The organism is Ralstonia sp. VS2407 (assembly GCF_052950655.1).
Map to the genome: position 1 here is coordinate 284,093 of NZ_JBRFVG010000003.1, position 56,785 is coordinate 340,877.

The window sequence follows — 56,785 nt, forward strand, 5'->3', positions numbered from 1 at the left end:
CGGATGTAGTCGTTCTTCAGCACGATCTTCTTGGATGCGATCAGGAAGCCATCGCCCGCGCGGCGCAGGGTGACGAACATCGTGCCGAAGAAGTGATCGGTGGTTTTGTACCGATGGCTGAGCGTGTGGAAGTTGTAGCGCACGTCGACTTCATCGCCGCGTTCGGCCACAACTTCAACATTGGCGACCGTGTGGCTGGTTCTCGGCTCCGGCGTGGAAGCCCCGCTGCGCTCGGTCTTGATGCGGAAGACGCGATCTTCCAGCCCGCAGCGATTGGCGTAGTACATCAACGAGATCTGGCTCTGCGGGTCGTCGGTCAACTGGTCGTCGTCATCCCATGCGGGCATCCAGTAGGTGACGTCTTCTGCGTAGCACTCGAGCCACGCGTCCCAATTGCGGTCATCAAGCAGTCGCGCCTCGCGGTACAGGGCAGCGCAGATGTTCTGGTAATCCATGCTCATGCCGGCACCCCTTCGCATTCCTGCTTGAGCGCCTCGCGCATGACGCGCACCCAATATTCGTGCTGGCAGACGAACAAGCCTTCGTCTTCACTGCGCTCACCCGAGATGAGCGGCTTCAATCCCATCTTCGTTGCGTTTTCGTCGGGGCCGTGAATCCACAGCGGCGCCCCGCGCGACAGGTCGTTCCACAGCGCGGTGGTGCCGGCGTAGCCGTTCTGACAGGCACGGAATTCTTCCAGGTCATCGGCGGTACCCATGCCGGTAACGTTGAAGAAGTCCTCGTACTGGCGGATGCGCGTTGCGCGGTCCGTTGCGCTTTCGCCCTTCGGCGCGAAACAGAAGATCGAGACCTCGGTCTTGTCGACGCTGATCGGCCGTACCACGCGAATCTGCGTGCTGAACTGGTCCATCAGGAACACGTTCGGATACAGGCACAGATTGCGGGTCTGGTTGACGATGAAATCTGTTTGGGTTTCACCCACGCGTGCCTTGATTTCTTCGCGGTGCGCATAGACGGGGCGCACCTCCGGGTTCATCGTCTGCGTCCACAGCAAGATGTGGCCGTGCTCGAACCCGTAGACGCCCGCCACCGACTTGCTCCAGCTGTTCGCATCCACCGCCTGGGTGCCGCCTTCCTTGCGTCGCCCCATCGTGGCGGCGTAATTCCAGTGCACCGTGCTGACGTGGTAGCCGTCGCAGCCGTTCTCCATCTGCATCTTCCAGTTGCCGTCATACACGTAGGAAGAATTGCCGCGCAGCACTTCCAGGCCGTCGGGCGACTGATCGACGATCTGGTCGATGATCACACGCGCCTCGCCAAGGTACGCCTCAAGCGGCTGCACATCGGCATTGAGGCTGCCGAACAGGAAGCCACGATAGTTCTCGAACCGAGCGACCTTCTTCAAATCGTGCGAGGCGTGCGTGTTGAACTGCACCGGATACTCGGTGGTCTTTTCGTCCTTCACCTTGAGCAGCTTGCCGGTGTTGGAGAACGTCCAGCCGTGGAACGGGCACGTGAAGCTGCCCTTGTTGCCATGCTTGCGACGACACAGCATCGCGCCCTTGTGCGCACATGCGTTGATGACCGCATGCAGCTCCCCGGTCTTGTCGCGGGTGATGACGATCGGCTGGCGGCCGATCCACGTGGTGTAGTAATCGTTGTTGTTCGGAATCTGGCTTTCGTGCGCCAGATACACCCAGTTGTTCTCGAAGATGTGCTTCATCTCCAGCTCGAACAAATCGGGGTTGGTGAAGATGTCGCGGCGGCAGCGGAAAATGCCGGCCTCTTCGTCATCCACCACAGCGGTTGACAGCAGTTGGTCCAGTTCGCTGGCTTTATCAATCAAGGCGGACATGGTCGTCTCCACGGTGAGGCACTCGGCCTCAAGCCTCTGCCGAAGCGCGCAAGCGGTTCACGCGCTGGTTGTCCTTGCCCTGAACCAGCGGCGTCAGGACGACATTGAATTCGATGTCCTTGTACGTATCGCCTTTCAGGCCCAGCGCCGCACCGCCCGTTTTCTCCACCACGTGCGGAATCAGCTCTTCGCGGGTGGCGTAGGCGAAGTCGTCCCAGATCAGCGGATCGCCTTCGATATTGAATTGCGTCGTCAGCTTGCGGTGGCCATTGCTCGTGACGAAGAAGTGCACATGCGCCGGCCGGTTGCCGTGGCGGGCAAGCCCGTTCAGCAGTTGCTGCGTAGCACCTTGCGGCGGGCAGCCGTAGCCCACTGGCATGAGCGTGCGGAATTCATATTTGCCATCGGCACCGGTCCTGACCGCGCCGCGCAGGTTGAACGGGCTCTGCGCACCGGTCGGATCGAAATGCGAATAGAAGCCGTTCGAGTTTGCATGCCAGCACTCGACCACGGCGCCGGCCACCGGCTTGCCCTCCGGCCCCGTCACCGTGCCGTGAATGACGAGCGGGCCTGCCGCCGGGTCCGGATCGATGTCAATCCTGGACACGCCATCGCGCACCGTCGTGCCGGCAACGTACAGCGGGCCCTCGATCGTGCGCGGCGTACCGCCGTTGATGCCTAGCGCCTCGTCCGCAGCGTCCATACGGATATCGAGATACTTCTCCAGGCCCACGCCGGCCGCCAGCAATGCGGCTTCGCCGTCCTGGCCAAGCTTGTTCAGGTAGTTGATGCCCGCCCAGACTTCATCTGGCGTGATGTCGAGGTCGTCGATGGCCTTGAACAGGTCGGCCAGCAAACGGTGGGTGATCTGCTTCAGGCGGGCGTTGCCCTCTTTGCCGTCCAGGTTGGTGGCGGCCTTCAGCAGGTCCTGCACTTCTTTCGTTTGGAATACGCGCGCGTTCATGATGGGTGTCTCCTCGTGGCTTTCTGGGGGAATGTGGAATGTGTCAGGCGCGATCTCAATCGTCCTTGCTGTGCACTGAAGACGGGTGGCGGCACATCGGTGTCACCGAAATCTCCATGTACGGAAACAGCGGCAGCGCCGTCAGGATGTCGTGCAGTTCTGCATTGCTCTGCACGTCGAAGACGCTGACGTTCGCGTACTCGCCGACCAGGCGCCAGATGTGGCGCCACTTGCCGCTGCGCTGCAGATCCTGCGAATAGGCTTTCTCGCGCGACTTGATCTCGTTGGCGACATCGGCGGGCATGTCGGCCGGCAGGCGGACATCCATGCGGACGTGGAACAGCATCGTGGTCTCCTTGGTGGGATGTCTTGGTCTGGTTGTTTTTATTGGCGGCGCAGGCGCGCCAGCTTGTCGCGATCGATCTGGATACCCAGGCCGGGGCCGGTGGGCACCTGCAACATGAAATCGCGGTACTGCAACGGCTCAGTCAGCAGTTCTTGCGTGAGCAGCAAGGGGCCAAACAACTCGGTGCCGAATTGCAGTTCGCCAAAGGTGGAAAACACGTGGGCAGAGGCTGCAGTGCCAACCGCCCCTTCGAGCATCGTTCCGCCGTACAGGCCGATGCCCGCAAGCTGCGCGATGGCGGCGACCTGCATGGCCGGCACGAGGCCGCCGGATTGCGCGATCTTTACGGCGAAGACGTCGGCGCTGGCAGAACAGGCCAACTCAAATGCATCCAGCGGACCATGCAGCGCTTCGTCGGCCATCATCGGCACCGCGAACTGGCGGGCGAGGCGCTCGAGCGCGGCGCGGCTCTCGGCGCGCACCGGTTGCTCGATCAGGTCGATGCCGCCGGCCTGCAATGCGGCGATGCCGTTGGCGGCGTCTAGCTCGCTCCAGGCCTGGTTGACGTCCACGCGCACGCTCACGGCGTCGCCCAGTGCACGCTTGATGGCCAGCACGTGCGCCACATCGTCAGCCACCGCGCGCAGACCGATCTTCAGCTTGAAGATGCGGTGACGGCGCTCGGCAAGCATCGCTTCTGCCTCGGCAATGTCTTTCTTGGTGTCGCCGCTGGCGAGCGTCCAGGCCACCGGCAGCGCATCTCGCAGCCGGCCGCCGAGCAGCTCAGACAGCGGCACGCCAAGCCGGCGGGCCTGCGCATCGAGCAACGCCGTTTCCAACGCGCACTTGGCAAAGCGGTTGCCCTGGATGGTCTTGCGCACCTTGGCCATGGCGGCCGCCACGTTGCGCGCCTCCATGCCGATCAGCAGCGGCGCAATGTGCGTGTCGATGTTGACCTTGATGCTCTCGGGGCTCTCTTCGCCGTAGTTGAGACCGCCAATGGTGGTGGCCTCGCCCCAGCCTTCGATGCCGTCTTCGCAGCACACATGTACGAGGACGAGCGTCTGCGTGTGCATGGTGGCGACGGACAGTTTGTGCGGACGGATGGTGGGCACATCCACTAGAATGGCCTCGATCGAGCGAATCATGTTTTCCAGGTATCAGAAGAACTGCTATCAACGTGGAAACCAGATTACGCAGCGCAAATTGTCACGTCCAACACCGATTTAGTATCGGCGTCATACCTGAAAGGTATAAAAATGGAGCTACGCCATCTTCGCTATTTCGTGGCGGTTGCTGAAGAGCTGAACTTCACGCGTGCCGCTGAACGGCTGCACATCGCGCAGCCCCCGCTGTCGCGGCAGATTCAGCAATTGGAGGAGGAAGTCGGCGTGCTGCTGTTCGAGCGCGGCAGCCGCCCGCTCAAGCTGACCGAAGCCGGCCGCTTTTTCCACGCGCACGCGCGGCAGTTGCTCGCGCAGACGGCGGAACTTGCCTCGATGACGCAACGCGTCGGCCAGATCGAGCGGCGCATGTCCGTCGGCTTCGTGGCTTCAACGCTGTACGGGATGCTGCCAAAGGTCATCCGGCGCTTTCGGGCGGAGTACCCCATGGTCGATCTGACCATGCACGAGATGACGACCATGGACCAGATCCAGGCGCTCAAGGACGGCCGCATCGACGTCGGCTTCGGCCGCATCCGTTACGAAGACCCGAACGTGCGGCGCATCCTCCTGCGCGATGAGCGATTGATCGTCGCGCTGCCATCAGGCCATGCCCTGCTGGACGGCAGACCGACGGTATCCCTGCGCGACCTTGTCGGCGACACGCTCATCATCTACCCGCGCGCGCCGCGTCCGAGCTATGCGGACCAAGTGCTCGCCCTCTTCCACGATCGCGCGCTCGAACCCAGCAAGATTTACGAGGCACGGGAATTGCAAATTGCCCTGGGGCTGGTGGCTGCGGGCGAAGGTGTGTCGGTGGTGCCGCGCAGTGTGGCGGGCTTGCGGCGGGAAGATGTCTGCTACATGGAACTCGACGATCCGCAATTGGTCTCGCCCATTATCTTCAGCACGCGCCTGCTCGACGAGTCTGAAGACATCCAGGCCATGCTGGCGCTGACGTATCGGTTGTATGACGAGCAGAAGATCCCGTATTACGCGCCCTCGTAAGGCTTGCAATGGTGGCACCAAAGTTACAAGCCGCTGGACACGACGGCCGCATGGGCTAGATTGAAGCAAGGCGCACGTTCGCCTGCGATTGGAGCGCAAGCGAGTGAAAAGAATACGCCGCCCCATCATCATCAAATTGGCCCTCGTCGTGGCGCTGCTGCTTGCGATGGGCGCCTTGCTTGTCGCTCACGAATTCCGCACCTCCGCCTGGCAAGCCCGCTACTTCGCGCATCTGGCGAAATCGCAAACCTTTCCCGTCAAACCAGGGCCGAACGATTCAGCCCGCTACCCGAACGCCGGCCCGTATGACCAGCGGCTCGGTTATCACGACCTTCCAACCTTTCTAGACCGCCTGCGCTCGCGCGGCTACATCGTTGCCCAGCAAGCCGTACCGTCCAAAGAGATGGTCGCCCGCATGGACAGCGGCATGAACCCGCCCTATCGCGAGAAAGACCAGGCCGGCCTGGAATTGCTGGACGATGATGGCCGACCGATCTACCGCGTGCGGCACCCCGAACGTGTGTATGACAGTTTCGCGTCGGTACCGCCGCTGCTCGTCAACTCGCTGCTCGCGATTGAAAACCGCACCCTGCTGCAGACGGAATACCCCAAGCGCAACCCGGCCGTGGAGTGGTCACGCCTGGCACGCGCCGTGTGGGACCGCGCCCTGCACGTCGTCAACCCGGCGCATGAATCGCCTGGCGGCAGCACGCTCGCCACGCAAATCGAGAAGTACCGCCACTCGCCAGAGGGCCGCACTGATTCCCCCAGCGAAAAGCTGCGCCAGATGTTCTCCGCATCCGCGCGTGCCTACCTGAACGGAGAAGACACCACCGCCACGCGCCATCAGCTCGCGGTCGATTACCTGAACACCGTGCCGCTGGGCGCGCGCGCCGGGTTTGGCGAAATCCAAGGGATTGGCGATGCGCTATGGGTCTGGTACGGACGCGACTTCGCCCAGGTGAATGCGTTGCTCTCGGCCCAATCGACCGCCCCGCTCGCAGACCGCGCGCTTGCGTACAAGGAGGCGTTGAGCCTGCTCGTATCGCAGCGGCGGCCGTCGTATTACCTTGAGAACCTCGATGAACTCGAAACCTTGACCAACGCCTACCTGCGCGTGCTGGCCGTATCCGGCGTGATTCGGCCAGCGCTGCGCGATGCGGCGATCGCACAATCGCTCAAGCAGCAGGCACTGAACACGCGCGTACCGCCTCCGCCCATCGAGCACAAAGGCACAAACGCCGTACGCGTCAATCTGGCGAGCATGCTCGGCATCTCGCGCATGTATGCGCTCGACCGGCTCGACCTGACCGCCAGCAGCACGCTCGATGCGCCGTTGCAGCGCGATATCTCAACTGAGCTGCGCAAGCTGCGCGACCCCGCGCACGCCAAGGCCGCCGGCCTCGTCGGCGACATGATGCTGGAGCGCGGCGACCCGCGCGGCGTGACGTACAGCTTCACGCTCTACGAACGCGCGCCGGGCGGCAACCGGGTGCTGGTGCAGGCCGACACGTTCGACAAGCCGTTCGACATCAACGAAGGCGTCAAGCTGGATCTGGGCTCAACAGCCAAGCTGCGCACGCTGGTGACGTATCTCCAGATCGTGGCGGAGCTGCATAAGCGCTATGCCGACCAGCCTGCTGCGGCGCTGCGCAAGGTCAACATTCCCGTGCAGAACCCGATCGAGCGCTGGGCCGTCGATTACCTCGCCCACACGCAAGACCGGTCGCTCGCGGCGATGCTCGATGCATCGATGGAGCGCAAGTACTCCGGCAACGCTGGCGAATGGTTTGCCACCGGCGGCGGCATGCAGAGCTTCGAAAACTTCGAGAAATGGGAAGGCACCCAGAACTTCACGGTGCGCGAGGGGCTCAAGCACTCCGTCAACCTTGTCTTCGTCCGGATCATGCGCGACATCTCGCGCTACTTTCAGCACCAGTTGCCCAATGCCGGCGCCGAGGCGTTGACCAACCCGGATTCCCCACAGCGGCAGGTCTACCTGCGACGCTTTGCCGACCGCGAAGGCAAGCTCTTCATGGGCCGGTTCTACGCCAAATACAAAGACAAGACCGACAAGGAGCGCGAAGCCATCCTGGTGCAAAGCACGCGCGCCACGCCGGTGCGGCTGGCTACCATCTACCGCAGCATCGACCCGGAGGCCGGGCCGGGCAAGCTCGCCGCGTTCATCCGCAGCTACCTGCCAGGCGCAAAGCTGGATGAGGCCGAACTCACCAACCTGTATGAGAAATATTCCGTCCAGCGTTTCGACTTGGCCGACCGCGGCTACATCGCCAAGCTGCATCCGCTGGAACTGTGGCTGGTGGCGTATCTGCGCACCCATCCGCAAGCCACGCTTGCCCAGGTGAACGAGGCCAGCGCCGATGAGCGCTTGTCCGTCTACAAATGGCTGCTGCAATCGCACCGCAAGGCCGCGCAAGACAAGCGCATCAAGCAGATGCTGGAAATTGAAGCGTTCCAGCAGATTCACGCCATGTGGAAGCGGCTGGGGTATCCGTTCGAATCGCTGGTGCCGTCATACGGCACCGCCATCGGTGCATCGGCAGACCGGCCGGCGTCGCTGGCGGAGTTGATGGGCATCATCGAAAACGACGGCATCCGCCTGCCCAGCGTACGCATCGATCGCCTGCGCTTTGCCGCCGATACGCCGTACGAAGTCATGCTTTGCCGCGACCCCAACGCCGGAGAACGCGTACTGCCGCCCGAGATTCCGCCCCTGGTCAAATCCGCGCTGGCCGGCGTCGTCGAAGGCGGCACCGCCAAACGGATCTCCGGCACGTTCGTCGACAATGGCGGCAAACCCATCGCCATCGGCGGTAAAACCGGCACCGGCGACAACCGCTTCAAAACGTTCAGCCGCGGCGGCGGCCTCATCTCCGAACGGGTCGTCAGCCGCTCCGGCGCCTTCGTCTTCTACCTGGGAGACCGCTACTTCGGCACCGTCGTCGCGTACGTGGCCGGGGCCGATGCCGCCAAGTACAAATTCACCAGCGCACTGACGGTGCAAGTGCTCAAGGTCCTGGCCCCCACGCTGATGAACCACCTGGACCTGCAAGACGAGGCGCCTGCCTTCAACTGCAAGATGCCGCAAGCCACAGCGCCGGAACAGAAGCTGGATTGAGCAAAGTCTGCACAACAGACGGCGACAACGCAGGCCGCCAGACGGTGTGGCCGTACCCTGCCCTAGATGGCGCCTTGAATTTCTGTTGCAGGGAGGAAAAAGGAAGGAGGCCTGTCTGAGCGCAGCGAGTTTGCCTCCTTCCCCTCCCTGCGACATAAATTCAAGGGGAAGTCGCCATCTCGGGCGCGCCTTTCTTTGCTTACCTTTCTTTGGCAAGACAAAGAAAGTAAGTCGGCCCCGCCAGGGGACGAAACACCCGGCCCGCAGCACCCCTCACCGCAACGACCGCTGCAACCAAATCCCCCCCGCACACCCCAACGCCACCACCGCGCCCCAGGCAAACAAATCCCCCACCGCCAATAACGTCGCCTGCCGATCGATCTCCGCCGAAATCCGAATCAACTCCGAACCCTGCAACGGATGCGGCCACTGCCAAGCCGGCGTCAGCGCGCTCACATGCCCGACCAGGTCGGTGCGGTGCTGCGCCTGCCCGCGCTGCAGCAACAACGTCGCCCCCATCGTCCCAAACGCCTGCGCCCAGGCCCGCATGATTCCCTTGAACTGGTAGGCATGGCCGAAATCCTTGGCCGGCAAATCCACGTAAGACAGTCCCGCCACCTGGATCACCACAAACATTCCCACCATGCCTTCGATCATGAACCCCGGCACCACCGCCGCCACCGAGGCACCCGGCATGGCTACATGCGACATCCACAGCAGCGCGGTCGCCATCATCACAAAGCCGATGGAGATCAGCACGCGCTTGGTCGGCAGCACGTTCGTCAACTGAAAGTTCAGGATGCCCAGCACCACCGTCACCAGGCCGCCCAGGCTCATCAACTGCGCGGTGGTCTCGTAGCGGAAACCCAGACCGTTCTGCAGCAGGCTCGACGAAAGGAAACCCCAGGCGCTCGCAAACATGTAATAGATGGCGTAGAACACCATGCCCATCAGGAAGCGCCGCTGCAGCGTGGCTCGTAAATCAACCCACGGCAGCGGATGGCCCGTCTGGCGAATGCCGACCCAGATGATGAGCGCCACCACCGCAATGATCGGCACCACCTGCGCAGGCGAGCCGTCGGGGTGAATGAAGCGGGCCTGCTGAAAGCCGTGCAGCGCAATCAGCGCCGCCAGCCCAAACGCGATGGCCGACGGCCAGTCGAGCGAGGCGAAATCGCCCTTGCGCTCGTGCAGTTTCGGATGCGGATAGAACGCCGCCACCAGCCCGCACACCACCACGGCCACCAGCAACTGCGCAACGAAGATGGCGCGCCAGCCAAATTGCTCCGTGAGCGCTGCCGACAGCATCGGTGACACGCAACTCAGCCCGAAGATGCCGTAGATCATGCCCTTCATCATCGTGCGGCGTTCCTGCGCTGGGCTGTGCTGCACAAAGATGCGCGAGGTGGACAGCATCGGGCCGCCGCCAAACCCCTGCACCGCGCGGCCGACGATCAGCATCGTGCCGCCCTCGGCCGCCGCGCACATCAGCGTGCCGACAATGAACACCAGCAGCGACAGCAGCGTGTGCTTCCGGTATGTCATGTGATCGGCCAGCCGACCCATCACCAGAATCGCCAGGCTGGCTGCTGCCGCGTACGCCGTCACGGCCCAGAGATAGACATCCTGTGACGCCAGCACCCCACCTTCGATATGCGGTCCGGCAATCGAAAACATCAGGTTGGACATGTAGTCCACGCCCGTCGCCAGGCCAATCACCATGCCCACCATGCGCAATTCCATCCGGCTGCTGACGGTCGATTCGGCGGCCGGTTTGCGCGGCGCGGGCGGTGAAGAAACCGTGTGGTCTGTGCTTGGCGTGTTCATGCAGGGATGGTAATTTGCCTCGAAACCGGCGGAAATCGCCTGCCAACAAATTCATTGTTCAAATATGCGAACGACGGACTGGAACGACTGGGACACTTTCTGCACGGTGGCAACGCTCGGCAGCTTCACGCGCGCAGCCGATCGGCTCGGGCTGCCCAAGTCGTCGGTCAGCACGGCGGTGTCGCGCCTGGAAGGCAAGATGGGCGTCCGCCTTTTCGAGCGCAGTACGCGCCGCCTGCGCCTGACCGACGCCGGTGAAGCCCTGCTGCGCGACGCCGGCCCATTGTTCCAGCGGCTGCGCGAAGTGTCGGAAGATGCCGCAGCGACGTTCCAGTCACCCGCCGGCACCTTGCGCATTGCCATGCCATATGAATTTGCCGCCAAGCAGCTCGCCGAGGTGGTGCTCGAAGTCATGCGCGAGCACGCCGCCCTGCGCATTGAGGTGGACGTGGCGCCGCGCCAGATCGACCCGCTCGCCCAGGGTTACGACATCATGCTGACCGTGCCGCGCGGGCCGTTGCCCGATTCCGGCCTCGTCGCCCAGCGCGTCTTTGATTTGCGGCGCGCCGTGGTCGTCGCCCCGCAATTGCTGGAGCGCTTGGGGCCGCTCACCCACCCAGACCAGCTCGCCGATTGGCCTTGCCTTGGCACCTCGAACGAAGCCGAATGGCAGTTCCGCACGCCCGGCGGCGAGACGATCAACCTGCCGCTCGACTTCCGCATGCGCACCTCCAACAGCGAATTGCGCATGCAGGCCGCCATTGCTGGCTTGGGTGTCGCTCGCATCACCTCCGTGTTTGCTACCGACCTGATCGCTTCGGGCGCGCTGCAGGAAGTGCTGACGGATTTCCAATCCCCGCCGATGCGCGTGTATGCCGTATTTCCAGGGCGCCGCCTGATGCCCGCCAAGGTCAAGGTCTTCATGGACGCCCTGCACCGCCGCATAGAGCATTCCCGCCAACACACTGATATGCGGCCCACCTTCGTAGACGAGGCAGCGGCCACCTGGCCGCCTGAGTCGCTGCTCTGACTTTCAATCCATCCTCTTCATTTACGCAAAGCCATGCGCCCGTTCACCAAACTCTCCCTCTTGATTGCCGCGCTCGCCCTGAGCACCGTTGGATGCTCCCGCGCGGAAGACATCGGCAGCGTCAGCACCAATTTCCGCATCACGGGCTCTGACAAGATCGTCATCGAAGCCTTTGACGACCCGCTCGTTCAGGGCGTGACCTGCTATGTCTCGCGGGCCCGCACCGGCGGCATCAAGGGGACGTTGGGCGTGGCCGAAGACGTGAGCGAAGCCGCCGTGGCCTGCCGCCAAGTCGGCGAAATCAGCTTCGCCAAGCCGCTGCCCCAGCAGGACGACATGTTTACGCAACGCCTGTCGCTCGTCTTCAAGACGCTGCACGTGGTGCGCACCGTCGACCGCAAACGCAATGTGCTGGTCTATCTGACGTATTCGGACAAGGTGATTTCGGGCAGCCCGAAAAACAGCGTGACGGCGGTGCCCATCCCGGCCAGCCAGCCGATTCCAGTCAAATAAGCGGTGGCCGCACCACATTGGTGCAGCGCAACGCAAGCGTGGTGGCGGAGCAACGGGAGACGGCGCAAAAGGGGTGCATACGTAAGCCTACGTATGGTGCATTGCATCATCTGGTGTATAGTCAGGGTATTCCCTAACCGGGATTTCCCTAAGAGGCCAATCATGCAAAACACGAACGACCTGAAGCTGACCGATCAACTCGAACGCGAACTGATCGAGCGCGAAATGTCCGAAGGTATCTACTACTATCGCCGTCCGAGCGGCCAATCGTTCTCGTTCGCCCAATTCTTCTCGGCAATCGCGAACCTGTTCGGCACGCACCGCACCGCCAAGGCCTAACCCGCCACGCTATTGTTGATGGGCGTGTGCCCAAGCTAGCAGTCAGCAGTACTCGCAGTCTCAGTAGCATCGTGCGCCGGCCGTGTGTCATCACACCCGCCGCCACACCCGCCAGGTCATGACCGCCTGGTGCCAATCGAGGGCCGGATTCCGGCCCTTTGTCATTTCTGCGGCATTTGTTTGGTTTGTCTGCGTGCCGCAGCATCGCCCTTTTTCCTGCAACCAGCGCACCGCACTGCGGTTGTCTTCTGGTTCGCCTGTGCTTTACTGAGTAGAGCCGCGACCACCGATATCGAGACCACGCGCGCATCTTCGCAGCAACGAAGGCGCGCAGCATGGCACCGGCGCCCATTCCCCAAGGAGACTCCCATGGCGATCAGCCTCAAGCTGTCGGTCAACGGTGCGCCTGTCACCGTCAGTGTCGAACCCCATACCTTGCTAGTCCAATTGCTGCGCGAGCAACTGCGCCTGACCGGTACGCACGTCGGCTGCGATACCGCGCAATGCGGCGCCTGCACCGTGCATATGAATGGGCGCGCGGTGAAGTCCTGCAACATCCTGGCTGTGCAGGCTGACGGCGCCGAGGTGACCACCATCGAAGGCTTGTCGAAGGACGGCACGCTGCACCCGATGCAGGAAGCCTTTCGCCAATGCCACGGCCTGCAATGCGGTTTCTGTACGCCGGGTATGGTGATGGCAGCGACGGCGCTGGTTGCGCAGCATCCGCATCCCGATGAACACACGGTGCGCGAGCAGCTCGACGGCAACCTGTGCCGCTGCACGGGTTATCACAACATCGTGCGCGCCGTGATGCACGGGGCTGAAGCCATGGCAGAAGCCCAAGGCGAGGATGCCTCGCTGCAAAGCCTGGCCGCGGCGCGCGCCCACGCCGCCTGACCCCAGCGAGGAGACCACCATGAACGCTCCCGCAGAACCCAACAATCACCTGATCGGCGCGGCCGTCAAGCGCAAGGAAGACTTCCGCTTCCTGACAGGCGCCGGGCAGTACACGGACGATGTTGTCCAGGCTCACCAGTCCTACGCGGTGTTCCTGCGCTCGCCGTATGCGCATGCGCGCATCAAACACATCAATGCGGATGCCGCACGCAAGCATCCGGGCGTGCTGACCGTGCTCACGGGCGACGACCTGGCTGCCGACAAGGTGAACGGCCTGCCGTGCGGCTGGCTCATCCACAGCATTGACGGCACGCCGATGAAGGAGCCGCCCCACCCCGTGCTCGCGCAAGGCAAGGTGCGCCACGTGGGCGACCAGGTCGCGCTGGTGGTGGCTGAATCGGTGAAGATCGCCAAGGACGCCGTCGAGATGATCGACGTGGAATACGACGAACTGCCCGCCGTGGTGGACACCGCCACCGCAGATACCGCCGGCACCGCCGTCCACGACGACGTGCCGAACAACACCTGCTACACCTGGGGCCACGGCGACAAAGCCGCCACGGATGCCGCCTTTGCCAAGGCCGCGCACGTGACGCAACTCGACATCGTCAACAACCGGCTGATCCCGAATGCGATCGAGCCGCGCGCCGTCAATGCGAGCTATTCGCGTCAGGACGACAGCTACACGCTCTACGTCGCCAACCAGAACCCGCACGTGGAACGCCTGCTGATGTCGGCGTTCGTGCTGGGCCTGACCGAAGCCAAGGTGCGCGTGATTGCGCCGGACGTGGGCGGCGGGTTCGGCTCGAAGATCTTCCTGTACCCGGAAGACGTGGCGCTCACCTGGGCATCGAAAAAGGTGGGCCGACCAATCAAGTGGACGGCCGAGCGCTCCGAGTCCTTCCTGACCGATGCGCATGGCCGGGACCACGTCACGCATGCGGAACTGGCGCTCGATGCGCAGGGCAACTTCCTCGCCATGCGCGTGCACACCACGGCCAACATGGGCGCGTATCTGTCGACGTTTGCCAGCAGCGTGCCGACCATCCTGTATGCGACGTTGCTGGCGGGCCAGTACAAGACGCCTGCCATCTATGCCGAAGTGAAAGCGGTGTTCACGAACACGGCGCCGGTCGACGCCTATCGCGGTGCCGGCCGGCCCGAGGCAACGTATGTGGTCGAACGCCTTGTGGAGACGGCTGCGCGCGAACTGCAGGTCGACCCGGCTGAACTGCGCCGCCGCAACTTCATCCGCACGTTCCCGTATGCCACGCCGGTGGGCCTGACATATGACACGGGCGACTACGAGCCGTGCCTCGACCGCGCCATCGAACTGGCCGACGTGAAAGGCTTTGCAGCCCGGCGCGATGCCTCGCGCGCAAAGGGCCGGCTGCGCGGCATGGGCTATTCCTGCTACATCGAGGCGTGCGGACTGGCGCCGTCGAACATCGCCGGCGCATTGGGCGCACGGGCTGGCCTGTTCGAAGCCGGCGAAATTCGCGTGCACCCAACGGGCTCCGTCACGGTCTTCACCGGCTCGCACAGCCACGGCCAGGGCCACGAGACGACGTTCGCGCAAGTGGTGGCCGATCGGCTGGGCGTGCCCATCGACAACATCGAGATCGTACACGGCGACACCGGCCGCATCCCGTTCGGCATGGGCACGTACGGCTCGCGGTCGATTGCCGTGGGCGGCTCGGCCATCATGAAGGCGCTCGACAAGATCGAGGCCAAGGCCAAGAAGATCGCCGCGCATCTGCTGGAGGCATCGGCGGAAGACATCGAGTTCAAGGATGGCGTCTTCCGCGTGGCCGGCACCGACCGCACCAAGACGTTTGGCGAAGTCGCGCTCACGGCCTACGTGCCGCACAACTACCCGCTCGACAAGCTCGAACCTGGGCTGGACGAAAACGCCTTCTACGATCCGACCAACTTCACCTACCCGGCCGGCGCGTACATCTGCGAGGTGGAAGTCGATCCCGACACCGGCGAAACCCACATCGACCGATTCGTTGCGGTGGACGATTTCGGCAACATCATCAACCCGATGATTGTCGAGGGCCAGGTGCACGGCGGGCTTGGCCAAGGGATCGGACAGGCGCTGATGGAGGCCTGCGTCTACGACGAGAACGGCCAGTTGCTGACCGGCTCGTACATGGACTACGCCATGCCTCGCGCAGATAACCTGCCCAGCTTTACGGTGGAAACCGCCAAGGGCACGCCGTGCACGCACAACCCGCTCGGCGTCAAAGGCTGTGGCGAAGCCGGCGCGATCGGCTCGCCGCCGGCGCTGATCAACGCCATCGTCGACGCGCTTGCGCCGCTGGGCGTGAAGGACATCCAGATGCCCGCGACGCCGCACCGCGTCTGGCAAACCATTCAAGCGGCCAAGGCCTAGGCAAGGAGCCCACCATGTACGACTTTGAGTACCAGAAAGCCACCGACGCCCAGACCGCCGTGACCGCGCTGAAGACGCACACCGATGCCAAATACCTCGGCGGCGGCCAGAGCCTGCTTGCGGCGATGAAGCTGCGGTTGGCGCAGCCGTCAACGCTGGTGGATGTCACGCGCATTCCGGGCATGTCCGGCATTCGCACACAGCCCGGTGTGATTACGGTGGGCGCAGCCACACGCCATGCCGATGTGGCGGACAACGCGGACATCGCCCGCATGCTGCCCGCGCTGGGGGAGCTGGCCGGCGGCATCGGAGACCGCCAAGTGCGCGCGATGGGCACGCTCGGCGGCTCGCTTGCCAACAACGACCCGGCGGCGTGCTACCCGGCTGCGGTGCTGGGCCTGAACGCCACCGTCGTCACCGAGCGGCGCAACATCACAGCGGACGACTTTTTCCTCGGCATGTACGAGACCGCGCTGGCTGCGGATGAACTCATCACCGAGGTGCAGTTTCCCGTGCCGGACCAGGCGGCCTACGTGAAATTCCGCAACCCCGCGTCGCGATTTGCGCTGGTGGGCGTGTTCATCAGCCGCAAGGGCAATAACGTGCGCGTGGCGGTGACGGGCGCGGCGCCGTGCGTGTTCCGTTGCGCGCCGCTGGAGCAGGCGCTGACGGCCAGCTTTACATCGGAAGCGGCACGCAAGGTGGTGGTGCCGGCCGATGATCTGGTGGGCGATCTGCATGCCTCGCCAGAATACCGGGCGCACCTCATTCCGGTATTGACGGCGCGCGCGGTCGAACAGGCACTGGCGCACCATCATTGAGCGAAAGCCCAAGGAACGGCATGCCGGTCGATTCCATCGACAACTGCATCGCGCAACTGCAAGGCCAGGGCTATTTCGCCAGCCGAGAGCTGGCCACGGCCCTGTTTCTTGCGTTGCGCATGCAGCGGCCGCTGTTTCTGGAAGGCGAGCCCGGCGTCGGCAAGACCGAGCTGGCGAAGGCGGCGGCGGGGCTGCTCGGCACGTCGCTGCTGCGGCTGCAGTGTTACGAGGGGCTCGACACCGCCAGCGCGCTCTATGAATGGGACTACCCGCGCCAGATCATGGCGCTGCGCCTGGCCGAGGCCGCCGGTGAGAAGCCCCGCGCCGACACGCTCTACCGCGACGAATTCCTCCTCAAGCGGCCGCTGCTGCAAGCGCTGCTGCCCGACCCACTCCATCCCGACACACCACGCGTTCTGCTGATCGACGAGATCGACCGCGCTGATGAACCCTTCGAGGCGTTTCTGCTGGAGTTGCTGTCCGACTTCCAGGTGTCGATTCCGGAATTCGGTACGGTGCGCGCGCAGGTGATACCGCTGGTCATCATGACGTCCAACCGCACGCGCGAGGTGCACGACGCGCTCAAGCGGCGCTGCCTGTATCAATGGATCGGCTACCCCGATAAGGCACGGGAGCTGCAGATCGTGGCGCAGCGCGCGCCCGAGACCTCTGCCCGCCTGCAGCAGCGTGCGGTCGATTTCGTGCACCGCCTGCGCGGCATCGACCTGTTCAAGGCGCCGGGTATTGCCGAAGCCATCGACTGGTGTCGCGCATTGTCGGCGCTGAACGTGACGGAGCTGGATCCGCAGTCCGTGCAGGACACGCTGGGCGTGCTGCTCAAGTACCAGGACGACCTGGCGCGCGTCGATATGCCGACCATCGAGCAACTGCTGGCCGCCCCTGCGCTGCCGGAGTAAGGCATGCAAGCGACCGTGCCGATGCAGCTCCCGATGCTGGCGCGTAACGTGACGCATTTCGTGCGGCTGCTGCGCAATGCCGGCATGCCGCTTGCGCCCTCGCGCGCGGTCGATGCCATCGAAGCCCTGAGCCATATCGACATCGGCCGCCGAGACGACGTGAAGGCTGCGCTGTCTGCCCTGCTCGTCTCGCACCCCGACGAGCGCACGCTGTTCGATGCGGCCTTCAACGTGTTCTGGCGCGATCCGGATTGGGAGGGCAAGCTGCGTGCGCTGTTGCTGCCCAAAGTCCGTGGCGGCATTCCCGCGGCGCGCAGCAACCGTCTGGCCGATGCCCTGCGCGCTCAGCCGTCGACCAACCTGCCGCCCGGCCCGAAGCCCGATGGCGAACGCCATGACATCGTGGCGCCGCTGGCGTTTTCCGCCAACGAGGCCTTGCGCACGCGTGACTTCGACACGCTCAACGCGGCCGAATGGCGCACGCTGCAACACATGATCCGCCGCCGTCGCGTGCATCTCGCCCAGGAGCGGACGCGCCGGTTGAAGGCCGCTTCGCGCGGGCGCCATCCGGATCTGCGCGCCACCGCTCGCCAGGCCGTGCGCGCCGGCGGCGAATGGACCGGCTGGAAATACCGCCAGCCCGTCGACCGCACGCCGCCGCTGGTGCTGCTGCTCGACATCTCGGGATCGATGAGCCGCTATTCGCGCGCCGTGCTGTATTACTGCCACGCGCTGGTGCAGTCGCGTGAGCGTATCCAGGCTTTCCTGTTCGGCACGCGGCTGACGAACGTCTCGCGGCAACTGCGCGAGCGCGATCCGGATGTCGCCGTGCAAGCCATCGCCGAGCTTGTGCCCGACTGGTCCGGCGGCACGCGCATCGGCGCGGCGCTGGCGGAGTTCAATCGCCAATGGGCGCGCCGCACGCTATCCGGCCGCGCCACCGTCCTGCTCGTGACGGACGGGCTCGATCATGAGCACATCGAGCTGCTCGATACCGAGATGGCGCGCCTGGCGCGCTTTGCCCATCGCATCGTCTGGCTCAATCCGCTGCTGCGCTTTGCCGGCTTCGAGCCGCGGGCACGTGGCGTGCGGGCCATCCTGCCGCATGTCGATGTGATGGTGCCGGCGCACCATTTCGACAGCCTGGCTGCGCTCGAGCACGAACTGGCGCATGCTCGCCGCACGCGTACCCCCCGCCACCCAACCCCAGCCCCATCGACCGCCCCATGGAACTGACCCAGACCCATCTCCTGCCCGTGCCACTCCAGACCGCCTGGGACGCGCTGAACGACCCAGCCGTGCTGCAACGCTGCATTCCCGGCTGCGAGAGCATCACCGCCGCAGAGGGCAGCGCCAACCCCGCCTACGACATCGCCATGACCGCCGCCGTCGGGCCCGTCAAGGCGCGCTTCAAGGGACGCATGGAACTGACCGACATGGCGCCCCCACGCAGCTACACGCTGCATTTCGACGGCCAGGGCGGCGCGGCCGGTTTCGGCAAGGGCAGCGCGCAGGTGCAGCTCACGCCCGAAGGCCCCACGGTCACGCGGCTTTCTTACACGGCCACCGCGCAGGTGGGCGGCAAGCTAGCGCAAATCGGCTCGCGGCTCATTGACGGTGCCGCACGCAAGCTGGCCGACGAGTTCTTCCAGCGTTTTGCGGCAGAGTTCGGTCCCGCAGATACGGCTGGCATCGACGGACATGCCGCTCCGATCGACGGCATGCCAGCCACACAGGCGATTCCAGACCTCGCGGCCGGCCAACTGCAGGCTCACGGCGCACCGCCGGGCGCCGCTCCCAACGTCAGCCCCGCGCTGCAGCCGCGTAACCCATGGCCGTGGATCATCGTGGCGCTGGTGGCCGTGGCCGCCGCCTACCTGTTTTTGCACCACGGGGCATAATCGGTGCATTCCCCGCAACAGAACCATCAAGCGCGCGAAAGCGCAGCCAACGCATCATGGACAGCGTCGATCTCGAAGTCTTGAAAACCAGCGTGCGCTGGCTGGAACAAGGGCGCCGCGTGCTGCTCGTCACGGTCGTCAAAACGTGGGGTTCGTCGCCGCGGCCCGAAGGCGCAATGCTTGCGCTGCGCGATGACGGCGTCGTCATCGGCTCGGTTTCGGGCGGCTGCATTGAAGACGACCTCATCGACCGTGTGCGCCGTGAAGGCCTGCATTACACCCAGCCCGAAGCGGTCAAATACGGCATCAGCGCTGAAGAAGCGCATCGCTTCGGGCTGCCCTGCGGCGGCACGCTTCAACTCGTGCTGGAGCCGCTGAACGCCTCCAGCGGAATCGACGCCCTGCTGCGTGCCGTGGAAGCCGGTCAGCTCGTCGCACGCACGCTCGACATGGCGACTGGCGCGTCAACGCTGCAGCACGCCACCGTCACCGACGGCCTGCAGTTTGACGAAGCGCGCCTCGTCACCATTCACGGGCCGCGTTACCGGATGCTCGTGATCGGTGCGGGACAGCTCTCGCGCTACCTGTGCCAGATCGCCGTGGGGCTCGATTACCAGGTCACCGTCTGCGACCCGCGCGAGGAGTACAGCGAGGAATGGTCGATCCCGGGCGTGGCCATGGTCCGAACCATGCCCGACGATACGGTGATGGCCATGAAGCTCGACGAGCGCTGCGCCGTCATCGCCCTGACGCACGACCCCAAGCTGGACGACCTCGCGCTCATGGAAGCGCTCAAGACGCCCGCGTTCTACGTGGGCGCACTGGGCAGCCGCCGCAACAACGCCAACCGCCGCGAGCGCCTGAAGGAATTCGACCTGAGCGATGCCGAGCTGGCGCGCCTGCATGGGCCGGTCGGCATTTACATCGGCAGCCGCACGCCGCCGGAAATCGCCATCTCGATCCTGGCCGAGGTGACAGCCGCCAAGAACGGCGTATCGCTGCCGACCATCCTGCAAGTCGAGGGCGCCAAGGCCGCGCGCGAGATTGCCGCCAATGCCACGTCGAGTTGCGCTGTGCCGCAAACTTGAGTCAACCCTCTGATGGAATGGGGTGCTGAAAGGCACCTGAAAGGTTACATTCTTATAAATCGCTGATTGTGCGCAGGTTTCGGCCGCTTCGCGTCACGCGAATCTTGCGGCCCGCGAACCCTGTTTCGTGTGCGCGGCTTCATCCGGCATGACCTGCCTGTCCCCAGCTTCGAGCGCACTGCTTATACGTGCCTCGCCGGTGCGGCAGCGGCAGTGTTGTTTGCAAGCGGGTTGGTCGCCCGTTTTGCTTCCCAAGGGATTCAGGTTTTCTCGCATGAGTATTTTGCTAACCGGTGCGACCGGTTTCGTGGGCGGCGCCATTGCCGCCAATCTGGCAGCCAAAGGTTTGCTGGCCGACACACGCTTTGCCGTGCGCGGCGACACACCTGCCGAGGGGTTGACGCGGCTGCGCAACAACCTGCGGCGTTTTGAATTCGCACAGAGCACGCTGGACGGCATTACCGAATCACAGATCGTGCCGTTCGACCTGCGCGAAGCCGGGGCCGCCAAGCTGGGCGATCCGGAAATCATCATCAACTGCGCGGCACTGGCAACCTTCTCGAACCACCCGTCGCTGTGGGAAACCAACGTGGATGGCGTGCTGGCGCTCGGCCGGCTGGCGGCGCAGGGCAAACGCCTGAAGCGCTTTCTGCAGATCGGCACGGCCATGTCGTGCGGCCAACTGGCGGATCGCCATGTCAGCGAAAGCTGGGATGTCCCCCCGCTGGAGCAGCATGCGGTGCCATACACGTATTCCAAGGGGATGGCCGAGCTGAAGCTGCGCGAAACAGTGCCCGAGCTGCCGCTCGTGGTGGTGCGGCCGTCCATCGTGGTGGGCCATAGCACGCTGGGGTGCGAGCCGTCGGGCAGCATCTTCTGGATGCTGCGCATGGTGGCGCTGCTCGAAACGTTCAGCTGCCGCTTGTCTGACCGCGTCGACATCCTGCCTGTGGACGACTGCGCCGAAGCCATCGTGCAGCTTTCGACCAAGCCGACGCTGGCGCACGACCTGTATCACATCAGCGCCGGCGACGCGAACTCCGAGCGCATCGAAACGCTGTACCCGCGCTTCAAGCGTTGCAAGACGCCGGAAGAAGACGCCCAGGCGCTGGCCGGCTACGTGTATCAGGAAAAAATCGCCGAGAAAGCATTGGCGCGTAAATTCCTGAGCCTGACGGGTGACGGCAACGTGCGACTGGTCGCGCGCTGCATCCACCTGTATGCCAAGTTCGCCAGCATGAGCTACGTGTTCGACAACACGCGACTGGTGCAAGAGACGGGCTTTCAGCCGCGCTCCCTGCTCGCTTACCTCGACCGCTGCCTCGAGACCTCGGACGCCGTGCCGATTCCCGAGCAGATGCAGTGGGACTATAAGTAGCCGTCCGGCCTCCCCGGCCCGCACGGCGTGTCATGGCGCCGTGCTATAACCATCGGCGCCCTTCACCAAGACTCCGGTCACCACAACAAGGAGCCGCCGATGACGCTGCAAGCCCTCGTCCATCTCAATGTCGCCACGCTGGTGGATTCGTTCATCAGCCTTGCCTCGGCCTTTGCGCTCGGGTCACTCATTGGCTTCGAGCGGCAGGTCAGGCAGCGGACTGCGGGGCTGCGCACCAATGCGCTGGTGGCGGTCGCGGCATCGGCGTTCGTCGATATGGCGGCGCAGATCGGCACCGCATCGGACACCACACGCGTGATCGCCTACGTGGTGTCGGGCGTCGGCTTTCTGGGTGCCGGCACCATCATGAAGGAAGGGCTGAACGTGCGCGGGCTGAACACTGCCGCCACGCTGTGGGGCTCGGCCGCTGTGGGTGCGGCGGCAGGCTCCGACCTTGTTGGCCAGGCCATTCTGATTACGCTGTTCGTGCTGGCCTCGAACATCTTGCTGCGGCCGGTGGTGGACCGAATCAACCGCACGCCGCTCGACAATCAGGCCAGCGAAGTCACGTACACGATGTGCGTCATCTCCACCAGCGAGCGCCAGAAAGAGGCGCTGGCCGACCTGGAACGCCTGCTTGAAGAAGCCAGCTACCCCATCAGCGATCTATCGGTCGAACCCTTTGGCGACGACCACGTAGAAATTGAAGCGATGCTGATGTCGACGGCCGTGAACGCGGCCGAGCTGGACCGCATCGTCACGTCGCTGCAATCGCAGCCGCACGTGGCGCAGGCATTTTGGAACCCAAGTACGACGGAATAATCCGGACCGACGCGCCGGTCAAAGCTCCTGGCTGGCCGCCAGCGCGAAGATCTTCGCCCAGCGTTTCGCTTCCTGGCGATTGCGCATCGGGATCGGCCAATCTGCCTGCGTCTGATGCTTCAGGCGCAGCGCCAGCGACCAGGCACCTTCGTGTTCGACCGCATCGGCGCCGGCAATATCGGCAAAGAGAAAACGGGCGCCCTGCCCGTGCAGTTGCAGCGTCCCGCGTTTCTGTTCGGCATCAACCGCGACCTGCCCCCAGCTTGCGCTGAGCGACACAATCCGCTGCCCTTTCACGTTCACGCCATGAACGGCGCGGTAACGCCTGACGAAGGTGATGATTGCCCCGGCCAGCAGCGCCACGGCAACCAGCACCGCAGCACCGCCCACCACCGCGCCATAAGCGGCAGCAACCACCGCATACAGCCGGACCGCGCCGTAGATCAGCAGACCAACCAGCGCGAGCGCGGCAATGATGAACGGCATGAGGCGACTCCTTGAATGCGCCAGTCGGTTATATCAACCGAAACGGCGCTCAAGGCAAGTCTTAAGGCTTCAGCGGGCCCCGTGCATCGATGGGGCCCATATCAGGCGAGGCGGAATGCGGCGATGGCGGCGTTCAGGGCCTGGGCCTGCTCCTCCAGCGATTCCGCCGCTGCGGCAGCCTGCTCCACCAGCGCGGCGTTCTGCTGCGTGGCTTCGTCCATGAGCGTGACGGCCTTGTTGACCTGTTCGATGCCCGAGCTTTGCTCGTTCGAGGCGGCAGCGATTTCGCCCATGATGTCGGTCACGCGGCGGATGGACGACACGATGTCTTCCATCGTGCTGCCCGCGCGTTCGGCCAGCGCGCTGCCGGTCTCGACCTTGGAGAGCGACGCCTCGATCATTTCCTTGATTTCCTTGGCAGCGGCGGCGCTGCGCTGCGCGAGGTTGCGCACTTCACCGGCCACCACGGCAAAGCCACGGCCTTGCTCGCCGGCGCGGGCGGCTTCCACGGCCGCGTTCAGCGCAAGGATGTTGGTCTGGAACGCAATGCCGTCGATCACGCCAATGATTTCCGATACCGTACGTGACGACGCGCTGATCTCGCGCATGGTCGCCACCACGTCGGTCACCACCGCGCCGCCTTGGCTCGCAACTTCCGAGGCGCTGTCGGCCAGTTGGCTGGCCTGACGGGCGTTGTCGGCGTTCTGGCGCACGATGGAGGTCATTTCTTCCATGCTGGAAGCGGTTTCCTCCAGCGAGCTGGCCTGCTCTTCCGTGCGTTGCGACAAGTCTGCATTGCCGGCGGCAATCTGCTTGGTGGCCGCGCCAATCGACTCGGAGCCGGTGCGCACGCGGCGCACGGTGTCGGTCAGTGCAGTCTGCATGCGGGCCAGGCCTTCGAGCAGGCGGCCCATTTCGTCGTGACGATCGATGCGCACACGCTCGGTCAGGTCACCGGCAGCAATGCGATCGAACTGCGCCAGCGCGGCGTTCAGCGGCCCCACGATCGCGCGCAGCAGCGACCACGCGCACCACAGCGCCACCACCAGCGCGAGGACGATGGCGGCAATCACAATCAACTGGAAGCGCGCATAAGCATCGCGCGATGCGTCGTAGTTGGCCTTGGAGAACGCCAGTTGCTTCTTGCTCAGCGCCAGGCTCGAATCGTTGGAATCGCGGAAGGCCTTGGAGACGCCCTTTTCCATGATCTTGTCTGCCGCTGCACGATCCCCGGCGCGCAGCGCCGTGATGATGTTGCGCAAGCTGCCGGCAGCCGCTTCACGCTTGGTGGCGACGTCCTTGGCCAGGCGTTCCTCTTCGTCGTCACGCGGCAGTGCCAGGTATTTCTTCCAGGCTGCATCCGATTCCGCAATCAACTCTTCGGTGCGGTCGAGCAGCTTCATCGCGCCCTTGTCTTCGGGATACAGCATCGCCTTGTCGAGCGCGGTGCGAGCACGCGTGAGGCTCAGATCGGATTCGCCCAGCGCGAGTGCGGACGGGAACTGATTGGTAAAGGTCTGTTCATGCGCGCGATTGGCATCGCGCAGGCCAAGCAAGCCCGCCACGCCAATCAGCAAGGCAAGCAGAAACAGAATGGAAACCGAAAGCACCAGGCGGGTGCGGATGGTCAGACGAGCGGACATGGGCGCGGCGAGAGTGGCGTGCACGGCTCTTCCCGCAGGCGCGACCATCGCGCCGGGCGGCCGGCTACCCTGGCACTATCGGCCGCGCAGCGCTGGAACTTGAGAGTGCAGTGATGAAGGCGTCACTAAAGCACATGCGTGGCGTGTCATTGATACTCCATCAGCACCGACATGGCGCCATTCACGGTGCCGGGCGTGATGTTGGCTTCGGTCTGAACATACGACACCCGCATCGGGATCGAGAAAGAGCCGCCCGTGTCCTTGTTGTAATCATCGACGGCGGTCGACGTATCAAATGCTGCCGCCGCGCCCGCATTGTCGGTCACCTTGATCTTCACGCCCTTTGCGGTGGAATCAGCGGAAAGCGGCAATACACCCGGTGCATTCTCAATGGTGCCGCCCTCAGGCGTGAGCCTGTAGAGAATCTTGTTGTATCCCTTGGGGCAGTTGTTGATCTGGATCTGGAAGCTGCGCTCGCCGGCCGTCGTCCCGATGCCGGTTAAGCGCCCTGCCCGCGTGGATGGCAGCACTACCGTCTGACTTGGCACCGAGCAGCTTTCTTCGATCCAGGTCACGCTCGTGTTGAGCCGGATATACCATTGGATCAGGTCGGAACTCCCCGGTTTTCTTACGAAAAACCAGAAATAAAGTTGGTTAGATTCTCCGTTATTCATTTCATAATGGTTTCTCAGCAACTGAAATTCGACAGGGGATGAAAATTCCATTGAGTCGTGTAAATCTTCACTCCACTTGCCCTGAGGCTTTCCATTGACGATAGTCTGAATATCCAGGCCTCTAAGTTCTGTGCCGGCGCGTGGCCCAGAGCCGTACCAGACCCAGTGGTCGCCTTCTAGGCTGAAGACAGCAAACCTGACCAACATGCAGCTGGCTTCGCCACAAATCTGTTGAGGCGTCCTGTATGCCCTTACCATAACCTTATCAACCGGAGCATTTTTCGGCAGTACGAGCGGATTGGGGAAAGGGAAGATATTGCGGCTGTCATCGGCCAAAGCCAGCGTTGCCACAGGGAAAATCAGGGCGGCTAATACTGTGCATCCAATCCTGCGCATGACTTGCGCGCTCAGTCTTTTTGTCATCATTAAATCGTCGCAAAAATGGTTTTGCAGCAGCCGGGCAGCCAAATTTCACTTATCGCGTTATTTCAATTTAAACCCGACTGAATTCCTACGCGCATCTCCGTTGAATTGCGAGATGCCGCCGAAGCGCCGTCCGTACGGTGAACAACGCGCTGCTAATTGACCTTTCCAGCTATTGCAATGCAATGCCTGGTCGGAATTCTGGATGTTGGGCGATGCCAGATATGTAAGCGCAGTCTTAAATGCAGCTCAATGCAGACACGCAACGCGCCAAGCCGAATAACCAATGTGATTTGGGAAGAGACCCGCCGACGCGACAGGTCAGGGCGTGGACCGTGCGGGCGGGATGCCTGCACGCGAGATAGGACCAAGCCGCATGCGAGTGCGCATCCGGCTGGCAGTCATTGAATGGACAAAAGAAACGCCGACCGACGTCGGCGAACGGTACAAGGCGGCAAAAGCAGAATCCGCCGCCCTTATCTCACCCGTCGTACGAATACGCGCGCCGATGCCGAACCGCCTCGGCCAGTATGTCGAGCACGGGCTCGGTCTGCGCCCAGCTCAGGCAGGCATCGGTGATCGACACGCCGTACTTGAGCGGCACGCCCGGTTTCAGGTCTTGGCGGCCCGCTTCGAGATTGCTTTCGACCATCACGCCGACGATCCGGTGGTCACCCTGCGATAGTTGCCGCGCCAGATCCTGTGCGACATCGACCTGCCGTTCATGCGACTTGTTTGAATTCGCGTGCGAGCAGTCGACCATCACCTGTTCGCGCAACTTTGCCGCGCGCAGCGCCGCGCAGGTCGCCTCGATGTGCGCGCTGTCGTAGTTCGGCCCGCTCTTGCCGCCCCGCAGGATCACGTGCGCGTCGTCGTTGCCGCGCGTCTCGAAGATCGCGGCCATACCCATCTTGGTCATGCCCATGAACGCATGGCTGGCGCGCGCCGCGATGATCGCGTCAGACGCGACCTGCACGCCGCCGTCGGTGCCGTTCTTGAAGCCGATCGGGCAGCTCAAGCCCGACGCAAGCTGCCGATGGCTCTGGCTTTCTGTCGTGCGCGCGCCGATCGCGCCCCAGGCGATGAGGTCGGCAATGTATTGCGGGCTCAGCAGGTCGAGGAATTCCGTCGCGGCGGGCAGACCGAGGGCGTTGACGTCAAGCAGGAGTTGCCGCGCAGCGCGCAGCCCTTCATTGATGCGGAAGCTGCCGTCCAGACGCGGGTCGTTGATGTAACCCTTCCAACCGACCGTCGTGCGCGGCTTCTCAAAGTAGACGCGCATGACGATCAGCAGGTCGTCCTTCAGTGCATCAGCCGCAGCCTTGAGGCGGCGCGCGTAATCGAGCGCTTGGTCGTGATCGTGGATCGAGCACGGGCCGACGATGAGCAGCAGCCGGTCGTCGCGGCCGTGCAGGATGTTGCTGATGGCCCGGCGGGTGTCTTCGACGAGCGTCTGCGTATCGGCAGGCACGGGCAGCTCGTCCAGGAGCAGCGCCGGGGAAATAAGCGGACGCACCGCGCCGATGCGGGTGTCGTCGATACGCGTCGTGTCTTGCGTCGCGTCGGCGGTGCCCACCTCGCGATCATGTGAGGGGTTGTCGAGGTTTTTCATTGCAATCTCAGGGGGATTTCAAATAGTAGTCACGGGCCTGACGTCAACAGCGCGCCATCGCGCACTTACGCCGCGCACTTAAGCGGGCTTAAGCGGACTTGCCACCGCGCGCCTGACGATAATCTTCAGCAAACGCAGCCCATTGCTTGAGCGACACGTCTTTGCCATGCGCCGCCAGCTTCAACGCCGATTTGCGCCATGCCGTGCCGGCCGCGTAGTCCTGCACCGTTTCCACGAGATCGGTTCCGTGTCGGCCACAGCCGCGCAAATGACACCACGCTGCCACGCGCGCCATGGTCTGCAGGGCATCGTCCAGGTTGGCGACCACGTTCTTGCCCGAGCCCAGCACAACGCGGTCGGCGGTCGGCTGCAGGCTCTTGACGACGTACGACTTCAGTTTCTCGCCCTTGGCTGCGTAGACAACACCGCGCAGCAGTGCGGGCGAAATGGCCTGCGACAGGCGCTGGATATCGACCACGCGCCCGGCCTCGCTACGCCACGGCGCAACGCTGCAGGCGTCGCCCAGCACATCGTCCCAGACACTTGGGATGGAGAGCTTGATGTCGATCAGGCGCAGCGTGGAGGGGTCGTTTTCGGGGCGAGCGAGCACGGAATAGCGCTCAAGGCCCAGACTGCCTGTGCCGGCAATCCGCCGCGCGACGTCGATGGCGATGAAACGCTGGCCGTTGCCCTGCTGGCCGTAGGCCTCGAGAATGCGGCGCGCGCGGCGGGCCTCTTCCTTGCTTGCCCGTAAAGTGCGCCGGCCGTCGATGCGCAGGGTGACCCGGTTGCCGTTGCGTTCGGTGCGATCGGCCAGGTACGCCGCGCGATTGCGCTTGCGCAGGCCGCGCAGCAGATTACGCACGATGCCCGTGGCAGTGGCACGCTCAACCCAGCGCGGCTTGCCATCAACCAGCGCAGCCGCATACGTGTCGAGAAAGCGCCTGCACAGGTTATGAGCGTCTTCATCGGCCAGCTTCCAGCTGAAGGACGCCACCTGCAGGCTGGACAGCACGCGCACCAGGTCGACGGTGAACGGCGCGGCCAGTGCCTCGTCAAAGTCGTTCATGTCGAAGTAGACGAGGCCGTTGTCGCCCTTGAAGCTGCCAAAGTTCTCGAGGTGCAGATCACCGCAGACGAGCGTGCGGGGCGCGTCGTGCAGCAGCGCCGCATCGGCCAGCGACGCGGCATACAGGTTGTTGGTGCCGCGAAAGAATGAAAACGGGTCAGCGGCAATGGCATCGAGCTTGCGGGTCAGCCGCTCGGGATCACGCCCCGCGTTGTATTCAAGCAGGATGCGGGTGCTGTCGTGCATGGTCGCGGCCTCGTCGATTTGTTTGGCTTGGAGTGGAGTGCAATGCCCTCGAAAATCGAAGATTACGCGTTGATTGGCGATTGCGAAACCGCGGCACTGGTTTCGCGGGACGGGTCCATCGACTGGCTGTGCTGGCCGAGGTTCGATTCGGGCGCCTGTTTTGCCGCGTTGCTCGGCACACCGGACAACGGCCGATGGCGCTTGGCGCCGCGGGCTGGCGGGCGCACCGTGCGGCGCCGCTACCTACCTGGCACCCTGGTGCTGGAAACCGTGTTCGAGACCGACACCGGCTCCGCCAGCGTGACAGACCTGATGACGGCCCGGCTGCCGGGCACGGCCGGTGCCCGGGATGACACGTCGGACCTCATCCGCATCGTGCGCGGGTTGTCCGGCACTGTGGACATGCGCATGGACCTCACGCTGCGCTTCGATTACGGCACATCCGTGCCATGGGTGAGCCGCGTGTCCGAACTCACGGGTGCGGCTGCCGAGCGCCCATGCGACACGCCCGATTGCGTACTGCGGGCCGTGGCCGGGCCCAATATGACGACGCTCCGCACGCCTGCGCCAATCCGCGGCGAGAACCTCTCCACCGTGGCGGATTTCACGGTGAGCGAGGGTGATGCGGTGCCCTTTGTGCTCACGCATTCGCCGTCGCACCTGCCGTTGCCGGCGTCGATCGACGCGCTCGAAGCGCAGGTCGACATCGAGGCACGCTGGCGCGCGTGGGCGGGCCGCTGCCACGGTGCGGGCGAATGGACCGAAGCCGTGGAACGCTCGCTCATCACGCTCAAGGCCCTGACGTATCACCGCACCGGCGGCGTCGTGGCCGCGCCCACCACATCACTGCCTGAACAGCTCGGCGGGGTGCGCAACTGGGACTACCGCTACTGCTGGCTGCGCGATGCCACCCTCACGCTGCTCGCGCTCATGAACGCCGGGTTCTATGACGAGGCGCGCAGTTGGCGCGAATGGCTCGAACGCGCAATCGCCGGCAGCCCCGCACAGGTGCAGATCATGTACGGCATTGCCGGCGAGCGCCGCCTGGGTGAGTGGACTGTTCCGTGGCTGCCCGGCTACGAAGGCGCGCAGCCCGTGCGCGTGGGCAACGCGGCGGCGATGCAGCTCCAGCTCGACGTGTACGGTGAACTCATGGACGCCCTCTTCATCGCCCGTAAAGGCGGCCTGGATGGCGACGAAGCGTCGTGGCAGCTGCAGGTCGCGCTGATGACGCACCTCGAAAGCGTCTGGCAGACGCCCGACGAAGGCATCTGGGAAGTCCGCGGCCCGTCGCGCCATTTCACGCATTCCAAGGTGATGGCGTGGGTGGCGTTCGACCGCGCCGTCAAAACCATCGAGCAGTTCAACGTGGACGGCCCGGTAGAGCGCTGGCGCGCCGTGCGCGATCGCATCCACGCGGAGGTTTGTGCGCACGGCTACAACGCCACGCGCGGCTGCTTCGTGCAGAGCTACGGGGGCGATGAGCTGGACGCCGCGCTTCTGATGCTGCCGCTCGTCGGCTTTCTGCCGGCATCCGACCCGCGCATCCAGGGCACGGTCAAGGCCATCGAAGAAGACCTGCTCGTTGATGGCCTCGTGCGCCGCTACCGCACCGAAGCCGTGACCGATGGCCTGCCGCAGGGCGAAGGCGTATTCCTCGCCTGCAGCTTCTGGTATGTCGACAACCTCGTCATGCAAGGCCGCCAGGACGAGGCTCGCGCGCTCTTCACCAAACTGCTGGCACTGCGCAACGACGTCGGCCTGCTGGCTGAGGAATACGACCCGCGCGTGAAACGGCTGGTTGGCAACTTTCCGCAAGCGTTTTCGCACATCGCGCTCGTGAATTCAGCGCTGACGCTATCTGCCGCGGCGGATCACGTCAGCCAGCGCACGGCCGCCCCGGCTCGCCGCGCAGCTGACGACCGGCCGAACCCGGTAAAATAGCGGCCATGACCGAATCGACCGCATTCAGCCCCATGCCAGACGACGCAACCAGTGCTTCCGACAGCACCCTGCTGGGCCGCCCAGACAGTCCCTGCATCGGCATTTGCTCGACGCTCTTCGACGAGGTCTGCCAAGGCTGCGGGCGCACACAGCTTGAGGTCAGCAACTGGGTGTTCATGACGGACGAAGAGCGCAACACGGTCTGGACGCGCATCCTGGCCGAAGGCACGGCCCAGGGCTACAACCCAGATGGCAGCCGCAAGTAGGCACAGCGCGTCAAACACAAAAAAACCCGGCCGAAGCCGGGTTTTTCATTGGTGCGGCACGCCCAGCCGATCAGGCTGACTTCGCAGGATTGAGCTGCATCGCCTTGTACTCCAGGAACTCCTCCAGGCCGTACTTGCCGTTCTCGCGCCCGTGGCCGGACTGCTTGTAGCCGCCAAACGGCGCCTGCATGTTGAACGGTCCGCCGTTGATGTTCACCTGGCCCGTGCGGATGCGCCGCGCCACGCGAATCGCACGGCTCTCGTCGCCCGACCACACACCGCCGCCCAGGCCGTAGATGCTGTCGTTGGCAATGCGGACGGCCTCTTCCTCGTCGTCGTAGCAGATCACGGTGAGCACGGGGCCGAAGATTTCCTCGCGCGCCACGGTGTCGGTCGTCTTGACGTTGCCGAGCACCGTCGGCTTGACGAAGAAGCCGGTGGACAGGCCTTCCGGCGTGTCGGCGCCGCCGGTAATGAGTTCGGCGCCCTCTTCCAGGCCCTTGCGGATGTAGCCCAGCACGCGGTCGCGCTGCACGGCAGAGATGAGCGGCCCCAGGCGCGTGGTTTCCTGCGCCGGATCACCCGGCACGTAGGCGGCGGCAAACTGCGCGGCCAGCGCCTTCACCTCTTCGTACTTCGCGCGCGGCACCAGCATGCGTGTGTGCGCGGAGCACGTTTGGCCAGAGTTCAGGAAGCACGCCGACAACGTGCCCTTTACCGCCGATGCCAGGTCCGCATCATCCAGGATCACCGACGCCGACTTGCCGCCCAACTCCAGCGCCACGCGCTTGACCGACTGCGATGCCAGTTCCGCCACACGCTTGCCTGCACGCGTCGAGCCCGTGAACGACACCATGTCGACATCCGGATCACTTGCCAGCACCTCGCCCACCACCGGGCCATAGCCGGTGACAAGGTTGAACACACCCGGCGGCAGGCCGGCTTCTTCAATGACTTCCGCCAGCACGAAGGCGTTGAGGGGCGCCACTTCCGACGGCTTGAGCACCACCGTGCAGCCAGCCGCCAGCGCGGGCGCAACCTTCAGCGTGATCTGGTTGAGCGGGTAATTCCACGGCGTGATGGCACCCACCACGCCCACCGGCTCACGCACCACCAGCGAGTTGCCAACGTGCTCTTCAAATTCAAACGTGCTGAGCAGCTTAGCGAAATTGCCCCAGTTATAGACGGGGCCGCCCACCTGGATGGCGCGTGCCAGCTTGATCGGCATGCCGACTTCGCCGGCAATCAACTGCGCCAGCTCTTCGCTGCGGGCCTGCAGGCCGTCGGCAATCTTCTGGATGTATTCGGCGCGCTTGGCCACCGGCGTGGCAGCCCAGTCGTCAAATGCGGCGCGGGCCGCTGCCACGGCGGCTTCCGCATCGGCCGCGCTGCCCTCTGGAATGGTGCCCATCACCGCTTCAGTGGCCGAATGAATCACTTCAATGACGCCCTTGCCTTGGGGCGCCACCCACTTGCCATTGATGAAAAGCTTGTCGCGTTGCTGCATCGTTGGTCGTCTCGCTCTGGTGGATGCGCGATTTGCGCGTTGTGCTATCCGGGTTGCGACTGAGGCCCACGTCGCCCCCGGGCGGTTATGATCGGTCTATTGTAGAGCCAGCAGAGCGCGCGCTGCAGACGCGCCGGCCGAGGGAGACAGCATGACCACCACCATCTACCAGAAGACCGAAAAAGGTCAGGACGAGATCCGCACACGTGCGAACCACCTCGACCAGCGTCACCGCGCGGTCCTTCTGATGATCAACGGCGAAAAAACCTGCGACGACATCCTCGTCCAGCTGCAACCCCTGGGCATGACGCAAGCCGTGTTCGGCGAGCTGGAGACCGGCGGTTATATCCGCCCGCACGCGGCGGGGGCGACTACGGCAAAGGCTGAACCGGCGAATGCGGCTGCGGCTGTGCCACCGACGACGGCCGCCGCACAGGCAACCACTTCAAAGGAGCCGGCCGCCGAAGGCTATCAACGCCTCTACCGCTTCTATACCGAAACCATCAGCCGGTATCTTGGCCTGCGCGGCTATCTGCTGGAGATGAAAGTGGAGAAAGCGGGCAACATCGCCGAACTCGTCGCCCTGCGCGACACGCTCAAGACCGCACTGAGCAAAACGCGCGGCGAGCCCGACACCAGCAACGTGATCGCCCAGCTCGATCTGCTGATCGACGAGGCCACCGGCTGACGGCAGGACGTCGTCGCTTGCATGAAAGGCGGTCGCGTGAACCGCCTTTTTTTTCGCGCGCCGTTGAATGCGAGCGTCCGGCGGATCTTGAGACCGCCGCATCGCAGAATGGGAAAACTTCATTAACATGGCGAATCCCATTCGCGTGCTTCATGGCAAAGGTCCGCCCATGCCCATCGATATCCGAGCTCTTCGTTACTTCGTTGAAACCGCGCGGCTGCAGAGCTTCACGCAGGCGGCGAGTTCGCTCTCGGTAACACAGTCCACCATCAGCAAGATGGTGCGTCAGTTGGAAAACGAGGTTGGCCAGCCGTTGCTGATCCGCGAAGGCAGGCAGGTGCGGCTCACCGACGTGGGCCGTGTCGTGTATGCGCGAGGCCAGGAAACGCTTGGTGTGGTGCACAGACTGACGCTTGAAGTCGCGGATCTGTCTTCGCTCGGACGGGGCGAACTCACGGTCGGCATCCCGCCGATGGTGAACCTGTTCTTCTCGCCCGTCGTCAGCGCGTTTCGGCAGCGTTATCCCAACCTGGCGCTGAACCTGGCCGAGTACGGCGGCAAGACGGTGGAACAACAGGTAGCCAACGGCGAACTGGAGGTCGGCGCCACGGTTCTGCCCGGCGACAGCGGCCTCGAACTCGCTACGCGGCAGTTTGCAAAGTATCCGATCTGGGTGGTGGGACCGCGCAAAGCGAAATGGGCCAAGGGCAAGACCGTCAGCCTCTCGGCGCTGCGTGACGAGCCGCTGCTGTTGCTGGCCGAGGATTTCTCCCTCACGCGCAAGCTGCGCCAGGCGTTTCTCGAAGCCCGCATCGACCCGCACATCGCCGCGCAGAGCGGGCACTGGGAATTCCTCGCCTCGATGGCGGCTGCGGGACTGGGCACGACGTTTTTGCCACAGCCGCTGGTGGCCAACCTTGCCAACCGCGACAAGCTGGCCGTGGCACGCCTGACCGCTCCCGACATGGATTGGGCGCTTGCGCACCTGTGGTCGCCGGGCCGGTACCTGTCCCACGCCGCTCGCGCGTGGCTTGCGACGTGCGAGGAAGTGCTGGGCGCCTGAGCAGCGGCGCCCACGCATCAAGCGCTCAATGCAGGTTCCGGGAGCACGCCTTCTTCCGTGAACCCCGCCGGAGCCATCGAGCCCTCATCGCGGAAGCGGACGTGCCAGGCCAGCGCCTCTTCCAGCAGATGCGGGGTATGTCCGCCGCGCCGCTGCGCGCGCACAACGTAGTCGCGCAGCAGCTCGCGGTAGCGGGGGTCCGCACAGTTGCTGATGATCTGCACGGCACGCTCGCGCGGCGCCAGCCCGCGCAGATCGGCCAGCCCGTGTTCGGTGACGATGATGTCGACGTCGTGCTCGGTGTGGTCCACATGCGAGACCATCGGGACGATGCTCGAGATGTCGCCGTCCTTGGCCAATGACTTGGTCACGAAGACCGACAGATGCGCATTGCGCGCAAAGTCGCCCGAGCCGCCAATGCCGTTCATCATGTGCGTGCCGCCCACGTGTGTCGAATTCACGTTGCCGTAAATGTCGCATTCCAGCGCGGTGTTGATGGTGATCAGACCCAGCCGGCGGATCACCTCCGGGTGGTTGCTGATCTCTTGCGGCCGCAGCACCACGCGCGACTTGTAGCGCTCCAGTTCTGTCAGGAACCGCTTGTACACCGGGCGGGACAGCGTGATCGACGAAGCCGAGGCAAACGCCAGCTTGCCCGAGTCGAGCAGCTCGATGGAGCTGTCCTGCAAGACCTCCGAATACATCTTGAGGTCATGGAACGGCGAGTCGATGAAGCCATGCAGGACCGCGTTGGAAATCGTCCCGATACCCGCCTGCAGCGGCTGCAGCGTGGGCGAAAGACGGCCGGTGCGGACCTCTCGCGCCAGGAATGCGTTCAGATGCCCGGCGATGGCGTTGGTCTCCACATCGGGCGGCAGCACGTTGGACGGGCTGTCGTCCTGCCCCGTGATGACGATGGCAGCAATCTTGCGCGGATCGATCGGGATATATGGCAGGCCGATGCGCTGTTCCGGTGCAATGAGCGGAATCGGCTGACGGTGCGGCCGCTGCACCGGGAAGAAGATATCGTGCAGCCCTTCCAGATTGGCGGGCATGTTCAGGTTGATCTCGACAATCACCTGTTTCGCCAGCACCGCAAAGCTGGCGGAATTGCCTACCGACGTGGTCGGCACGATGCCGCCATTCTCGGTGATGGCCGTGGCTTCAACAACCGCCACATCCAGCGGTGCAATCTGCCGCGAACGCAGTTGCTCGACGGTTTCCGACAAGTGCTGGTCAATGAACATGACCTCGCCTGCGTTGATCTTGCGTCGCAAGGTGGCATCGGCCTGGAACGGCAGGCGGCGGGCAATGACATCGGCTTCGGCCAACACCTTGTCGATGTCGTTGCCCAGCGATGCGCCAGTCATGAGGGTGATGCGCAGCGGCTCGTGCGCAGCACGTCGGGCCAGGGCAAACGGCACGGCCTTGCAGTCGCCGGCACGGGTGAAACCGCTCATGCCGACCGTCATGCCATCGCGGATCAGGGCTGCGGCTTCGTCCGCAGACACCACTTTGTCCAGCAAGGATTGCAACCGAATGCGGCCGCCAATATCAGAGGTCATCTCGTCTCCTGGGTACTTCGCCGTGCCTGCGTTTGGCGCTTCTTGGTGTGACGCGCGGCGCCTGGTCCGCAGCTCTCGGCATGTTCACTGTGATATGCAGCCCCAGTGTAGCGACGGCAATGAATTCCGATAGCGATAAAAAATCATGGAATCCAGTCGGTTTATTCATAGCTGGCCGACCTTGGTGGCGCGTCCGCCGCTTGCGGTGAATACCAAAAGCAAAGGGCCGCACATAGGCGGCCCCTTGATCACCGCGAAGAATCGATGCTAACCATGCGCAGCATCAAGCTGTGCGTAATCCTCGCTCGGCAGCACGGCTGTCAGGGCTCGGGGAAACGCGCGAGCTTGGCGGCATTTTTCGGCACCGGATATTGCGCCACGTTCATTTCCATGGCGAGCAGCGTGTAGTAACCGCAGATACCGGTCATGTCTACGATGCCCTTATTGCCGAAGCGCTTTTCCGCCCGTGCATAGGTGCCGTCGCCCACGCGCTTGTTGCGGATCAGTTCGGTCGTGAAGTCATAGACGATCTCCTCGTCCTCACTCATCCCGGTGGGGCGGCGGCCATCGGCAATCGCATCGGCAATATCGGGTTTGATGCCGGCCTTCAGGGCGATCGGATGGTGCACGTACCACTCGTAATCCTGGCTCCATTCCCGCGCAGTGACGAGGATGACCAATTCGCTCAGCGTGTTGCCGATGGCGGAGTGATATCGCAGATAGTCGCCCATGGCGCGGGTCTGGCTCATCACCTCCGGGCTATGCATCAGGGGCTCGAACGGGCCGAATACAGGCACCTTGCGCGCAGCCTGGAAGTCTTGCGCTGCCTTGGCCTGTTCGGCGTCGTATTTGTCCGGCGGAATGGTTGGCAGGCGCCCGGCTGCGTGTGCAGACGTCATCAGCACCAATGCGGCTGTCGACAGTAATGTCAGTACGTTTCTCAACGTCAGTCTCCTCATATGTTTTGATTGTTCTTTGCTGGTGCAGAACGCAACGGCACGCATGCAGGTGCGGCGTTCGCCCAAGGCATTCTGGAATCGGGAGGAGGTACTGTCAACGCAGCCTTGGCGAGCAGCACGCGAAGCGCCGATCAGGATCGGACAACGTGTGTTCGCCTTGCAAAGCCCGCCGCCAAAAAAAGAGGCCGCACATCGGCGGCCCTTTCGTGACGGCAGAGGATCGGCGCTCAGACTTCGACGCCCTGGCTCTGCAGGTATTCGTCGTAGGTGCCGAGGTAGTCGGTGAGCGTGCCGTCCGGGCGCACTTCGATTACGCGCGTGGCCAGGGCGCTGATCAACTCGCGATCGTGCGACACGAAGATCAGCGTGCCTTCGAACTTGTCCAGCGCGATCTGCAGCGACTCGATGGATTCCATGTCCATGTGGTTGGTCGGCTCGTCGAGTGCCAGCACGTTGTGACGGCCCAGCATCAGCTTGCCCCAGATCATGCGGCCCTTCTCGCCACCGGAAAGCACCTTCACGCTCTTCTTGATGTCGTCGGCTGAGAACAGCAGGCGGCCCATCGTGCCACGCAGCGATTGGTCATCGTCACCTGCCTGCGTCCACTGGCTCATCCAGTCCATCAGGTCGCGGTCTTCGGGGAATTCTTCGTAGGTGTCCTGCGGCATGTAGCCGACATTGGCGTTCTCGGCCCACTTGACGGTGCCGCCGTCGATCTCGATGCCGCGCTGCACGCCGGTCTTCACGGCGCCGTTCAGCAGGCAGCGCAGCAGCGTGGTCTTACCCGCGCCGTTCTCACCGATGATGGCGATCCGCTCGCCCGCGCGCACGGCCATCGTCAGGCCATCGAAAATCTTGCGGTCGTATGTCTTGCGCGCGTTCTCTGTTTCCACCGCCAGGTTGTGAAGCTTCTTCTCCATCTCGAAACGGACGAACGGGTTCTGGCGCGACGACGGCTTGATGTCTTCCACCTTGATCTTGTCGATCATCTTCAGGCGCGACGTAGCCTGGCGTGCCTTGGACTTGTTGGCCGAGAAGCGGCGCACGAAGTCCTGCAGGTCGGAGATGCGCTCCTTGGCCCGCGCGTTGGCAGCCTGCAGGCGTTCGCGCGCCTGCAGGGAGGCTTCCATGTAGTCGTCGTAATTGCCCGGGTAGACCTTGAGCGTGCCGTAGTCCATGTCGGCCATGTGCGTGCAGACCGAGTTCAGGAAGTGGCGATCGTGGGAGATGATGATCATGGTGGAGTTGCGCTCGTTGAGCACCGATTCCAGCCAGCGGATCGTGTTGATGTCGAGGTTGTTGGTCGGCTCGTCCAGCAGCAGCACGTCCGGGTTCGAGAACAGCGCCTGTGCCAGCAGCACGCGCAGCTTCCAGCCGGGCGCGACGTTGCTCATCGTACCGTTGTGCTGGTCGGTCGGAATGCCCACGCCCATCAGCAGTTCACCGGCACGCGCTTCGGCGGTGTAGCCGTCGTATTCGGCGTACTTGGCCTCCAGGTCGGCGGCCTTCATGTAGTCGTCGTCGGTCGCTTCCGGGTTCGCGTAGATGGCATCGCGCTCCTGCGCGGCGGCCCACATTTCGGTGTGGCCCATCATCACCACGTCCAGCACGCGCATGTCTTCGTAGGCGAACTGGTCCTGGCGCAGCTTGCCCAGGCGCACGCCTGGCTCCAGGATCACGTTGCCGGAGCTCGGTTCCAGATCGCCGCCCAGGATCTTCATGAAGGTCGACTTGCCGCAGCCGTTGGCGCCGATCAGGCCATAGCGATTGCCCTCGCCAAACTTGACCGAGATGTTCTCGAACAAGGGCTTGGGCCCGAACTGCATGGTGATGTTGGCGGTGGAAAGCACGTTGAAACCTTGATTTGGAAAGCGGTGATCTGGCGCGGCAAGCACTTGGCCGTCGCCATTTGGGGAACCTGAGATTTTACCACCCGGACGTGACCCGGATGGCCCGGGGGCTTATGCCTTCAGCGTCGGATACCCCGACAAGTGCAGCGTAAAGCCCGTGACATCGACATCCAGCTCGGCCTGTGCGCCAATCGGCAGCGTCGCCTTGGTCGGGCAATGGCCGAACGGCAAGCCTGTGACGACCGGAATCGACAGGCGTTCAGCCAAGTAATCGCGCATGGCGTCGAAATCGTAGCCGGCATCGTAAGGCGTGGTGCGATAGCCCGAGAAGTCACCCAGCACCAGCGCCTGCTGCGTCTCCAGCACGCCGGCTTGCTGTAACTGCAGCAGCATGCGTTCCACGCGGTACGGATGCTCGTTGATGTCTTCAACAAACAGGACGCCGTCGCGGATATCCGGCAGATACGGCGTGCCGATGAGGCTGCACAGCATGGCCAGGTTGCCGCCCCAGAGCGTCCCGGCGTAGCGCCCCGGGCGCGCACAGCCATTCGGTTGCGGCACCTCCACGCGCAACGCATAGGTCGGGTTGCGCAAAATGCCCCAGAAGTGCTCGACCATGAATGGGTCGATGTTTTCCAGCCCGAAGTCCGAACACACGTGCGGGCCGGCAAACGTCACGCCGCCCGTAGCCGCCAGGTACGCCAGCGAGAACACGGTGAAATCGCTGTGCCCCACGATGATGGCGTCCGTCGCCTGCGCGCGACGACCGATGTCGATGAAGTCGATATGGTCCAGCAAGCGCGTGAGGCCGTACCCCCCGCGGATTGCCATGGCGATTTCCTGGCCAGGGCCCGTGCCGATCTGGTGCAGGTCAGCCAATCGCGCAAGTTCGCCACCTGCAAAACGCTGATGCTGCCGGCTCAAGCATTCAAGGTTGACGACCGTGCAGCCCTGCGCTTCCAACGCCGCCACGCCGCGCTCGGCAATGGCCGCATCGTTCGGATAACCGGAAGGCGCAATCAGGCGGACAGTGGTCATGTGGCGGATTCGTCGGGTTCGGTGGACGCCAGGCGTGCGGCCTTCTGGCTCGCGCGGCGCTCGGCGAAGAAGGCGCGCAGCATGTCGCCGCATTCCTGCGCGAGCACACTGCCGGTGATGGCGGTCTGGTGGTTCAGCCGCGTTTCTGCAAACAGGTCGAGGATGCTGCCGGCTGCCCCCGTTTTGGGGTCGGGCGCGCCATACACGACGCGCGCCACGCGGGCATGCAGCATGGCGCCGGCGCACATCACGCACGGCTCCAGCGTCACGAAGACCTCGCAATCGGGCAGGCGGTAGTTGCCGAGGTTTTCGGCGGCCTGGCGCAGGGCGCGCATTTCGGCATGCGCGGATGGATCATGCGTGCCGATCGGCGCGTTGTAACCGACGCCGACGATCTCGTTGCCGCGCACGACCACCGCACCCACCGGCACCTCGCCCTGCCCCCATGCGAACTTGGCCTGCACGAGCGCCTGCTGCATCCAGTAGCCGTCCCGCTCGTGGGCGGACATGTCGGCAGGCGGGGTGAGGACGTGCGGTGTGGTCATGCGATCCGGTGTTATCGAATCAATCCTGCTCGTGCGGGCGCGCAAGCTTCACGTCGGCCCAGCAGTTCGGGGTTTCGTACAGCACGAGCTTGGACAGGCGCAGATGGTGCCCGAACGTGTTGCGGAATACCGGCTCGAGGATGTCGAAGGCCACCTGCGCGAGGTTCTCGACGGTGGGCACGTCATTCAGCACGACGGTCTTGTGACCGCCTTCCATACCGTTCAGGAATTCAACAAGCTTGGTATCGCCGCGATAGACGAGGAAGGCGTGATCCCAGAGGTCGACGAGGTGCTTGTTGGCGAGCTGCTTGACGTCGCCGAAGTCGAGAATCATCCCGTCGTCGGCAGCCTTGTCGTTGTGCAGGACAACGCCTTCGAGCGTGAGTTCGAGCTGATAGCGATGGCCGTGCAGGTTGCGGCACTGGCCAGCATGGCCGGGGATGCGGTGGCCGGCATCGAATTCGAGCCGGCGCGTGATGGAAACGGTCTTGGTCATGGAGCAAGGTGGCGGCAGCGGGCGCCGCGAAACGGCTGGAACCGGCAGAAAACCGGGGACAAAGTGCTGCGCCCGCCTTAGCGGATGCCCAGCATCTTATGGGTTTGCAGCGACAGGCGCCAGCGCGGCCGGCGCTGGCACAGCTCGACGGCTGCCGCCGTATTCTGCCGGGCAAGCGGGCCGTCCATGGCCTGCAGGAAGAAATGCTGGAAATCCAGCCGTTCGTATGCGTCGAGGTCCTGCCCGTCTTGCGGGATCACCACCTTCAGCTCGTCGCCGCGCGTGACGACGAGTTCGGAACCCATTTTGGGGCTCACGCACACCCAGTCGATGCCCTCCGGCACGGCGATGGTGCCGTTGGTCTCGATGGCGATTTCGAAGCCGCGTGCGTGCAGCGCGTCGATCAGCGGCGTGTCGAGTTGCAGCAGCGGCTCGCCTCCGGTGCAGATGACGAGCGGTTTGCCGCCCGTGGCGTCGGCCGGCCATTCGGCGGCAACGGTATCGGCGAGTGCATCGGCGGTGGTGTATTTGCCGCCTTGCGTGCCGTCCGTGCCGACGAAGTCGGTGTCACAGAACTGGCAGACGGCGGTGGCGCGATCGGCTTCGCGCCCACTCCAGAGATTGCAGCCGGCAAAGCGGCAGAAGACGGCTGCGCGGCCGGTGTTGGCACCCTCGCCTTGCAGCGTGTAGAAAATTTCCTTGACGGCGTAAGTCATGTCTGAACGGTGGCATTCACAGGAGAACGACGCAAAAGCGACGTAATTCCCGCGCAAACCGTACCAGTGCCCACTAGTGATTAACCCGACATTGTTTCATAAATCGGGCCATCGCGTCGCGCTACCCGCAGAAGGACGCCAACGTCACAAAGGAAAATGCGCCCTCTGGGGTCAGCCATGCCGCAAAAATGAAGGCGGCGCCGGCCGCCGCCAGCGCCCATGCCGCCCATCGCTTCAGGCGCGCCTTCATGCCGATTGCACCATCGGCGTGCGCGCGAGTTGGCGATCGTCGATCGGCCAGTGCAGCAGCGCGGCCACCACGCCGAGCACCATCGCGCCAATCCAGATCGCATCGTAGGAATGCAGGTGGTCGTACACTACGCCGCCCAGCCAAACGCCCAGGAACGCGCCGATCTGGTGGCCGAGGAACACGAAGCCGAACAGCGTGCCGATATAGCGCACCCCAAACACCTGCGACAGCAGCCCGTTCGTCAGCGGTACCGTGCCGAGCCACAGCAGGCCCATCACGATGGCAAACGCATACAACGTTGCCGGCGACAGCGGCAGCAGGATGAACAGCGCAATCGCCGCCGTGCGAATCAGGTACAGCAACGACAGCAGATACTTGCGCCGGAACAGCCCGCCCAACGCGCCGCAGTAATACGTGCCGACGATGTTGGCGGCGGCAATCAGCGCCAGCGCGATCATGCCGTGCCGGCCGGTGAGCCCCTTGTCGAGCAGATACGCCGGCATGTGCGCACCGATAAAGGCGAGCTGGAATCCGCACGTCAGGAACCCAAGATTCAGCAGCCAGAAACCGCGGTGAGCAAAGGCCTCGCGGATGGCCGCGCCCATGCTTTGATGCGCCTCCTGCGCGGCGGCAGTCGATGCCTTTTCGCGCAGCGGCGCGGCCAGCGGCACGAACATCGCCATGATCACCGCCATGACGACCAACGCCGTCACCCAGCCCACCGTGCTCAGCAAACCCTGTGCGGTCGGCACCATCACGAACTGGCCGACTCCGCCCACGGCGCCCGCCACGCCCAGCGCCCAGCTACGCCGCTCGGGCGACGTCAATCGGCTGATTGCGCCATACACGACGCCGAACGACGTGCCTGACAGCCCCAGTCCGATCAGCCCACCCGCCGAGAGCGTGAAGCCCAGCGGCGTGCCCGCATGTGCCATCAGCAGCAAACCGAGCGCATAGACGACGATGCCGGCCACCACCACCTTGGCGGCACCGTAGCGGTCGGCCAGCATGCCCGCAAAAGGCTGTGCCGCGCCCCAGATGAGGTTTTGCAACGCGATCGCCAGGCCGAAGGTTTCGCGTGTCCAGCCATGGCCCATCGTGACGGGCACGAGGAAGAGGCCTTGCACGTGCCGAATACCCAGCGCCACGCCGATCACCGCCCCGCCGGCCAAGACCGGCAACCAAGGCGATTGCGTGAGAGATTTCGATGTCATGAGCGTTTTTCTCCGATGTGACTGACATTCCTGCTTTGCAAGCGTGCCGAATGCGCATTTGGCTGGAATGTCGTCCGATGGCTTATTAAACTTCGCCCTATCCGGCTTCTCAATTGATCTTTGAGAACGTCTTGCATGAGGAAAACGCATGTCGACTCCACTGGTTCGGTTGGCCTCCCTGGACTTGTTGCGCGGCTTCGTCGCGGTAGGCCGGCGCATGAGCATCACGCTCGCCGCCGATGATCTGTGTCTGACGCAATCGGCCGTGAGCAGGCAGGTGTCTGCGCTGGAGGACGCGCTGGGCGTGAAGCTGCTGGTGCGCGGGCACCGCTCGATCGCGTTCACGCCCGAAGGTGAACGCCTGTTCCGTAACGCCGACAGTGTCGTGCAGCAGTTGCAGGACGCCATCGGCGCCATTCGCGTGGCGGCCGAACGACGGCCGGTGACGATCACCGCCAGCATCGGCGTGACCGGCCTGTGGCTGCTGCCGCGCCTGGCGCGCTTCCAGCTGCAATACCCCGACATCGACGTGCGCGTGGCCACCAACAACCGGCTCGTCGACCTGAAGAACGAAGGGATCGAGCTTGCCATCCGGTATTGCCCACCGACCGATGCGCCGCCCGGCGCAATCCGGCTGTTTGGGGAGACCGTTGCGCCGGTCGCGCATCCGTCGCTGGGGCTGCGCTCGCTGGATTCCGCCGAGGCGCTTGCGGGCCTGACTCTGCTCGACTTTGACGACCGCGACCTGCGCCGCCCCTGGCTGCAGTGGACAGACTGGCTGGCCGCTGCCGGCTGGAGCCACGCCAAGCCGCGCACCGTGCTGCGCTTCAACCAGCACGACCAGATCATCCATGCAGCGGTGGCCGGCCAGGGCATCGCGCTCGGGCGTCTGGAATTGATAGCGCCGCTGCTGGCCGACGGCCGTCTGGTCACCGTACCGACCATCGCCCCCGGCGTGCGTAACACGCATGCGTACTGGCTGATCCAGTCCGAGCCGAACCCGCGCCGCGACGTGCGCGATGTGGCCGCCTGGATCTGTTCAGAAGCGGCCACCCAGGCCACGCATGCGTCTGGCGCATCCGAACTTGCATGAAAGGCGTTTGAACGCACACCGCGCCCCACGTGAAATGCGGCCAACGACATCACGCTGGAGGCCGCATGGACGCCCTCGCCCGACCGCAGACCGCAGCACCCGAGCCCGCCGCTTACAACGCCACATGGGAAGCGCTCGTCCCCGCGCCCGCCGTCGAGTTCTGGTTCGACTTCGCGAGCAATTACAGCTATCTGAGCGTGATGCGCATCGAGGCCGCTGCGGCACAACTCGGCGTGCGCGTGGTGTGGAAACCGTTCCTGCTGGGGCCGATCTTCCAGTCGCTCGGCTGGGCGAGTTCGCCGTTCGTGCTGCAGCGGGCCAAAGGCCATTACGTCTGGCAGGACATGGCGCGCGAATGCACCAAGCACGGTTTGCCGTGGACGCAGCCGAGCACGTTTCCACGCGCCTCCGTCCTGCCGCTGCGCGTTGCGCTGCTCGGTGCAGACACGCCGTGGATCGGCGCCTTCTGCCAGCGGATCATGCTGCGCAATTTCGCGCAGGACCGCGACATCCATACGCCCGACGCAGTGGCCGAAGAACTGACGGCACTCGGATTGCCGGCCGACGCCATCCTCGCCCGGGCCCAGTCCGACGCCAGCAAGCCCCACCTGCGCGAGCAGACGCACGCCGCGCAGATTCGTGGCATCTTTGGCGCTCCCATGTTCTTTGTCGGCGACGCGATGTTCTGGGGCAATGACCGCCTGGACGATGCGCTCGCCTGTGCCGCAGCATTGCAGTCCAACCCTTATCCACTTCACACCGGATAGCCCATGCCGACCCAGATCGAAAAAGCCCACGCCTTCCGCACGCTGCACGAGCGCAGCGGCACCTTCGTGATCCCCAACCCGTGGGACCCGGGCTCGGCCCGGCTGCTGGCATCGCTCGGCTTCGAAGCGTTGACCAGCACCAGCGCGGGCTTCGCGTTCTCGCGCGGGCTGCCCGACTATGGCGTCGGCCGCGACGCCATCCTCGCGCATGTGGCTGACCTGGCTGCCGCTACGGACGTACCCATGGCGGCCGACCTGGAGAACGGCTTTGGCGATGCGCCGGAAACCGTGGCTGAGACGATCCGCCTGGCAGGCGCCACCGGCATCGTCGGCGGCTCGATTGAAGACGCCACGGGCCGCGCAGATGCGCCCATCTATTCGCTGGAAGCTTCGGTTGAACGCATTCGCGCCGCGGTGGAGGCCGCGCGCTCGCTGCCGTTTCCGTTCACGCTCACCGCACGCGCCGAGAACCACCTGCACGGCCGCGACGATCTGGCCGATACGATCCGCCGCCTGCAGGCCTTCCAGGACGCCGGCGCCGACGTGCTCTACGCCCCAGGCCTGAAAACGCGCGACGAGATCGCCACCGTCCTGCGCGAGATCGATCGCCCGCTCAATGTGCTGATGGGCTTTGCCGACGGCAACCTGAGCGTGGCCGAGTTGACCGAACTGGGCGTCAAGCGCATCAGCGTGGGCGCCACGCTGGCGCGCGTGGCCATGGGCGCGTTCCAGCGTGCAGCGGAAGAACTGCGCACCGCCGGCACGTTCAACTTTGCACGCGATGCCGCCAGCGGGGCCAAGCTCAACAGCCTCTTTGCGCCGTTCGCCTGACGCGCGCGACCAAGCCAAAGCAACCCGCCATGACATCCTCCCCAACCGATGTAAAGCCGCCCGGCGGCCTGCGCCAGATTCCCACCGGCATCTGGGTGCTGGGCTGCGTCAGCCTGCTGATGGACATCGCCTCCGAGATGATCCACAGCTTGCTGCCGCTGTTCATGGTGTCAGTGCTGGGAGCAAGTGCCTTGTCGGTCGGCCTGATCGAGGGGCTGGGCGAATCGACTGCGCTCATCGTCAAGATTTTCTCCGGCACGCTGAGCGACTACCTTGGCAAGCGCAAGGGCCTGGCGGCGTTCGGCTATGCGCTGGGCGCGCTGTCCAAGCCGCTGTTCGCCATGGCGCCCACGGCCGGCGTTGTGCTGACGGCTCGCCTGGTGGACCGCCTCGGCAAAGGCATCCGCGGTGCACCGCGCGATGCGCTGGTCGCCGACATTGCCCCGCCTGCGCTGCGCGGCGCGGCCTTCGGGCTGCGGCAGGCGCTCGATACCGTGGGCGCATTTCTGGGGCCGCTTCTGGCCGTCGGGCTGATGCTGCTGTGGGCCGATGATTTTCGCGCCGTGTTCTGGGTGGCCGTGGTGCCGGCACTGTTGTCCGTAGCGCTGCTGATGTTTGGCCTGCGCGAGCCCGAGACCCACGACGGCGCGCGCCGCACCAACCCCATCCGCCGCGACAACCTCCAGCGGCTGAACGGCGCGTACTGGTGGGTGGTGATGATCGGCGCAGTCTTCACACTTGCACGTTTTTCCGAGGCCTTTCTGGTCCTGCGTGCACAGCAAGGCGGCATTCCCGTGGCACTGGTGCCGCTGGTCATGGTGGCGATGAACGTCGTCTATGCGTTGGCCGCGTATCCGTTCGGCAAGCTCTCAGACCGCATGAGCCATACGAAGCTGCTGGCGCTCGGGCTGGCGGTGCTGATTGCCGCGGATGTGGTGCTTGGCCTGTCTGCCCACTGGAGCGTGGTGATCGCGGGCGTGGCGTTGTGGGGCGTGCATATGGGCATCACGCAGGGCTTGCTGGCAACCATGATCGCCGATACGGCACCGGCCGACTTGCGCGGCACCGCTTACGGCATGTTCAACCTGGTAAGTGGGCTGGCCATGTTGGGCGCCAGCGTTCTGGCCGGGCTGCTGTGGGACAACCTGGGCGCAGCCGCAACGTTCCACGCGGGTGCGGTGTTCTGTGTGCTGGCGTTGGGGCTGCTGGCGATACGAGGGAAATCTTCGGGGCCGATCACTTGACTCCCGTGACGTTCGGCTGCGCCTTGAACCAGTCCACCAGAAAATCCAGCATGGCCCGCAGCGCCGCCGGCATCTGCCTGCGCGAGCTGTACACGCCGTGAATGCCCAGCGCCTGCGGCACGTGGTCGGGCAGCAGGCGCACGAGTTGCCCGCTTGCGATCAGCGGCGCGGCAGCAAACACCGGCTGCAGCACAATGCCCGCGCCCTCCCGCGCCGCTGTCAATAACACCATCGACTCATTCGCACTCAGATTGCCGCCCACCGGCACGTCCGACGGGGCACCCGTCTTCGCATCCGTGAACTTCCACAGGCTTTTGCCAAAGTACGAATACGTCAGGCAGTTGTGAATAGCCAGATCCTCCACGCGGCGCGGTGTGCCATGCGCGGCCAGGTACGACGGCGCCGCAACAACGACGGACTCACACGTGCCCAGCGGCCGCGCAATCAGGTTCGGATCGAGGTCATTGGTAATGCGCACGGCCAGGTCGATGCGCTCTTCCACGAGGTTGATGGTGCGGTTGTCGACCACCAGATCGACTGCCGTTTGCGGATAGCGGCGCAGGTAGGCCGTCACCGCCACGCTCAACGTCTGCTGCGCCAGGGACTGCGCGCAGGCAATGCGCAGTAGACCGCGCGGCGTATCGGCTTCGAGACCATCCGCCACGGCCATCTGTGACGCGATTTCCAGCATCTGGCGGCAGCGCGCGAGCGTCACTTCACCGGCCGGTGTCAGGCCGATGCGGCGCGTGGTCCGGTGCAGCAGGCGCGCCCCGGACCACGCCTCCATCTCTGCCAGATAACGCGTGACCATCGCGCGCGACATGTCGAGCCCTTCAGCGGCGGCACTCAGGCTGCCGCGATCGACAATCGCCACGAACACTTCGGCTGACGTGATGCGATCCATATTTGATCGATTGGCGAAACAAATATGCGCATCTTAGGCGGTTTTTCGATCGGATCAAGCAACCTACAGTAACGCCATCGCACTCACCACATCCAACTGGAGAAACCCGATGTCCCTGCTCCGCGCCCTGCTTGCCGCCGCCCTTGTCAGCGCCGGCTTTGTTGCCCACGCTGCCGCGCCCACGCCATTGCATCTCGAGGTCTACAACCCCGGCGACAAGGGCGTCTTCCCGGTGTCATCGGAAATCATCACCGGCGCGCACGAGGCCGTCCTGGTCGACGCGCAATTCCAGCGCAGCGATGCAGAAGCGCTCGCGCAAAAGCTCAAGGCCAGCGGCAAGACGCTCACCACGGTCTACATCAGCCAGAGCGATCCGGATTACTACTTCGGGCTCGATGTCATCCGCGCGGCATTCCCGAAAGCAAAGATCGTCGCCACGCCGCAGACGGTGGCCGCCATCAAGGCATCAATGAACGGCAAGCTCGCCTACTGGGGCCCGATCCTGAAGGACAATGCGCCCAAGACGCTCGTGCTGCCCGACGTGCTGCACGCCGACCACCTCACGCTGGAAGGCCGCACTATCGAGATCAAGGGGCTGAACGGCCCGGACGCGGCACGCACCTATCTGTGGATTCCGTCCATCAAGACCGTGGCCGGCGGCGTGGTCGTCAACAGCGGTGACCACGTTTGGGTTGCCGACACGCAAACGCGCGAATCCCGCCTGGGCTGGTTGCAGACGCTCGACAACATCACGGCGCTCAAGCCGACGACGGTGGTGCCGGGCCACTTCACCGGGGCGATGCCCAAGGGGCTGGAGGCGGTCCGCTTTACAGCCGATTACCTCAAGACATTCGAGATGCAGGCCGCCAAGGCCAACAACTCGGCGGAGCTGATCAAGGCGATGAAGGCCGCGTACCCGACGCTGGCCGGCGACGCATCGCTGGAGTTGAGCGCCAAGGTCATCAAGGGCGAAATGAAGTGGCCGCAGTAAGCTGGCCAATCACCGGGGAAACAACATGACGACGTTGCATTACATCTACGACCCGCTGTGCGGCTGGTGCTACGGCGCCGCACCGCTGGTGGAAGCGGCGCGCACGGTGCCGGGCCTGACGATCGCCTTCCACGGCGGCGGCATGCTTGCTGGCACGAACCGCCGCGCGGTGACGCCCCAATGGCGCGACTACGTAATGCCGCACGACCACCGCATTGCAGAATTGACCGGCCAGCCCTTTGGCGAGGCCTACTTTGAAGGCCTGTTGCGCGACACCACTGCCACGATGGATTCGGAGCCACCCATCACCGCAATACTTGCTGCGCAAGCGCTGGGCGGCCGCGGGCTCGACATGATCCATCGCGTCCAACGCGCGCATTACGAAGAAGGCCGGCGCATTGCAGATGTGCCCGTACTGCGCGAGCTGGCAGCGGAGATCGGCCTGTCGCCCGATGCCTTCGACGCGGAATACGCGCGACAAACCGGTGCGCTCACGCAGCAGCACATCACGCAAAGCCGGCAGTGGCTCGATCGTGTGGGCGGTCAGGGGTTTCCGACATTTGCGCTGGAGGATGCCGACGGCCAACTCGGCATCATCGACATCGGCCCGTGGCTTGGCAATCCGGAGCACTGGGCACAGGCCCTGACCCAGCACATCGGCGCGCCCGCCCCGGCCAGCGAAGCCGACGGCCCCGTCTGCGGGCCGGACGGCTGCGCGTAACGAGGTGGCGCTCAGCTTTTGAGCGGCCAGCGGGCAAGTTCGTCGTAACGCGTCTTGCCCAGCCAGCTATGGATGAGAACGAACTCGCGCACCCTCCACGTGATGGGTTCGATTGCCTTCGGCGCAAAGCCTCCGCGGTCATACAGCAGCGTGATGTGCGGTTTGAACGTCCCGTGCGGCACGGGCACGGCGGCATGTTGGAGCGCCTCGCCCAGCGCCGCCTGAAACGCCGTCAAACCGGCCACACCTTCATCGCCCAAGAGAACAAACGGCCGGTGATCACGTCGGCCATGAAAGCTCACCACTTGGTTGAACGTGGCATCGAATGCCGGCAAGGCCAGGCTGTCCGCCGCTGCGCGCACGCGCGCCACGATATCGTCAGGCGGCAGATGAACGAAATCGCCCAGATGATGCAGCGTGACATGCAGGCGCTCCGTACGCAGCGCCTTGCCTTTGAAACCCACCACGGGCCGCAATTGTTCGATCAGGCGCGCTATGCGCCCTGCGGTCTCGGCGTCGGGCTTGATCGCCAGAAACAGGCGATGCGCGGGCAACTGCGGGGTGGCTTCGAATCCGGGAAGAGTGAGCTGGGTCACGGCAGGGTCGTCAAACGCCGGGCTGGCGATCCACCCATTATCGACGCCCGCATGACGTCCCGCTGAAAGTCGTGTTGCCCGCATCAAAAACAACGCCCGGCCGTGCGAACCTGCCGGGCGTCGTCTTTTGGATGTGATGCGACGATCAGATATCGAAGAACACCGTCTCCGCGCCGCCATCCGGCGTGTCTTGCAGGCGCACGTCGAAGGTGTAGACCACCTCGCCGTTACGCTCGCTGCGCTGGGCAATCAGCGTCTTGCGGCGCACTTCCCACTCGATACCGTTCAGCACCGGGTCCGTGCCGTTGGCCGCGACCTCGTCGCTGAAGTACACGCGTGTGTGCAGGCCGAGGTTGATGCCGCGCGCAAACAGGATCATGCAGATGTGCGGTGCCTGCGTGGTACCACTGCGGCCCGCCACAGCGCCCGGCTTGATGGTGTCGAAGCGATAGACGCCCGTATCGAAATCCGCTCCCGCGCGGCCCCAGCCACGGAATGCCTGGTCGACAGGTTTGTCTTGCCGATCAGCGGGATGCGCATATTTGCCATCGGCGTTGGCCTGCCAGATCTCGATCAGCACATCGCGCACGAGCGAGCCGGAGCCATCGTAGACACGCCCTTCCAGCGCGATGCGTTCGCCGCGCGTGGCGGGTGTCGTCAGCGTGCTGCCGAATTCCTTGTCGTAGATGTCAAAGCCGGCCTGGCGCGGTGCTAGGCCGATGTGCACGTACGGGCCGCCCGTCTGCGACGCGGTCTCGTTGAAATGCGCGAACGGCGGCGTTGTCGTCATGGCCGTTGCCTGTGCACGTTCGAGCGATTCACGCTGTGTGGTCGTGGTCATCACTTGGCTCCTTGCAGGGCGGGCACGGCGTTTTCGAAATGCGTGGCACGGCGGCCGCGCAGCGTGATGTCGAAGCGGTAGCAGCGGCTGTCGAGTGGCACGTGGTTTGCCGTGTCGTGCAGCGCGATCAGCCCGCGCACCTGCTCTTCGCTTGGAATGGTCTTGATGATTGGGCACTGCGCGATCATCGGATCGCCCTCGAAGTACATCTGCGTGATGAGGCGCTGGGCCCAGCCATCGCCCGAGAGCGAGTAATGGATGTGCGACGGGCGCCAATCGTTGATGCGGTTACGCCACGGATACGGGCCGGGCTTGATGGTGCGATAGACGTAGTAGCCGTTGGCGTCCGTCAGCATGCGGCCGCAGCCGCCGAAGTTCGGGTCGATCGGCGCAATGTACTGGTCTTTCTTGTGGCGGTAGCGGCCGCCGGCGTTGGCCTGCCACACCTCCACCAGCGCGTTCGGCACGGGGCGGCCGAACTCGTCGCGCACATAGCCATGGACGATGATGCGCTCGCCGATCGGCAAGCCTTCCTTGGCGTAGTTGAGGATCAGGTCGTTGTCGAGCGCGCCCAGGTCGTCGGCGTGGAACACCGGTGCAGTGGTTTCCGACAGCGTATTCAGGGTGGAGATGAGCGCGTTGCGCGGCGAACGCAGCACGCTGGTCTTGTAGCCGGGGGTCAGTGCGGGCGGATGCTGCGCGGTGTCACGCTGGGCGAATTCGCCGGTGCCGGAAAGCGGCAGGGTCATGGGGCGTCTCCTTATGAAACTTATGAAATCGTGGGAAGACTGTATCGCCGACAAAAAGTGAAGTAAATTGACTTCTTATCGGAAAATCGATAACCCCAAGTTATGGAAAGAGTCTTTTCGGCCGATCTGCCGTCTCGCATCCGCTTTCGTCATCTGAGCTGTTTTGTCGCCATCGCGCAGGAGCGCAACCTGCGGCGCGCCGCAGAGCGGCTGCATCTGAGCCAGCCGGCGGTTTCGAAAACGCTGGGTGAACTGGAAGCACTGGCCGGTGTGCAACTCGTGGAGCGCGGCCGGCAAGGTGCGCGGCTCACCGCTGCCGGCGAGCAATTCCTGCGGCATGCGGTGGGCGTGACGCAGGCGCTGGAATCGGCCACTGCCGCGCTGATGGGATCAACGGACGCGTCCGCGCCGGTCGTACATGTAGGCGCCCTGCCGACGGTGGCCAGCAGCCTCCTGCCCCAGGCGATTGCCCATTTGCACGCGCAGCGCCCGCATGCCGGCGTGCAGTTGCGCACCGGCACCAATGTCGAGCTGCTGACCGCGCTCAAGGCCGGCGAACTCGACTTCATCGTCGGGCGTATGGCCGAGCCGGATCGCATGCAGGGGCTGTCGTTCGAATTGCTGTATGCCGAGCCGCTGGCGCTGGTCGTGCGGCCCGGGCATCCGCTGTTGACGCAGCCAGGTGCGTCGGCCTCGCTGCAGGCGGTGCTGGATTACCCGCTGGTGATTGCCACGCAGGGCACGGTGCCGCGCCATCACACCGAGGCGCTGTTCCAGACGCACGGGCTACGCTTGCCCGCGGGGGTAACGGAAACGCTTTCGGTGTCCGTCGCACGGCTGCTGGCGTGTCGATCTGACGCGGTGTGGATCACGCCCGAGCGCGCTGCGGGCGACGATCTGGCGCACGGCCAACTCGCCCGCCTGGACATCCCCACGTCCAGCACCAAGGAGCCCGTCGGTCTGCTGCGCAGAAGCGACGCCACACCAAGCGAACTGGCCAGCGCGTTCATGGAACTGCTGACCGAACTGGCGCAAGCGCCCTACTGAGCCGCCTCGCCCAAAAAAATGCCGACCTCATGGCCGGCATTCTTCTTTCGACGCACCGCATCGATCAGCGGTGCGCCATCTCCACGTCATCGGCGGCATCGAAGACACTGCGATCGGTCTGCCTCAGCAACTGGCTGGTGATCGTCCCGGCAGTCATCGAGCCGTTGACGTTGAGCGCGGTACGGCCCATGTCGATCAGCGGTTCGATGGAGATCAGCAGTGCCACGAGCGTCACCGGTAAGCCCATGGCCGGCAGCACGATCAACGCCGCGAAAGTCGCGCCACCGCCCACCCCTGCCACGCCAACCGAGCTGAGGGTGACGATTGCCACCAGCGTTGCAATCCACACAGGATCGAACGGGTTGACGCCGACGGTGGGCGCCACCATCACAGCCAGCATGGCCGGATACAGGCCCGCGCAGCCATTCTGGCCAATGGTCGTGCCAAACGAGGCGGCGAAACTCGCGATCGACTCCGGCACGCCGATGCGCCGCGTCTGCGCCTCGATGCTCAGCGGAATGGTGGCGGCACTCGATCGGCTCGTGAACGCGAACGACAGTGCCGGCCAGACCTTGCGGAAGAAACGAAGCGGGTTGATGCCGTTGAGCGTAAGCAGCACGGCATGCACGCCAAACATGATCGCCAGGCCCAGGTAAGAGGCCACCACGAAACCGCCAAGCTTGATGATGTCCTGCACGTTGGACACGGCCACCACGTTGGTCATGAGCGCCAGCACACCGTAAGGGGTCAGGCGGATGACGAGCCGCACGAGCTTCATCACCCAGGCCTGCGCGGTGTCGATGGCGGTCAGCACGCGCTGGCCCTTCACCGCATCATCCTTGAGCAGGTTCAACGCCGCCACGCCCAGGAACGCGGCAAAGATCACCACGCCGATGATGGATGTCGGCTTGGCGCCGGTCAGCTCGGCAAACGGGTTCTTCGGAATGAAGGACTGCACCAGCTGCGGCACAGACAGGTCGGCCACCTTGCCGACATAGTTGTCCTGGATGGCGGTCAGGCGTGCGGTTTCCTGCGCGCCTTGCACCAGCCCCTGCGCCGTCAGGCCAAACAGGTGGGTGACGAACACCCCGACCAGGGCGGAGATCAGCGTCGTGAGCAGCAGCGTGCCGATTGTCAGCACGCTGATCTTGCCCAGCGACGCCGTGCTGTTGAGCTTGGCCACCGAGTTCAGCACCGACACCAGCACCAGCGGCATGACGATCATCTGCAGCAGCTGGATATAGCCACCGCCAACGATGCTGAACCAGGAGATCGACTGCTTGAGCGTCGCGCTGTCGTCGCCATAGATCAGGTGCAGCGCCAGCCCGAACACGATGCCCAGCACCATGCCCAGCAGCACACGTTTGGCCAGACTCCAGTTCGCGTTCACGCGACCCAGAGCGATCAGCAGGACGACGAAAGTCGCGATATTGAGTAAGAGCGGGAGATTCATGGCGTTTGTGTCGCAAGCTGCGATCGAAATCGAGCCGGCATCTTACGCCAGTCGCACAAAGGTTGCCCGAGCACGGACCGCCTCACCCATGCGCGCTGACTCCCCGCGGAGCCCGCACCGGCTTGGCTTTGTGGTCGGCTTGTTTCCGTGCGCGGTGACGAAGAATGCGCCTGCGCCAGTGCTCGCGGCGCCGCATCTCCCCGCATGCGAGTAGCTTTCCTAAATGAAAAAAAAAGCCCGCACAAGTGCGGGCCGACAAGGAGCCGAGCGATCAGGAGGTCACGCTCAGTCAGAAGCCAGAAGTCAGAACGAGTGGACGATACCGGTGTAAGCACCCAGCTGGTTCTTGCCCGGTGCCGGGTTGTTGTTGGTCGCCTCCACCGAGAAGTTGGCGGTGGCGCTGTTCTGCACCGTGCCGACGCTCGCGTATAGCATCGTGCGCTTGGACAGGTTGTAGTTGGCACCCGCCATGAACAGGTTGGCGTTGCCGCCACCGTGGTTCACGTTGACACGGTAGGCCGCGCCGATCAGCGTCAGCGCCGGCGTGACTTCGTAGTTGATGCCCAGCCAGTAGTGGTTGGCCTTGGTCGGGGCGCCCGCCGCGGCATCCGGCGCCGACAGGTTTTCATACGCCGCAAACAGCTTGGCCTTGCCGATGGTGTACGTGCCGCCGATCGTCGCTTCCTTCGAGAAATTGAAGATGTCGCTGAACTTGCCGTTGCCGTCGCGGATCACGTCGTAGATCGCGCGCACTTCCAGCGGGCCCGTCTTGTAGACGGCGGACACGCCATCGCGGCGGCTGTTGGTAAAGGAGCCGGGCTGTTCGCCCAGGCCGGTCTGCAGGCCGATCTGGAAGCCGCCCCAGGTCGGGCTCTGGTATTCGACGACGTTGTTGGCGCCCGGCCAGTTGCGCCCGCGCACCAGCGTGGCCGAGCCAATGAACTGCTGGCCGGTCGGGTCCAGGAACCAGACGTCGTTGCTGATGAAGAGGTTCTTGCCGGCCGTCAACGTGCCCCAGGTCGGGCTGGACAGGCCGACGTACGAACGGCGGTTGAAGAGCGCGTCGCCGTTGGTCCGGCCTTGGGCCGCGCCAAAACCGGACTCGAGCCGGAAGAGCGCCTGCAGGCCACCGCCGAGATCCTCCTTGCCCATGAACCCGAACATGCTGGTCCCCCACTGGTTGTCGGCGGCGCGCCAGAGGCTGCCGCCCGGCGAGGTCGCAGTGGGGGCGACATTGTTCTGGTAGTCGATGCCGCTGGCGACGCGGCCGTACAGCGTGACGTTGGTTTGTGCATGCGCGGCGCCAGCGGCCGCGCACACGATTGCCGCGCACAGCGGGCCAGTTACTCGTTTTTTCATTGTCATCTCCTCTCTCTGGTGTCATGCCGGCCACGGCCGGAATTGCTTCTACTGCGGTTGCTGTTGCAAATCGAAAATGCGGCTCATCGGTATCCACTTCTGACCCACGGGCGTCCAGGGTGTGGGCGCCTGAAACTGCCACATCAACGCTTCCCATTCCCGGATCTTCGGGTCCGTGTCGGTGGCAAGCGCCATGCGCTCGGCGTCGTAGATGGCGTCGTCGGTCTCCATGAGCATCACCATGCGGGTGCCCAGGCGATAGATCTCCATGCCGGTCACGCCATGCACGCGCAGGTGCCGCGCAACTTCGGGCCAGATGCGTTGATGGTGGGCTTCGTACGTGGCGATGAGCGCCGCGTCGTCTTTCAGATCCAGAGCGAGGCAGTAGCGCATGGCAGCCTCACGTCAGCGCACGGTCGAGGTGCGTGTAGCCACCGTCGACAAACACCCACTGGCCCGTCGTGTGCGAGGCCTGTGCAGAGAGCAGGAAGACCGTGGTGCTCGCAATCTCGTCGGCGGTGGTCATGCGTTTGCCGAGCGGGATCTTCGATGTAATCGCTGCGAGCTTGGCATCGGGGTTGTCGAACGTGGCGATCCAGCGTTCATACAGCGGCGTGAGCACCTCCGCCGGAATGACCGCATTGACGCGCACGCCATCCGGCGCCAGCGACGCCGCCCATTCCCGCGTGAGCGACAGCTGTGCACCCTTCGCGGCGGTGTACCCGCTCGTATTGCCTTGCCCCGTCAGCGCCGTTTTCGACGAGATATTGACGATGGCCCCTCGGCTCGCTTTCAGGTGTGGCACACACAGATGTGCCATGACGTAGTAATGGATGAGGTTCTTTTCGAGCGACCGAACGAAGGCGTCCCGGCCGGCGTCCAATCCCACGCTGTCGTTGATGCCGGCATTGTTGACAAGGCCATCGATGTGCCCGAACTCGCGCACGGTTTCTTCCACCATGCCGCGGCAATCGACCTCATCTTCCAGGTCGAACTGGAAGAAGCGGGCTTTCGGCTGCCGACGCATCAGCTCGGCTTCAAACGCCGGGGCCATCGGGCTCTTGCCGCAGACGACGGGAATGGCGCCCTCGGCCGCCAGTTGCAGCGAGATGGCCGCGCCAATGCCGGCCGCGCCGCCCGTGACGATGATGACTTTGTCTTGCAGATGCAAATCCATGGTTCAAGCCTTGAGTTGCAGGTTGTAGCAGCGGGTGGCGTTGCCACCCCAGAGATCGACGCGTTCCGTGGCGCTGAGCCGCTCTTCGGCCCAGACGTGCAGCACGTCGTACACCGTGCCGTACGACGCCGCGAGCTGGCACACAGGCCAATCCGACCCAAACATCACGCGGGTGGGGCCGAACACGTCCAGAGCCACGTCAAGGCATTCACGCGCGTGCTGAACGTCGCGCACGGTCACACCCTTTCGCCAATCGGCTTCGGTCAGCAGGCCGGAAAGCTTGCAGGCGACGTGCGGCATGTCCTTGAACGGTGCCAGCGCGGCCCGCCAGCGCGCCAGGGCCTGTGCGTCACGCTCGAACGCTTCAAGCGGCGGCTTGCCCAAGTGATCC

Annotated in this window: 54 protein-coding genes (2 of these 54 cut by a window edge); 25 read left to right on the forward strand and 29 right to left on the reverse strand. The window is 64.2% G+C overall.

Features of this window, described 5'->3' with window-relative positions; translation table 11 throughout:
- The 5 genes in view from benB to ACU8YE_RS07010 are tightly spaced (at most 55 nt apart) and all read right to left on the reverse strand, a layout consistent with a single transcriptional unit that may run on beyond the window.
- Positions 1-461 carry the 5' portion of a benzoate 1,2-dioxygenase small subunit gene (gene benB / locus ACU8YE_RS06990; protein WP_232042804.1) on the reverse strand. 28 nt of this gene lie to the left of the window's left edge, so only the first 461 of its 489 coding nucleotides appear in the window; the start codon lies at positions 459-461; the stop codon falls past the left edge of the window.
- Positions 458-1,816 carry a Rieske 2Fe-2S domain-containing protein gene (locus tag ACU8YE_RS06995; protein ID WP_232042803.1) on the reverse strand — a complete coding sequence of 453 codons (1,359 nt, stop codon included), beginning with the start codon at positions 1,814-1,816 and terminating at the stop codon, positions 458-460. The genes benB and ACU8YE_RS06995 overlap by 4 nt, the downstream gene beginning before the upstream one ends.
- Before the next feature lie 28 nt (positions 1,817-1,844).
- A complete protein-coding gene (gene catA / locus ACU8YE_RS07000; protein WP_232042802.1) occupies positions 1,845-2,780 on the reverse strand; it encodes a catechol 1,2-dioxygenase in 936 nt (311 codons plus the stop codon).
- Positions 2,781-2,835: 55 nt separating this feature from the next.
- Positions 2,836-3,126, reverse strand: a complete 291-nt coding sequence (gene catC, locus ACU8YE_RS07005) for a muconolactone Delta-isomerase (protein WP_446928392.1) — start codon at positions 3,124-3,126, stop codon at positions 2,836-2,838.
- A gap of 38 nt (positions 3,127-3,164) precedes the next feature.
- The gene (locus tag ACU8YE_RS07010; RefSeq protein WP_440818540.1) at positions 3,165-4,274 is read right to left on the reverse strand and encodes a muconate/chloromuconate family cycloisomerase; all 1,110 of its coding nucleotides are present in this window, start codon (positions 4,272-4,274) and stop codon (positions 3,165-3,167) included.
- Between the two features lie 111 nt (positions 4,275-4,385).
- Here ACU8YE_RS07010 and ACU8YE_RS07015 point away from each other — a divergent pair, with 111 nt between their 5' ends.
- Entirely contained in the window at positions 4,386-5,297 is a 912-nt protein-coding gene (locus ACU8YE_RS07015; RefSeq protein ID WP_414560632.1) for a LysR family transcriptional regulator, read from the forward strand.
- A 103-nt stretch (positions 5,298-5,400) separates the two neighbouring features.
- Entirely contained in the window at positions 5,401-8,436 is a 3,036-nt protein-coding gene (locus ACU8YE_RS07020) for a transglycosylase domain-containing protein (RefSeq protein ID WP_446928393.1), read from the forward strand.
- Positions 8,437-8,709: 273 nt separating this feature from the next.
- Here the strand turns inward: ACU8YE_RS07020 and ACU8YE_RS07025 are convergent, their stop codons facing one another.
- Positions 8,710-10,167, reverse strand: coding sequence for an MFS transporter (locus tag ACU8YE_RS07025; protein ID WP_446928394.1), 1,458 nt, complete (start codon positions 10,165-10,167; stop codon positions 8,710-8,712).
- Positions 10,168-10,327: 160 nt separating this feature from the next.
- Here ACU8YE_RS07025 and ACU8YE_RS07030 point away from each other — a divergent pair, with 160 nt between their 5' ends.
- From ACU8YE_RS07030 to ACU8YE_RS07085, 12 genes are all read left to right on the forward strand, one after another.
- Entirely contained in the window at positions 10,328-11,293 is a 966-nt protein-coding gene (locus ACU8YE_RS07030; RefSeq protein WP_316881157.1) for a LysR family transcriptional regulator, read from the forward strand.
- Positions 11,294-11,326: 33 nt separating this feature from the next.
- Positions 11,327-11,806: a CreA family protein gene (locus tag ACU8YE_RS07035; protein WP_440075920.1), complete on the forward strand. Its 480-nt coding sequence runs from the start codon at positions 11,327-11,329 to the stop codon at positions 11,804-11,806.
- Between the two features lie 162 nt (positions 11,807-11,968).
- Positions 11,969-12,145 carry a hypothetical protein gene (locus tag ACU8YE_RS07040; protein WP_009238172.1) on the forward strand — a complete coding sequence of 59 codons (177 nt, stop codon included), beginning with the start codon at positions 11,969-11,971 and terminating at the stop codon, positions 12,143-12,145.
- 369 nt (positions 12,146-12,514) lie between these two features.
- Positions 12,515-13,042 (forward strand): (2Fe-2S)-binding protein, encoded by a 528-nt coding sequence (locus tag ACU8YE_RS07045; protein WP_260802494.1) that lies wholly within the window; start codon positions 12,515-12,517, stop codon positions 13,040-13,042.
- 19 nt (positions 13,043-13,061) lie between these two features.
- On the forward strand, positions 13,062-15,440 hold the full coding sequence (locus tag ACU8YE_RS07050) for a xanthine dehydrogenase family protein molybdopterin-binding subunit (protein ID WP_446928395.1): 2,379 nt from the start codon (positions 13,062-13,064) through the stop codon (positions 15,438-15,440).
- Between the two features lie 14 nt (positions 15,441-15,454).
- A complete protein-coding gene (locus ACU8YE_RS07055; protein ID WP_446928396.1) occupies positions 15,455-16,261 on the forward strand; it encodes an FAD binding domain-containing protein in 807 nt (268 codons plus the stop codon).
- Positions 16,262-16,281: 20 nt separating this feature from the next.
- Positions 16,282-17,178, forward strand: a complete 897-nt coding sequence (locus tag ACU8YE_RS07060) for an AAA family ATPase (protein ID WP_446928397.1) — start codon at positions 16,282-16,284, stop codon at positions 17,176-17,178.
- Positions 17,179-17,181: 3 nt separating this feature from the next.
- A complete protein-coding gene (locus ACU8YE_RS07065) occupies positions 17,182-18,414 on the forward strand; it encodes a VWA domain-containing protein (protein ID WP_440477207.1) in 1,233 nt (410 codons plus the stop codon).
- The gene (locus ACU8YE_RS07070) at positions 18,405-19,079 is read left to right on the forward strand and encodes an SRPBCC family protein (protein WP_322016680.1); all 675 of its coding nucleotides are present in this window, start codon (positions 18,405-18,407) and stop codon (positions 19,077-19,079) included. Before ACU8YE_RS07065 ends, ACU8YE_RS07070 begins: the two co-directional genes overlap by 10 nt.
- 56 nt (positions 19,080-19,135) lie before the next feature.
- Positions 19,136-20,167: an XdhC family protein gene (locus ACU8YE_RS07075; protein ID WP_260774515.1), complete on the forward strand. Its 1,032-nt coding sequence runs from the start codon at positions 19,136-19,138 to the stop codon at positions 20,165-20,167.
- Positions 20,168-20,441: 274 nt separating this feature from the next.
- Complete coding sequence (locus tag ACU8YE_RS07080) at positions 20,442-21,545, forward strand: SDR family oxidoreductase (RefSeq protein WP_260802499.1); 1,104 nt, start codon at positions 20,442-20,444, stop codon at positions 21,543-21,545.
- 99 nt (positions 21,546-21,644) lie between these two features.
- Positions 21,645-22,367, forward strand: a complete 723-nt coding sequence (locus ACU8YE_RS07085; RefSeq protein WP_081785425.1) for an MgtC/SapB family protein — start codon at positions 21,645-21,647, stop codon at positions 22,365-22,367.
- An 18-nt stretch (positions 22,368-22,385) separates the two neighbouring features.
- Here ACU8YE_RS07085 and ACU8YE_RS07090 read toward each other — a convergent pair whose 3' ends face one another.
- The 5 genes from ACU8YE_RS07090 to ACU8YE_RS07110 all read right to left on the reverse strand — a co-directional run bounded on the left by ACU8YE_RS07090 (position 22,386) and on the right by ACU8YE_RS07110 (position 28,520).
- A complete protein-coding gene (locus ACU8YE_RS07090) occupies positions 22,386-22,853 on the reverse strand; it encodes a hypothetical protein (protein WP_440818550.1) in 468 nt (155 codons plus the stop codon).
- Positions 22,854-22,954: 101 nt separating this feature from the next.
- Positions 22,955-24,496 carry a methyl-accepting chemotaxis protein gene (locus ACU8YE_RS07095; RefSeq protein WP_316871322.1) on the reverse strand — a complete coding sequence of 514 codons (1,542 nt, stop codon included), beginning with the start codon at positions 24,494-24,496 and terminating at the stop codon, positions 22,955-22,957.
- A 146-nt stretch (positions 24,497-24,642) separates the two neighbouring features.
- Positions 24,643-25,638: a fimbrial protein gene (locus ACU8YE_RS07100; RefSeq protein ID WP_446928398.1), complete on the reverse strand. Its 996-nt coding sequence runs from the start codon at positions 25,636-25,638 to the stop codon at positions 24,643-24,645.
- 436 nt (positions 25,639-26,074) lie between these two features.
- The gene (locus ACU8YE_RS07105; protein ID WP_232042782.1) at positions 26,075-27,205 is read right to left on the reverse strand and encodes a 3-deoxy-7-phosphoheptulonate synthase; all 1,131 of its coding nucleotides are present in this window, start codon (positions 27,203-27,205) and stop codon (positions 26,075-26,077) included.
- Between the two features lie 88 nt (positions 27,206-27,293).
- Positions 27,294-28,520: a DUF2252 family protein gene (locus tag ACU8YE_RS07110; RefSeq protein ID WP_446928399.1), complete on the reverse strand. Its 1,227-nt coding sequence runs from the start codon at positions 28,518-28,520 to the stop codon at positions 27,294-27,296.
- A gap of 42 nt (positions 28,521-28,562) precedes the next feature.
- Between ACU8YE_RS07110 and ACU8YE_RS07115 the strand changes: the two genes are divergently transcribed.
- A complete protein-coding gene (locus tag ACU8YE_RS07115; RefSeq protein WP_414560623.1) occupies positions 28,563-30,464 on the forward strand; it encodes a glycoside hydrolase family 15 protein in 1,902 nt (633 codons plus the stop codon).
- A 5-nt stretch (positions 30,465-30,469) separates the two neighbouring features.
- A complete protein-coding gene (locus ACU8YE_RS07120; protein ID WP_024975718.1) occupies positions 30,470-30,730 on the forward strand; it encodes a DUF1289 domain-containing protein in 261 nt (86 codons plus the stop codon).
- Between the two features lie 70 nt (positions 30,731-30,800).
- On the opposite strand, the gene ACU8YE_RS07125 is transcribed toward ACU8YE_RS07120, so the two are convergent.
- Positions 30,801-32,237 carry an aldehyde dehydrogenase family protein gene (locus ACU8YE_RS07125; protein ID WP_414560622.1) on the reverse strand — a complete coding sequence of 479 codons (1,437 nt, stop codon included), beginning with the start codon at positions 32,235-32,237 and terminating at the stop codon, positions 30,801-30,803.
- 151 nt (positions 32,238-32,388) lie between these two features.
- Between ACU8YE_RS07125 and ACU8YE_RS07130 the strand changes: the two genes are divergently transcribed.
- Positions 32,389-32,925, forward strand: a complete 537-nt coding sequence (locus ACU8YE_RS07130; RefSeq protein WP_232042778.1) for a hypothetical protein — start codon at positions 32,389-32,391, stop codon at positions 32,923-32,925.
- 169 nt (positions 32,926-33,094) lie between these two features.
- Positions 33,095-33,988: a LysR substrate-binding domain-containing protein gene (locus tag ACU8YE_RS07135; protein WP_446928463.1), complete on the forward strand. Its 894-nt coding sequence runs from the start codon at positions 33,095-33,097 to the stop codon at positions 33,986-33,988.
- Positions 33,989-34,005: 17 nt separating this feature from the next.
- Here the strand turns inward: ACU8YE_RS07135 and ACU8YE_RS07140 are convergent, their stop codons facing one another.
- From ACU8YE_RS07140 to ACU8YE_RS07175, 8 genes are all read right to left on the reverse strand, one after another.
- Positions 34,006-35,553, reverse strand: coding sequence for an acetyl-CoA hydrolase/transferase family protein (locus tag ACU8YE_RS07140; protein ID WP_232042777.1), 1,548 nt, complete (start codon positions 35,551-35,553; stop codon positions 34,006-34,008).
- A 320-nt stretch (positions 35,554-35,873) separates the two neighbouring features.
- Entirely contained in the window at positions 35,874-36,497 is a 624-nt protein-coding gene (locus tag ACU8YE_RS07145; protein WP_446928464.1) for a carboxymuconolactone decarboxylase family protein, read from the reverse strand.
- A gap of 242 nt (positions 36,498-36,739) precedes the next feature.
- The gene (locus ACU8YE_RS07150; protein ID WP_232042775.1) at positions 36,740-38,362 is read right to left on the reverse strand and encodes an ABC-F family ATPase; all 1,623 of its coding nucleotides are present in this window, start codon (positions 38,360-38,362) and stop codon (positions 36,740-36,742) included.
- Positions 38,363-38,473: 111 nt separating this feature from the next.
- Positions 38,474-39,400: a muramoyltetrapeptide carboxypeptidase gene (ldcA, locus tag ACU8YE_RS07155; protein ID WP_446928400.1), complete on the reverse strand. Its 927-nt coding sequence runs from the start codon at positions 39,398-39,400 to the stop codon at positions 38,474-38,476.
- Positions 39,397-39,945, reverse strand: a complete 549-nt coding sequence (gene tadA / locus ACU8YE_RS07160; protein ID WP_433867298.1) for a tRNA adenosine(34) deaminase TadA — start codon at positions 39,943-39,945, stop codon at positions 39,397-39,399. The genes ldcA and tadA overlap by 4 nt, the downstream gene beginning before the upstream one ends.
- Positions 39,946-39,964: 19 nt before the next feature.
- Complete coding sequence (gene queD, locus ACU8YE_RS07165; protein ID WP_322016669.1) at positions 39,965-40,441, reverse strand: 6-carboxytetrahydropterin synthase QueD; 477 nt, start codon at positions 40,439-40,441, stop codon at positions 39,965-39,967.
- A gap of 77 nt (positions 40,442-40,518) precedes the next feature.
- Entirely contained in the window at positions 40,519-41,157 is a 639-nt protein-coding gene (gene queE / locus ACU8YE_RS07170) for a 7-carboxy-7-deazaguanine synthase (RefSeq protein WP_439891243.1), read from the reverse strand.
- 246 nt (positions 41,158-41,403) lie between these two features.
- Complete coding sequence (locus ACU8YE_RS07175) at positions 41,404-42,621, reverse strand: MFS transporter (RefSeq protein WP_446928401.1); 1,218 nt, start codon at positions 42,619-42,621, stop codon at positions 41,404-41,406.
- Between the two features lie 148 nt (positions 42,622-42,769).
- Between ACU8YE_RS07175 and ACU8YE_RS07180 the strand changes: the two genes are divergently transcribed.
- The 4 genes from ACU8YE_RS07180 (at position 42,770) to ACU8YE_RS07195 (ending at position 46,556) form a co-directional block, all read left to right on the forward strand.
- Positions 42,770-43,714 carry a LysR substrate-binding domain-containing protein gene (locus ACU8YE_RS07180; protein ID WP_446928402.1) on the forward strand — a complete coding sequence of 315 codons (945 nt, stop codon included), beginning with the start codon at positions 42,770-42,772 and terminating at the stop codon, positions 43,712-43,714.
- A gap of 65 nt (positions 43,715-43,779) precedes the next feature.
- A complete protein-coding gene (locus tag ACU8YE_RS07185) occupies positions 43,780-44,481 on the forward strand; it encodes a DsbA family protein (protein WP_446928403.1) in 702 nt (233 codons plus the stop codon).
- A 3-nt stretch (positions 44,482-44,484) separates the two neighbouring features.
- On the forward strand, positions 44,485-45,312 hold the full coding sequence (locus ACU8YE_RS07190; protein WP_446928404.1) for an isocitrate lyase/PEP mutase family protein: 828 nt from the start codon (positions 44,485-44,487) through the stop codon (positions 45,310-45,312).
- A 29-nt stretch (positions 45,313-45,341) separates the two neighbouring features.
- Positions 45,342-46,556, forward strand: a complete 1,215-nt coding sequence (locus ACU8YE_RS07195) for an MFS transporter (RefSeq protein WP_446928405.1) — start codon at positions 45,342-45,344, stop codon at positions 46,554-46,556.
- Here ACU8YE_RS07195 and ACU8YE_RS07200 read toward each other — a convergent pair.
- Positions 46,549-47,460, reverse strand: a complete 912-nt coding sequence (locus ACU8YE_RS07200) for a LysR family transcriptional regulator (protein WP_446928406.1) — start codon at positions 47,458-47,460, stop codon at positions 46,549-46,551. The two genes, ACU8YE_RS07195 and ACU8YE_RS07200, sit on opposite strands and share 8 nt — an antisense overlap.
- A 109-nt stretch (positions 47,461-47,569) precedes the next feature.
- Between ACU8YE_RS07200 and ACU8YE_RS07205 the strand changes: the two genes are divergently transcribed.
- Together ACU8YE_RS07205 and ACU8YE_RS07210 are read left to right on the forward strand one after the other, a co-directional pair.
- The gene (locus tag ACU8YE_RS07205) at positions 47,570-48,451 is read left to right on the forward strand and encodes an MBL fold metallo-hydrolase (RefSeq protein ID WP_446928407.1); all 882 of its coding nucleotides are present in this window, start codon (positions 47,570-47,572) and stop codon (positions 48,449-48,451) included.
- 25 nt (positions 48,452-48,476) lie between these two features.
- Positions 48,477-49,172 carry a DsbA family protein gene (locus ACU8YE_RS07210; RefSeq protein ID WP_446928408.1) on the forward strand — a complete coding sequence of 232 codons (696 nt, stop codon included), beginning with the start codon at positions 48,477-48,479 and terminating at the stop codon, positions 49,170-49,172.
- Positions 49,173-49,183: 11 nt separating this feature from the next.
- Here ACU8YE_RS07210 and thpR read toward each other — a convergent pair whose 3' ends face one another.
- From thpR to pcaH, 3 genes are all read right to left on the reverse strand, one after another.
- Positions 49,184-49,852 carry an RNA 2',3'-cyclic phosphodiesterase gene (gene thpR / locus ACU8YE_RS07215; protein WP_446928409.1) on the reverse strand — a complete coding sequence of 223 codons (669 nt, stop codon included), beginning with the start codon at positions 49,850-49,852 and terminating at the stop codon, positions 49,184-49,186.
- 61 nt (positions 49,853-49,913) lie between these two features.
- On the reverse strand, positions 49,914-50,609 hold the full coding sequence (gene pcaG, locus ACU8YE_RS07220) for a protocatechuate 3,4-dioxygenase subunit alpha (RefSeq protein ID WP_446928410.1): 696 nt from the start codon (positions 50,607-50,609) through the stop codon (positions 49,914-49,916).
- Positions 50,609-51,358 carry a protocatechuate 3,4-dioxygenase subunit beta gene (pcaH, locus tag ACU8YE_RS07225; RefSeq protein WP_004626742.1) on the reverse strand — a complete coding sequence of 250 codons (750 nt, stop codon included), beginning with the start codon at positions 51,356-51,358 and terminating at the stop codon, positions 50,609-50,611. The genes pcaG and pcaH overlap by 1 nt, the downstream gene beginning before the upstream one ends.
- Before the next feature lie 102 nt (positions 51,359-51,460).
- Here pcaH and pcaQ point away from each other — a divergent pair, with 102 nt between their 5' ends.
- The gene (pcaQ, locus tag ACU8YE_RS07230; RefSeq protein ID WP_446928411.1) at positions 51,461-52,405 is read left to right on the forward strand and encodes a pca operon transcription factor PcaQ; all 945 of its coding nucleotides are present in this window, start codon (positions 51,461-51,463) and stop codon (positions 52,403-52,405) included.
- 64 nt (positions 52,406-52,469) lie between these two features.
- Here pcaQ and ACU8YE_RS07235 read toward each other — a convergent pair whose 3' ends face one another.
- The 5 genes from ACU8YE_RS07235 to ACU8YE_RS07255 all read right to left on the reverse strand — a co-directional run.
- A complete protein-coding gene (locus tag ACU8YE_RS07235; protein ID WP_446928412.1) occupies positions 52,470-53,858 on the reverse strand; it encodes an L-cystine transporter in 1,389 nt (462 codons plus the stop codon).
- A 303-nt stretch (positions 53,859-54,161) separates the two neighbouring features.
- Complete coding sequence (locus ACU8YE_RS07240) at positions 54,162-55,217, reverse strand: porin (protein ID WP_232042758.1); 1,056 nt, start codon at positions 55,215-55,217, stop codon at positions 54,162-54,164.
- A gap of 48 nt (positions 55,218-55,265) precedes the next feature.
- Positions 55,266-55,610 carry an L-rhamnose mutarotase gene (locus ACU8YE_RS07245; protein ID WP_446928413.1) on the reverse strand — a complete coding sequence of 115 codons (345 nt, stop codon included), beginning with the start codon at positions 55,608-55,610 and terminating at the stop codon, positions 55,266-55,268.
- 7 nt (positions 55,611-55,617) lie between these two features.
- Complete coding sequence (locus tag ACU8YE_RS07250; protein WP_316881192.1) at positions 55,618-56,394, reverse strand: SDR family oxidoreductase; 777 nt, start codon at positions 56,392-56,394, stop codon at positions 55,618-55,620.
- Between the two features lie 3 nt (positions 56,395-56,397).
- Positions 56,398-56,785: the 3' end of an amidohydrolase family protein gene (locus ACU8YE_RS07255; protein WP_316869004.1), read on the reverse strand. The gene runs 494 nt beyond the window's last position; 388 of the gene's 882 nt are visible here — the last part of the coding sequence; its start codon lies beyond the right edge, outside the window — the gene reads right to left on this strand; its stop codon occupies positions 56,398-56,400.

Coding starts and splice junctions, on each gene's coding strand:
- ACU8YE_RS07095 (WP_316871322.1), bottom strand. CDS start 24,496: ATGTCCGCTCGTCTGACCATCCGCACCCGCCTGGTGCTTTCGGTTTCC.
- catC (WP_446928392.1), bottom strand. CDS start 3,126: ATGCTGTTCCACGTCCGCATGGATGTCCGCCTGCCGGCCGACATGCCC.
- ACU8YE_RS07245 (WP_446928413.1), bottom strand. CDS start 55,610: ATGCGCTACTGCCTCGCTCTGGATCTGAAAGACGACGCGGCGCTCATC.
- ACU8YE_RS07195 (WP_446928405.1), top strand. CDS start 45,342: ATGACATCCTCCCCAACCGATGTAAAGCCGCCCGGCGGCCTGCGCCAG.
- ACU8YE_RS07180 (WP_446928402.1), top strand. CDS start 42,770: ATGTCGACTCCACTGGTTCGGTTGGCCTCCCTGGACTTGTTGCGCGGC.
- ACU8YE_RS07130 (WP_232042778.1), top strand. CDS start 32,389: ATGACCACCACCATCTACCAGAAGACCGAAAAAGGTCAGGACGAGATC.
- ACU8YE_RS07030 (WP_316881157.1), top strand. CDS start 10,328: ATGCGAACGACGGACTGGAACGACTGGGACACTTTCTGCACGGTGGCA.
- ACU8YE_RS07105 (WP_232042782.1), bottom strand. CDS start 27,205: ATGAAAAACCTCGACAACCCCTCACATGATCGCGAGGTGGGCACCGCC.
- ACU8YE_RS07185 (WP_446928403.1), top strand. CDS start 43,780: ATGGACGCCCTCGCCCGACCGCAGACCGCAGCACCCGAGCCCGCCGCT.
- ACU8YE_RS07115 (WP_414560623.1), top strand. CDS start 28,563: ATGCCCTCGAAAATCGAAGATTACGCGTTGATTGGCGATTGCGAAACC.
- ACU8YE_RS07025 (WP_446928394.1), bottom strand. CDS start 10,167: ATGGTGGGCATGGTGATTGGCCTGGCGACGGGCGTGGACTACATGTCC.
- ACU8YE_RS07075 (WP_260774515.1), top strand. CDS start 19,136: ATGGACAGCGTCGATCTCGAAGTCTTGAAAACCAGCGTGCGCTGGCTG.
- ACU8YE_RS07240 (WP_232042758.1), bottom strand. CDS start 55,217: ATGAAAAAACGAGTAACTGGCCCGCTGTGCGCGGCAATCGTGTGCGCG.
- ACU8YE_RS07190 (WP_446928404.1), top strand. CDS start 44,485: ATGCCGACCCAGATCGAAAAAGCCCACGCCTTCCGCACGCTGCACGAG.
- pcaH (WP_004626742.1), bottom strand. CDS start 51,358: ATGACCCTGCCGCTTTCCGGCACCGGCGAATTCGCCCAGCGTGACACC.
- pcaQ (WP_446928411.1), top strand. CDS start 51,461: ATGGAAAGAGTCTTTTCGGCCGATCTGCCGTCTCGCATCCGCTTTCGT.
- ACU8YE_RS07050 (WP_446928395.1), top strand. CDS start 13,062: ATGAACGCTCCCGCAGAACCCAACAATCACCTGATCGGCGCGGCCGTC.
- tadA (WP_433867298.1), bottom strand. CDS start 39,945: ATGACCACACCGCACGTCCTCACCCCGCCTGCCGACATGTCCGCCCAC.
- ACU8YE_RS07235 (WP_446928412.1), bottom strand. CDS start 53,858: ATGAATCTCCCGCTCTTACTCAATATCGCGACTTTCGTCGTCCTGCTG.
- ACU8YE_RS07055 (WP_446928396.1), top strand. CDS start 15,455: ATGTACGACTTTGAGTACCAGAAAGCCACCGACGCCCAGACCGCCGTG.
- ACU8YE_RS07070 (WP_322016680.1), top strand. CDS start 18,405: ATGGAACTGACCCAGACCCATCTCCTGCCCGTGCCACTCCAGACCGCC.
- ACU8YE_RS07035 (WP_440075920.1), top strand. CDS start 11,327: ATGCGCCCGTTCACCAAACTCTCCCTCTTGATTGCCGCGCTCGCCCTG.
- ACU8YE_RS07080 (WP_260802499.1), top strand. CDS start 20,442: ATGAGTATTTTGCTAACCGGTGCGACCGGTTTCGTGGGCGGCGCCATT.
- ACU8YE_RS07040 (WP_009238172.1), top strand. CDS start 11,969: ATGCAAAACACGAACGACCTGAAGCTGACCGATCAACTCGAACGCGAA.
- ACU8YE_RS07175 (WP_446928401.1), bottom strand. CDS start 42,621: ATGACATCGAAATCTCTCACGCAATCGCCTTGGTTGCCGGTCTTGGCC.
- ACU8YE_RS07045 (WP_260802494.1), top strand. CDS start 12,515: ATGGCGATCAGCCTCAAGCTGTCGGTCAACGGTGCGCCTGTCACCGTC.
- ACU8YE_RS07120 (WP_024975718.1), top strand. CDS start 30,470: ATGACCGAATCGACCGCATTCAGCCCCATGCCAGACGACGCAACCAGT.
- ACU8YE_RS07125 (WP_414560622.1), bottom strand. CDS start 32,237: ATGCAGCAACGCGACAAGCTTTTCATCAATGGCAAGTGGGTGGCGCCC.
- ACU8YE_RS07060 (WP_446928397.1), top strand. CDS start 16,282: ATGCCGGTCGATTCCATCGACAACTGCATCGCGCAACTGCAAGGCCAG.
- ACU8YE_RS07065 (WP_440477207.1), top strand. CDS start 17,182: ATGCAAGCGACCGTGCCGATGCAGCTCCCGATGCTGGCGCGTAACGTG.
- queD (WP_322016669.1), bottom strand. CDS start 40,441: ATGACCAAGACCGTTTCCATCACGCGCCGGCTCGAATTCGATGCCGGC.
- ACU8YE_RS07200 (WP_446928406.1), bottom strand. CDS start 47,460: ATGGATCGCATCACGTCAGCCGAAGTGTTCGTGGCGATTGTCGATCGC.
- ACU8YE_RS07010 (WP_440818540.1), bottom strand. CDS start 4,274: ATGATTCGCTCGATCGAGGCCATTCTAGTGGATGTGCCCACCATCCGT.
- ACU8YE_RS07140 (WP_232042777.1), bottom strand. CDS start 35,553: ATGACCTCTGATATTGGCGGCCGCATTCGGTTGCAATCCTTGCTGGAC.
- ACU8YE_RS07135 (WP_446928463.1), top strand. CDS start 33,095: ATGCCCATCGATATCCGAGCTCTTCGTTACTTCGTTGAAACCGCGCGG.
- ACU8YE_RS07015 (WP_414560632.1), top strand. CDS start 4,386: ATGGAGCTACGCCATCTTCGCTATTTCGTGGCGGTTGCTGAAGAGCTG.
- thpR (WP_446928409.1), bottom strand. CDS start 49,852: ATGCGGGCAACACGACTTTCAGCGGGACGTCATGCGGGCGTCGATAAT.
- ACU8YE_RS07210 (WP_446928408.1), top strand. CDS start 48,477: ATGACGACGTTGCATTACATCTACGACCCGCTGTGCGGCTGGTGCTAC.
- ACU8YE_RS07090 (WP_440818550.1), bottom strand. CDS start 22,853: ATGCCGTTCATCATTGCCGCGCTCGCGCTGGTTGGTCTGCTGATCTAC.
- ACU8YE_RS07110 (WP_446928399.1), bottom strand. CDS start 28,520: ATGCACGACAGCACCCGCATCCTGCTTGAATACAACGCGGGGCGTGAT.
- ACU8YE_RS07205 (WP_446928407.1), top strand. CDS start 47,570: ATGTCCCTGCTCCGCGCCCTGCTTGCCGCCGCCCTTGTCAGCGCCGGC.
- catA (WP_232042802.1), bottom strand. CDS start 2,780: ATGAACGCGCGCGTATTCCAAACGAAAGAAGTGCAGGACCTGCTGAAG.
- ACU8YE_RS06995 (WP_232042803.1), bottom strand. CDS start 1,816: ATGTCCGCCTTGATTGATAAAGCCAGCGAACTGGACCAACTGCTGTCA.
- ACU8YE_RS07085 (WP_081785425.1), top strand. CDS start 21,645: ATGACGCTGCAAGCCCTCGTCCATCTCAATGTCGCCACGCTGGTGGAT.
- queE (WP_439891243.1), bottom strand. CDS start 41,157: ATGACTTACGCCGTCAAGGAAATTTTCTACACGCTGCAAGGCGAGGGT.
- pcaG (WP_446928410.1), bottom strand. CDS start 50,609: ATGACCACGACCACACAGCGTGAATCGCTCGAACGTGCACAGGCAACG.
- ACU8YE_RS07250 (WP_316881192.1), bottom strand. CDS start 56,394: ATGGATTTGCATCTGCAAGACAAAGTCATCATCGTCACGGGCGGCGCG.
- ldcA (WP_446928400.1), bottom strand. CDS start 39,400: ATGACCACTGTCCGCCTGATTGCGCCTTCCGGTTATCCGAACGATGCG.